The sequence below is a fragment of the Methanosarcina horonobensis HB-1 = JCM 15518 genome (genome assembly GCF_000970285.1).
Taxonomy (GTDB): Archaea; Halobacteriota; Methanosarcinia; order Methanosarcinales; family Methanosarcinaceae; genus Methanosarcina; species Methanosarcina horonobensis.
On sequence record NZ_CP009516.1, the window covers coordinates 4725013 to 4782683 of the forward strand.

45 protein-coding genes and 1 tRNA gene (2 of these 46 only partly in view) are annotated in these 57671 nt (G+C 41.8%); 33 read left to right on the forward strand and 13 right to left on the reverse strand.

From position 1 onward, the window contains the following. The 6 genes from MSHOH_RS20550 to MSHOH_RS20575 form a co-directional block, all read left to right on the forward strand. Nucleotides 1–188, forward strand: partial view of a tetrahydromethanopterin S-methyltransferase subunit B gene (locus MSHOH_RS20550; protein WP_048142508.1) — the 3' portion only. Its footprint begins 139 nt before the window's first position; the window shows 188 of its 327 coding nt (coding positions 140–327); the start codon falls outside the window, past its left edge; its stop codon occupies nt 186–188. A 1-nt stretch (nt 189) separates the two neighbouring features. Then, nucleotides 190–912: a tetrahydromethanopterin S-methyltransferase subunit A gene (mtrA, locus tag MSHOH_RS20555; protein ID WP_048142510.1), complete on the forward strand. Its 723-nt coding sequence runs from the start codon at nt 190–192 to the stop codon at nt 910–912. Beyond that, nucleotides 912–1136 (forward strand): tetrahydromethanopterin S-methyltransferase subunit F, encoded by a 225-nt coding sequence (locus MSHOH_RS20560; RefSeq protein WP_048142511.1) that lies wholly within the window; start codon nt 912–914, stop codon nt 1134–1136. Before mtrA ends, MSHOH_RS20560 begins: the two co-directional genes overlap by 1 nt. Nucleotides 1137–1153: 17 nt before the next feature. Further along, nucleotides 1154–1375 (forward strand): tetrahydromethanopterin S-methyltransferase subunit MtrG, encoded by a 222-nt coding sequence (gene mtrG, locus MSHOH_RS20565; RefSeq protein ID WP_048142514.1) that lies wholly within the window; start codon nt 1154–1156, stop codon nt 1373–1375. A 12-nt stretch (nt 1376–1387) separates the two neighbouring features. Beyond that, complete coding sequence (gene mtrH, locus MSHOH_RS20570) at nt 1388–2338, forward strand: tetrahydromethanopterin S-methyltransferase subunit H (protein WP_048142517.1); 951 nt, start codon at nt 1388–1390, stop codon at nt 2336–2338. A 1164-nt stretch (nt 2339–3502) separates the two neighbouring features. After that, the gene (locus MSHOH_RS20575; RefSeq protein WP_048143732.1) at nt 3503–4633 is read left to right on the forward strand and encodes a hypothetical protein; all 1131 of its coding nucleotides are present in this window, start codon (nt 3503–3505) and stop codon (nt 4631–4633) included. A gap of 94 nt (nt 4634–4727) precedes the next feature. Here the strand turns inward: MSHOH_RS20575 and MSHOH_RS20580 are convergent, their stop codons facing one another. The 4 genes from MSHOH_RS20580 to MSHOH_RS20600 form a co-directional block, all read right to left on the reverse strand. Next, nucleotides 4728–6230, reverse strand: a complete 1503-nt coding sequence (locus MSHOH_RS20580) for an RtcB family protein (RefSeq protein WP_048142519.1) — start codon at nt 6228–6230, stop codon at nt 4728–4730. A gap of 243 nt (nt 6231–6473) precedes the next feature. Beyond that, nucleotides 6474–6914: an archease gene (locus MSHOH_RS20585; protein WP_048142521.1), complete on the reverse strand. Its 441-nt coding sequence runs from the start codon at nt 6912–6914 to the stop codon at nt 6474–6476. A gap of 136 nt (nt 6915–7050) precedes the next feature. Next, on the reverse strand, nt 7051–7662 hold the full coding sequence (locus MSHOH_RS20590) for a CDP-alcohol phosphatidyltransferase family protein (protein ID WP_048142523.1): 612 nt from the start codon (nt 7660–7662) through the stop codon (nt 7051–7053). Between the two features lie 210 nt (nt 7663–7872). Next, on the reverse strand, nt 7873–8463 hold the full coding sequence (locus MSHOH_RS20600; RefSeq protein ID WP_048142527.1) for an aldolase: 591 nt from the start codon (nt 8461–8463) through the stop codon (nt 7873–7875). Between the two features lie 151 nt (nt 8464–8614). On the opposite strand from MSHOH_RS20600, the gene MSHOH_RS20605 reads away from it, so the two are divergent. Further along, nucleotides 8615–8688, forward strand: a tRNA-Thr gene (locus MSHOH_RS20605). Nucleotides 8689–9001: 313 nt separating this feature from the next. Here MSHOH_RS20605 and MSHOH_RS20610 read toward each other — a convergent pair. Beyond that, complete coding sequence (locus tag MSHOH_RS20610; protein ID WP_048142529.1) at nt 9002–9292, reverse strand: FliH/SctL family protein; 291 nt, start codon at nt 9290–9292, stop codon at nt 9002–9004. A gap of 746 nt (nt 9293–10038) precedes the next feature. Here MSHOH_RS20610 and MSHOH_RS20615 point away from each other — a divergent pair. Further along, a complete protein-coding gene (locus MSHOH_RS20615; RefSeq protein ID WP_048142531.1) occupies nt 10039–11121 on the forward strand; it encodes a hypothetical protein in 1083 nt (360 codons plus the stop codon). Between the two features lie 111 nt (nt 11122–11232). Here the strand turns inward: MSHOH_RS20615 and thiC are convergent, their stop codons facing one another. Next, complete coding sequence (gene thiC / locus MSHOH_RS20620; RefSeq protein ID WP_048142533.1) at nt 11233–12480, reverse strand: phosphomethylpyrimidine synthase ThiC; 1248 nt, start codon at nt 12478–12480, stop codon at nt 11233–11235. Between the two features lie 837 nt (nt 12481–13317). Between thiC and MSHOH_RS23270 the strand changes: the two genes are divergently transcribed. Then, nucleotides 13318–15804, forward strand: a complete 2487-nt coding sequence (locus tag MSHOH_RS23270) for an MEDS domain-containing protein (RefSeq protein WP_082089442.1) — start codon at nt 13318–13320, stop codon at nt 15802–15804. A gap of 342 nt (nt 15805–16146) precedes the next feature. On the opposite strand, the gene MSHOH_RS20630 is transcribed toward MSHOH_RS23270, so the two are convergent. After that, the gene (locus MSHOH_RS20630) at nt 16147–17067 is read right to left on the reverse strand and encodes a TolB family protein (protein WP_052730953.1); all 921 of its coding nucleotides are present in this window, start codon (nt 17065–17067) and stop codon (nt 16147–16149) included. Between the two features lie 1707 nt (nt 17068–18774). On the opposite strand from MSHOH_RS20630, the gene MSHOH_RS20635 reads away from it, so the two are divergent. Beyond that, nucleotides 18775–19671 carry a right-handed parallel beta-helix repeat-containing protein gene (locus tag MSHOH_RS20635; RefSeq protein ID WP_048142535.1) on the forward strand — a complete coding sequence of 299 codons (897 nt, stop codon included), beginning with the start codon at nt 18775–18777 and terminating at the stop codon, nt 19669–19671. Nucleotides 19672–19860: 189 nt separating this feature from the next. On the opposite strand, the gene MSHOH_RS20640 is transcribed toward MSHOH_RS20635, so the two are convergent. After that, nucleotides 19861–20808: a hypothetical protein gene (locus MSHOH_RS20640; protein ID WP_048142537.1), complete on the reverse strand. Its 948-nt coding sequence runs from the start codon at nt 20806–20808 to the stop codon at nt 19861–19863. A 138-nt stretch (nt 20809–20946) separates the two neighbouring features. Continuing rightward, entirely contained in the window at nt 20947–21681 is a 735-nt protein-coding gene (locus MSHOH_RS20645) for a HesA/MoeB/ThiF family protein (protein ID WP_048142540.1), read from the reverse strand. 623 nt (nt 21682–22304) lie between these two features. Between MSHOH_RS20645 and MSHOH_RS20650 the strand changes: the two genes are divergently transcribed. After that, the gene (locus MSHOH_RS20650; protein ID WP_048142542.1) at nt 22305–23816 is read left to right on the forward strand and encodes an AAA family ATPase; all 1512 of its coding nucleotides are present in this window, start codon (nt 22305–22307) and stop codon (nt 23814–23816) included. Nucleotides 23817–23861: 45 nt separating this feature from the next. Then, nucleotides 23862–25592: a vWA domain-containing protein gene (locus MSHOH_RS20655; RefSeq protein ID WP_048142544.1), complete on the forward strand. Its 1731-nt coding sequence runs from the start codon at nt 23862–23864 to the stop codon at nt 25590–25592. Between the two features lie 16 nt (nt 25593–25608). Here MSHOH_RS20655 and MSHOH_RS20660 read toward each other — a convergent pair whose 3' ends face one another. Next, the gene (locus tag MSHOH_RS20660) at nt 25609–26340 is read right to left on the reverse strand and encodes a hypothetical protein (protein WP_239451085.1); all 732 of its coding nucleotides are present in this window, start codon (nt 26338–26340) and stop codon (nt 25609–25611) included. A gap of 350 nt (nt 26341–26690) precedes the next feature. Here MSHOH_RS20660 and MSHOH_RS20665 point away from each other — a divergent pair, with 350 nt between their 5' ends. From MSHOH_RS20665 to MSHOH_RS20700, 8 genes are all read left to right on the forward strand, one after another. Beyond that, complete coding sequence (locus tag MSHOH_RS20665; RefSeq protein ID WP_048142549.1) at nt 26691–28076, forward strand: COG1470 family protein; 1386 nt, start codon at nt 26691–26693, stop codon at nt 28074–28076. Between the two features lie 598 nt (nt 28077–28674). Continuing rightward, on the forward strand, nt 28675–31485 hold the full coding sequence (acnA, locus tag MSHOH_RS20670; RefSeq protein ID WP_048142551.1) for an aconitate hydratase AcnA: 2811 nt from the start codon (nt 28675–28677) through the stop codon (nt 31483–31485). Nucleotides 31486–31897: 412 nt separating this feature from the next. Then, nucleotides 31898–32965: a citrate/2-methylcitrate synthase gene (locus MSHOH_RS20675; RefSeq protein ID WP_048142553.1), complete on the forward strand. Its 1068-nt coding sequence runs from the start codon at nt 31898–31900 to the stop codon at nt 32963–32965. A gap of 351 nt (nt 32966–33316) precedes the next feature. Next, nucleotides 33317–34585 (forward strand): UbiD family decarboxylase, encoded by a 1269-nt coding sequence (locus MSHOH_RS20680; protein WP_048142556.1) that lies wholly within the window; start codon nt 33317–33319, stop codon nt 34583–34585. 114 nt (nt 34586–34699) lie between these two features. Continuing rightward, nucleotides 34700–35899 carry an aconitase X gene (locus MSHOH_RS20685; RefSeq protein ID WP_048142558.1) on the forward strand — a complete coding sequence of 400 codons (1200 nt, stop codon included), beginning with the start codon at nt 34700–34702 and terminating at the stop codon, nt 35897–35899. Then, on the forward strand, nt 35886–36320 hold the full coding sequence (locus tag MSHOH_RS20690; protein ID WP_048142560.1) for a DUF126 domain-containing protein: 435 nt from the start codon (nt 35886–35888) through the stop codon (nt 36318–36320). Before MSHOH_RS20685 ends, MSHOH_RS20690 begins: the two co-directional genes overlap by 14 nt. 241 nt (nt 36321–36561) lie before the next feature. Next, nucleotides 36562–37680 carry a site-2 protease family protein gene (locus tag MSHOH_RS20695; RefSeq protein WP_048142563.1) on the forward strand — a complete coding sequence of 373 codons (1119 nt, stop codon included), beginning with the start codon at nt 36562–36564 and terminating at the stop codon, nt 37678–37680. Nucleotides 37681–37745: 65 nt separating this feature from the next. Beyond that, nucleotides 37746–38870: a TIGR04013 family B12-binding domain/radical SAM domain-containing protein gene (locus MSHOH_RS20700; RefSeq protein ID WP_048142565.1), complete on the forward strand. Its 1125-nt coding sequence runs from the start codon at nt 37746–37748 to the stop codon at nt 38868–38870. Nucleotides 38871–39683: 813 nt separating this feature from the next. On the opposite strand, the gene glmM is transcribed toward MSHOH_RS20700, so the two are convergent. Further along, a complete protein-coding gene (gene glmM, locus MSHOH_RS20705; RefSeq protein WP_048142567.1) occupies nt 39684–41030 on the reverse strand; it encodes a phosphoglucosamine mutase in 1347 nt (448 codons plus the stop codon). A 224-nt stretch (nt 41031–41254) separates the two neighbouring features. Continuing rightward, nucleotides 41255–42370, reverse strand: coding sequence for an IS200/IS605 family element RNA-guided endonuclease TnpB (gene tnpB / locus MSHOH_RS20710; protein ID WP_048142107.1), 1116 nt, complete (start codon nt 42368–42370; stop codon nt 41255–41257). A 324-nt stretch (nt 42371–42694) separates the two neighbouring features. Here tnpB and larE point away from each other — a divergent pair, with 324 nt between their 5' ends. From larE to MSHOH_RS23280, 11 genes are all read left to right on the forward strand, one after another. Next, entirely contained in the window at nt 42695–43540 is an 846-nt protein-coding gene (gene larE, locus MSHOH_RS20715) for an ATP-dependent sacrificial sulfur transferase LarE (protein WP_048142569.1), read from the forward strand. 83 nt (nt 43541–43623) lie between these two features. Continuing rightward, entirely contained in the window at nt 43624–44082 is a 459-nt protein-coding gene (locus MSHOH_RS20720; protein WP_048142571.1) for a GNAT family N-acetyltransferase, read from the forward strand. Between the two features lie 61 nt (nt 44083–44143). Next, nucleotides 44144–44692 carry a DUF531 domain-containing protein gene (locus tag MSHOH_RS20725; RefSeq protein WP_082089443.1) on the forward strand — a complete coding sequence of 183 codons (549 nt, stop codon included), beginning with the start codon at nt 44144–44146 and terminating at the stop codon, nt 44690–44692. Nucleotides 44693–45122: 430 nt separating this feature from the next. Beyond that, nucleotides 45123–45281 (forward strand): hypothetical protein, encoded by a 159-nt coding sequence (locus tag MSHOH_RS24135; RefSeq protein WP_158024249.1) that lies wholly within the window; start codon nt 45123–45125, stop codon nt 45279–45281. A gap of 46 nt (nt 45282–45327) precedes the next feature. Continuing rightward, nucleotides 45328–46509, forward strand: a complete 1182-nt coding sequence (locus MSHOH_RS20730; protein WP_048142573.1) for a cysteine desulfurase — start codon at nt 45328–45330, stop codon at nt 46507–46509. A gap of 707 nt (nt 46510–47216) precedes the next feature. Continuing rightward, nucleotides 47217–48893, forward strand: a complete 1677-nt coding sequence (locus tag MSHOH_RS20735) for a type II/IV secretion system ATPase subunit (protein ID WP_048142575.1) — start codon at nt 47217–47219, stop codon at nt 48891–48893. A 10-nt stretch (nt 48894–48903) separates the two neighbouring features. Beyond that, a complete protein-coding gene (locus MSHOH_RS20740; protein ID WP_048143741.1) occupies nt 48904–50892 on the forward strand; it encodes a type II secretion system F family protein in 1989 nt (662 codons plus the stop codon). Nucleotides 50893–50963: 71 nt separating this feature from the next. Then, complete coding sequence (locus MSHOH_RS22415; RefSeq protein ID WP_052730954.1) at nt 50964–51941, forward strand: type IV pilin N-terminal domain-containing protein; 978 nt, start codon at nt 50964–50966, stop codon at nt 51939–51941. A gap of 30 nt (nt 51942–51971) precedes the next feature. Further along, entirely contained in the window at nt 51972–52454 is a 483-nt protein-coding gene (locus MSHOH_RS20750) for a type IV pilin N-terminal domain-containing protein (protein ID WP_048142577.1), read from the forward strand. A 30-nt stretch (nt 52455–52484) separates the two neighbouring features. Next, nucleotides 52485–53411 (forward strand): DUF7289 family protein, encoded by a 927-nt coding sequence (locus MSHOH_RS20755; protein ID WP_048142579.1) that lies wholly within the window; start codon nt 52485–52487, stop codon nt 53409–53411. Nucleotides 53412–53952: 541 nt separating this feature from the next. Then, on the forward strand, nt 53953–55014 hold the full coding sequence (locus MSHOH_RS23280; RefSeq protein WP_082089444.1) for a type IV pilin N-terminal domain-containing protein: 1062 nt from the start codon (nt 53953–53955) through the stop codon (nt 55012–55014). 690 nt (nt 55015–55704) lie between these two features. Here MSHOH_RS23280 and MSHOH_RS20770 read toward each other — a convergent pair. Then, nucleotides 55705–56160 carry a type IV pilin gene (locus tag MSHOH_RS20770; protein WP_048142583.1) on the reverse strand — a complete coding sequence of 152 codons (456 nt, stop codon included), beginning with the start codon at nt 56158–56160 and terminating at the stop codon, nt 55705–55707. Between the two features lie 300 nt (nt 56161–56460). Here MSHOH_RS20770 and MSHOH_RS20775 point away from each other — a divergent pair, with 300 nt between their 5' ends. Both MSHOH_RS20775 and MSHOH_RS20780 read left to right on the forward strand, forming a co-directional pair. Further along, nucleotides 56461–57462: a type IV pilin N-terminal domain-containing protein gene (locus MSHOH_RS20775; RefSeq protein ID WP_048142585.1), complete on the forward strand. Its 1002-nt coding sequence runs from the start codon at nt 56461–56463 to the stop codon at nt 57460–57462. 39 nt (nt 57463–57501) lie between these two features. Continuing rightward, nucleotides 57502–57671, forward strand: partial view of a DUF7289 family protein gene (locus tag MSHOH_RS20780; protein ID WP_048142587.1) — the 5' portion only. It continues 763 nt past the right edge of the window; 170 of the gene's 933 nt are visible here — the first part of the coding sequence; the start codon lies at nt 57502–57504; the stop codon falls past the right edge of the window.

Sequence of the window (57671 nt, forward strand, 5' to 3'; positions counted from 1 at the left end):
CAGATGACCTGCTGAACTCCCTTGCACCCAGCAAACCGCTCATGAACTCCTGGCCTGGCCGTGAAAACACGTCCTATATGGCAGGAATTTATGGAAACGCTTTCTACGGAATCGTTGTAGGTCTCGCCTTCAGCGGGCTGCTTGCCCTGATCATATTCATACAGAGACTGATCCAGGGAGGTATGTAAAATGGTAGACAAAAGAGAACCCGCACCAGGATGGCCAATCCTTAAAGGAGAGTATGAAGTCGGCGATGTAAAGAGCTGTGTTGCAGTTATAACCTGCGCATCACACCTCCCCGGAAAGCCCGTACTCGATGCAGGAGCAGCAATTACTGGGTCCTGTAAAACTGAAAATCTGGGTATAGAGAAAGTCGTTGCCCACGTAATTTCAAACCCCAATATCAGGTACCTGGTTGTAACAGGGGCCGAAGTCAAAGGGCACGTTACAGGCCAGGCAATGCTCAGCATCCATGCAAACGGTGTAAAAGAGCACAGAATTGTAGGTGCAGTGGGCGCTATCCCGTATGTAGAAAACCTGAACGATGATGCAGTTGCCCGTTTCCAGCAGCAGATCCAGACCGTAAACCTGCTGGACACAGAAGATATGGGGGCAATCACAGCCAAGGTAAGAGAACTTGTGGCAAAAGACCCGGGAGCCTTTGATGCAGACCCGCTGGTTGTGGAAATCAGCGAGGAAGGAGAAGAAGAAGAAGAGGGCGGCGTGGTCAGACCGGTTTCAGGTGAGATTGCAGTGCTCCGCAGCAGGCTGAAAGGCATTGAAGCCAGGATGCTTGACATAGGAAACTTGAACAAGTTCCACTCAGGGGTTCATGCAGGAAAAATTGAAGGTGCCATGATCGGATTGACGGTAACCATATCCCTGCTTGGGTTATTACTGCTCGGGAGGTAATGAAAATGGCAGAAGAATATGGAAAAGGAGTCCCAATGGTGCTCAACCCTCAGATGGGTGCAATTGACGGTACTGTTGAGAGTATTCGGTACAGAGCACAGCTGATCGCGAGGAACCAGAAGCTGGATTCCGGGGTAATGTCTACCGGATTTATTGGCTTTGCAGCAGGTTTCCTCTTTTCACTGCTGATGGTGGTAGTACTCCCGTTAATGGCCGGTCTCTAAACTTGAGAGGTGAAACTATGGAAGGAAAAGCACCAGCAGCGTTTGTAGATCCAGCTGAGTTTAACGAAGTAATGAAAAGGCTCGATAAGATCGATGAAAAGGTTGAGTTTGTCAACAGTGAAGTTGCACAGAGAATCGGAAAGAAGGTAGGAAGAGATATCGGAATTCTGTACGGCGCAGTTGTAGGACTGCTTCTCTTCCTGATCTATGTCTCGGTATCATCAATGTTCACAATATAATGAGGGATCAAAATGTTCAAGTTTGACAGGAAACAGGAAGTTTACGAAGTAGGTGGAGTTAAGTTCGGCGGACAGCCGGGCGAATACCCAACCGTGTTAGTCAGTACCATGTTCTATGCAAGGCACAAGATCGTGACCGATGAGGACAAAGGTCTCTTTGACAAAGCCGCTGCAGAAACTCTGTGGAACACCCAGGTGTCAATGAGCGATGCCACCGGAAACCCCTATGTAAACCAGATCGTGGGCGAAACCCCAGAAGCAATCAGGCGCTACATCGACTGGTTCGTTGGGATTGATGACAGGACCCCCTTCCTGATCGACTCCTCAGCCGGAGAAGTGCGTGCAGAAGCAGCCCGGTACTGTACTGAAATAGGAGTTGCAAACAGGGCAATCCACAACTCCATCAATGCAAGTATTGAACAGGCAGAAATGGACGTACTCGCAGAGAGCGATGTGGAAGCCGCAATTGTCCTGGCCTTTAACGCAACCGATCCAACCGTAAAAGGAAAACTTGACATCCTTGAAGTCGGTGGTTCCGGGCAGACTAAAGGTATGCTCCAGGTCGCCAAGGAATGTGGAATCAAGATTCCCCTTATCGACGTTGCTGCAATGCCCCTTGGCGCAGGTTCTGGCGCAACAATCCGCTCAGTTCCAACAATCAAAGGAAAGCTAGGCCTTCCTGTAGGCGGTGGATACCACAACATGGCCTCGGCCTGGGACTGGCTCCGGAAATTCAAAAAGACCCAACCAGACCCAAAAGCAATCTATATGCCTACAGACATTGGTACCAACCTGGTAGCACAGATTGCAGGTTCTGACTTCCTTCTCTATGGCCCTATCGAGAACGTCAACCAGATTTTCCCGGCTGTTGCAATGGTCGACATCATGCTTGGAGAAACTGCAAAGGAACTTGGCGTCGAGATCGCAGATGCGGACAACCACCCTGTGACCAAACTGACATAAGCTCAAAACTTATTAAAAAGACCGCAAGGTCGACAAGCAAAGAGAATTTTCTCTTTGCTTTTTCTATTTTTGTATCCGTTAATTCTGCATTTGTTTTAAACTATTTTTAACTCTTCCGGGTCCCTCGGTATAGATGACCATTAGCTTATGATGACCATTAGCTTATGCCAGCTTCAAGATTTGTGTTTTTCTGTCACACTTTAAAAGTTAAAGGATAATTGCATTAGAGCCAGGAAATTAAATCAGAGAAAGACGAAGAAATAAATGAAATTAAAAGTGAAAAGCTAGAAAAAATCTGGCAAAGAGCGGTTTCGTATAAAATTTACAGAGAAAAAATTACAAAGAAAAAAATTAGCTTAAGAAAATAGTCCTCAAGATTATTGACTGGAAGGAAGTACCTAGCAGACAAGGAAGTATTAACGAGCCTGCCAGGTACGATGAATCCACTCCCAACTCGCTTTATGGGGAACAACTGTTACCCTGGATCAGGTAAGGAATGTAAGGACCTGAAAGAGCATTTACATAGAACCCCCGCTCGATCAGGAGCTGTACAAATCTGCTTTCCGACTTACCGTTTGTCAGAGGGTTATAACCAAAGTCTTCCGTAACTAGAGGACAACAATGACAGACAAACTGTGAGCAGGAAATCAGCAATCTGATTCACAGGGAATTTGAGCCCCATCACATTCTAATTTATTTGATTTACATCTCGTACACTGTCTTACATATATATATAAAGAATTGTGAACCGATATTATCTATTTTTGACACATTGCCACTTCTCCACTTCAGTACATAGAAGTAAAGTTCTACCAGATACGAGCAGAAGATTAATGAAGAGAAAAACGTGGATTAAAGAAAGAAAACAGAAATGATAAGCAGGGAATATTATGTGAAACTGCAAATTAATTGGCTCCTGAAGAATAATATAAATTGACAAAAATTCTCAAAAAATGGCACTAAACAGAAAGATTTAATATTCGGTAGCACTTACCAATATATAAACTACTGATGAAGATTTTTAGATGTTAGAATTGTACATCATATCCTTAAACGAATTTCTAAGCTTTGAGCTAGAAGAGATAAAAAACCATCGATATCAGGGGTACAGACTATGGATCGGAGCATAAAAGACCAGAAAACCAGAACATCTTGGGTGAAGATATGCTGATCAGAAAAAACATATCCCTTGATGATAAGTACCTTAAAAAATTGCAGCCCTTTCTTGATGCCAATGATGGTAATCTTAGCGCTGCAGTCAGGGATACAATTGAAATTGCAGATACAGCCCTTACATATCATAAAAGCATTGATGAAGCAATTAAATTTTTAAAAGAAACCCCTGTAAAAGAAGAATTGAGTGACACGATTAAAAGCGGGGAAAACACAATTATAAATAAAACAATGCTCGAGTGGCTTTTCAGGTATACAAAAGGAAGGCTCACCGATGAAGATCTGGTTAATGAGCTCATCAATCCTTTTGAGATTAGCAATATGAAAGAGCTGGAGGACTACCTGAACCGGATCTCCAGAAATTATCAATGGACAATCAGAACTTCAATCAAGTGTGAGGATATATACAATCCTGAATCTGCGCTTTTACTCCTTTCCAATTCTACCATAAACAGTAGGGAGTTTTTTGCCCAGCTTATAGCTCATTTTCTGGCAAGATGGAAACAGCTGGATGTTGAACACATTTTCAGGCGTGCGAATTCAACCCAGATTTCATTCAAAAAGAACCTTTCAGTCTCTCTTAATGAAACCATGCCAGGAATTCGAAAACACTTTGGTTATCTTGACATTGTATGCAGAGAACTTGACGACAATACAGAGTTCTGGACACAGCTAATGTATACATACAATGTTGAAAGGTACAACCTTGTGACCCTGCACAGGAATCAGTTTGAAACCTTTGCAGCCGGAGATGTTCCTAACCCGACAAAAATCCTGGAACGCCTATGCAAACAATCGGTAAATGAGATGTCTCTTCCAGATTTACTGGTCTATTTCAGGAAGATGTACCTGGCTACTCAGCTGGTAAAGAATATAGAAATTTGTCTTGAACCAGGAAAAGAATCAGTAACTATTTTTCATGATTTCAAAAATGAAAAAGTTATTAACAGCCTTGTAGAATACTTTTCGAATATATTCAGAGAAAACGGCACGCCTTTTATAACCTCTTCATACTCGAGTATGATCGTGTTCAGGTTCTATAAGGAACACGAACCTGAAGACAGCTCAGACTTATATGAAGTGGAAGAATTCACAGAATCAGATTTTATTTCGAAAGAATAATTTCCTGGGAAATTTCTGATAAATTCCTGAAAAAGCTGCGCCCACTCAAAAAGACGAGAAAAATAAAGAAAAAGAAGGTTAAACTTTCATCAGTTTAACCTTTTGCAACTCCAAGAGGGATAACTCTTGCGACCTTACGGGCAATACCAAGTTCATGCACAACATTTACCACCTCACTGCTGGATTTGTACACCCCGGGAGCTTCTTCGGCAATCACGGAAGGATGAGTTGCTCTTACAGTGATTCCATGAGCTTCAAGGTTCTCTTTTACGCTCTGCCCGTGGAACTCTTTCTTTGCATGGGCTCTGCTCATAACCCTCCCTGCCCCATGACAGGCACTACCGAAAGAAACATCCATAGCCTCTTTTGCACCACAGAGTATGAAAGAGGGAGTTCCCATACTTCCGGGAATTAAAACCGGCTGTCCCACATCCCTGTATGCAAAAGGAACTTCCGGATGTCCTGCAGGAAAAGCTCTTGTTGCCCCTTTTCTGTGTACGTAGACCTCTTTTTTCCTGCCGTCAATGTTGTGTTCCTCCAGTTTTGCCACATTGTGGGCAACATCATACAGGAGGCTCATTCCCATGTCTTCAGCATCCCTGTCAAAGATTTTTTCAAAAGATTCCCTTGTCCAGTGAGTGATCATCTGCCTGTTTGCCCAGGCGTAGTTTGCAGCACAGAGCATAGCTTTGAAATAGTCCTGTGCTTCCTTTGACTGAGCCGGAGCACAGGCAAGCTGCTTGTCCGGAAGCTCAATCCCGTACTTCTTCACAGCCTGAGAAAGCTCTTTTAGATGATCCGTACAGATCTGGTGCCCTGCCCCCCTTGACCCGCAGTGAACCATTACCGTAACCTGGCCTTCTTCAAGCCCGAAGGTTGAAGCCATTTCCCAATCATAAATCTCATCCACATACTGAACTTCAAGGAAATGATTACCGCTCCCGAGAGTTCCTAACTGGGGCTTTCCCCTGTTCCTGGCTTTAGCACTCACATAAGCGGGGTCTGCTCCTTCCAGGTAGCCATTCCCTTCACAGTGTTCCACATCTGCCTCCACACCATATCCTGCATCCACTGCCCATTTTGCACCCTCAAGAAATGCACTGTCCAGCTCTTTGTCAGAGGCTTTGAACCGGCTTTTTGAGCCGACACCTGCAGGCACGTTATTAAATAGCTCGTCAGTCAACCTCTTTATGTGAGGAACAACATCTTCTTTTTGAAGGTTTGTGCGAATAAGCCTTACTCCGCAATTAATATCAAAACCCACTCCTCCGGGACTGATAATTCCTTCTTCTGCATCAAAAGCCGCAACCCCCCCTATAGCAAATCCATAGCCCAGATGGGCATCAGGCATTGCCATGGAATATTTCTGAATGCCGGGAAGTGTTGCCACGTTTGCGATCTGATCAATTGTCCCGGGTTCAATACCTTCAAGCAGATTTTCGGATACAAACAGGCGCCCTGGAACTCTCATGCCAGGAATATGCCCTTTTGGAATTTCCCAATTATTATCGGAGATCTTCCGGACCAGGCTTTTGATATCTCTCTGTACGCTTTCAGTACCTGATTCCTCAATAGCGGTATCTTCACTTTCTACCATGATTGATACTCCCTGCTCCTTTACATAGTACAAATGTAATTTTGAATATTAGAATTCTGATATCAATATAATTCTGAAATTATTTATTTACTTTATGTTTTCTTGATAATCTACAAGCTACTCTGATACACTGTAAAATGCTGTTTGAGACTGTATAAAAGACGAGATACTACAGTCATACATGACAGCCATACATAAAAACGATGTATAGAATTAACCAGAACCCTCAAAAGCTCCAGACCTTTAGATATCAACAACAACCTGAGCTTTCCAGCCCTCGGCAGTTTTCTCGAGTTCCAGCTGGTTATATGTGACAGCCTTAATTTCAGTTTCAAATGGATGGCTTTCAGGATAATACTCTTCACCTGAAGCCAGAGCTTTTATTGAGTACTCCCCGTTCTCTTCCTTGATTTCCTTCACCTGAAACTTCCAGAAGACAATCTCATCAACCTCAAAAAGATATAAAAGCTCAGAAAGCCAGTCCACGAGCAGAGATTCCATATCAGGCGATATAAGAGAAACTTCTCTTGCCGTCTCTCCCGAAACTTTCCCGGTATCAATTATAACATTAAACATGGCAAGAGCTGCATTTTCAAATACCTCTTCCAGGGTATCTCCATAAGCCAGGAACTTTATATCTGCGGTATGTTCCAGATACTCGTACTTTTTTCCTTGAGACGGCATAGTCAGGTATTGGATTTTGTCTTACATTAACCTATCCGCTTCAGAAACCTGTTTTAAGGCATTAAAAACGTTTAAAAGGAGTTTAATATGAATCCGGAGAATTTTTTAAATTCAAATCAACAAATAATGAAAAATGTCAATCCAGCCTGTTCCAGATATAGAAAATTCTTTGAACTGCCGTAATATGGCTTGTCACAGCAATCAGGATGACAGCCCAGCCCAGAATGGAAAAACCTGCTATCGAAGCAGGGTAAACTGAGTTGGCGAAAGCAGCAATAATTATCACTACAAGACGGTCAGCCCTTCCCATAATTCCACCGTAATATCTTCCGAGATTAAGTGCCTGAGCCTGAGTCCCGAGGTAGCTAGTAAGAAGGACGCCTACAATTGCCGCAACTCCGATCTGCCAGGACGCGTAGCCTGCAAAAAAAATGCTGCAGATGATAAAAATATCCGAATAGCGGTCAATTACATGGTCGAGAAAATCACCTCTCGGTGTTGCTCTGTTGGATTTGCGTGCAATTACCCCATCAAGAGCATCGAAAAGAGAGTTAAACACCACCAGTATGCCTGCGAGCAGGGTGAGCTCCTTATATTCAGGAGAATAATAAAAACTGAGCCCGGCAAAGAAGGCACAGATAAGGGAAATGATTGAAACCGTATCAGGTGAGACCTCATATCTTATAAAGAAGTCTGCGAGAGGGTCAATTACTCTCGTAGCAACGGGTCTCAGGGCATTAAACGTCATGGTACTCTGGAATCTTCCTTTTTATATTTTCGTTATAAAAGACAGGCCTGAAAGAATGGCAGCTTATCCTGCTTATTATACCGAATGGAATTTACTTATTTATATTATTTCTTTGATTACCTGTCTTTTGATATTTATACTTAAGGCTGCATTGCTTGATAATCAGTGTACTCTATAGATAATACTTACTTTCTCATTTTGTCACTTCTTTCACTTTTTCACGGCTGCTAGCTCATACAGGTATTTTACTCTGCAGGAGTGCTCAAGCTGCGTGGTCACAATATAAGCTTCTTCAAGAGTTCTTCCGATGGCAAAAGTTCCGTGACTGAATACTACAGCTCCCCTGTGTCCTGAAAGCGAATTTGCAAGGTTTTCAGCAAGCTCTCTACTCCCTATCCCGCCCCCTACAACCGGAATGTTCCCAAGAAAATACTGCCCCTCACTATCCACAGGAACAATTACCTTACCTGGACCGGCAAGCAGTGATTCCACTACTACATACGGGCAATGAGCGTGAATTATTGCAAGGGCAGAGGTCTTCCTGTATATCTCCCTGTGCACCACAGTCTCGGAAGATGCAATTATATCCAGGGATGAGGTATCCTGAATATCCACCTCAACAACATTATCGCCGGTAATCTCGTCAAGAGCAGTCCCGCTCCGGGTAATAAGCATCCTGCCCCCGGCCCTGGCGCTGATATTCCCGAAATTTGATTCCACAAGCCCGTATTCCACCAGCTTGCGCCCGTATTTTGCCATTTCCTGCCACATCTTAAGCGAGATATAGAGGAAGACTGCCATAAGGCTTGTGCACTGCCAGAACTACCAAAAACTAAAAAAAGAACTGGGGCCATCAGTGACAATAACTTTATAGATGTCCGGAAAAAGGATCCTGCCATAAAGTTTATCTGTGAGTATTGTATTTAGATAAGTCTGCAATCAGCTTCATTGTGCCTCGTTGGCTCAGCCCGGTAGAGCGAGTGACTTGTAATCACTAGGTCGCGTGTTCGAATCACGCACGAGGCTTTGTATTTTTCGTTATATAATCGTGTTCGAATCCCACTTTTTCATAGGAAAAAGTGATGCAGTGAGTGTGGGAATATACAAGTTTAGTCTTCAAAAAGGGCTGGAATCACTAAATTCTGCACCTATTTCTGATGTAAATAAGAAGTCGATCTTAAATTTCGTGGATCGCTGTTTTACTGAGAGATTCCATCAACATATGTTTTAAAAGACAAATGCTTAAAAAAAGTAGGAGAGGACTTCCCCTATTCTTACAATATTAGCTCTCAAAAGACATGGTTATTATAAAACCATGTTTATTGAGTTCTAGATAGCTTTATTTTTTAACTTTCAGACCTGCCTGGTAGCCTCTTGGGAAGCAGTCACTATAACCTTTTTCATAGCCTTTTTCATAGTCTCCTTTATAAGCTGGTTTCTTTATATATGTTTGAGTGTAGGTCTTCTTGCTGTCTTCCTTGCCTTCTTTAAATCCGTCTTTAAAGCCATCTCTGCAGCCATCTCTGTAACCCTGTCTATACTCTTTTTGGTCTGCGCTTACCGTTGCAACTGTCAATGATGCTACAAAGCAGACTAAGACCAGAATAACCAAAGTCTTTTTCAGGCTCATTTGTTCACTTCCCCAATCTTTTCCAATTTAATCAAGTTTATGATGTTGATTTTTCAATCCCCTGAGTGCTGGCAGATTCATTCACTTGACCAATGAATCTTCCACTTGCATTTATGTACTGAAATTTGCTAGCGAAGAGATTTCAGATATACGCAATAGAGCATTATTACCCATATAATATAATAATAGCAGAAATATAAATACTGAAATATATTAAAATTAATCATAAGCTATAATTGTCCAAATTTAGGATTTAAGCTCATCCATTCCTGATTAAGCAATAAATTCATGATATATGGTCTACATAAAATCATCATAAATAATTATAACATACATTAAAAGGTAATGTTTCAGATTAGATACTCAGCGTTAAATTATACTTTGAGAAGTATGTTACAAGTCATGAAAAGCATGCTTATAAAAAGAACTTACTTTTTGGGTGGATAATATGTAAACCTTTATTTTTGTCATAGATGATAAAAATACTTCTTGAGAGTAGTAGATTCCAGGCTCAAATGAATCGTCCCTAATTGATTTTTAAATTGAGAAAAAAGAGAGTTTTTAATGTTAACCTGATTTATGAATAGATTATTATATAAAGAATTATATTTAGGGTTTGACGAAAAGTTTTTGGAAGTCAAAAACTCGCGGTCTCAAAATAGAATTCTGTAATATCTTATCGCAACTAATACCGAGAGGCTATTTGCCCAAAACTTCGTATATATATAATAAAAGAAGTGAAATACATGTTCTGGAGCAAAGACAATATTGTCGAAAGGTTGAGCAAAATACCTCGAACGCTGGAGGATATCTCAATAGAAATCTTTGAAGGCGTACCCTCAACAAATGATTTCTTACACAAGGTAAGTTTTTCAAGGGAAGATTGCACAGATACCCCATATTCCTGTAGAAATCTGCAAAGGAACATAAACATAGAACAGGAACTTATGTATCCTTATATGGATGGATCTTTGTCTAACGAATTTGCTATTCACTCTAGCCAATACCGGTTTATGCTGCCTTATGAAATTCTCGGTCACAACATAAGGAAAGAGTATAGAGTCTTTCACCCAGAAGAGATGAAAACAAGATTTCCAATGGCTTATAAACGGCTTATAGAGATCAAATATAAGTTCAGGACAGATGGGGAAGAACTCGATTCAGCTGAGTGTTACCGCCTGAATAATGAGAGCTTTCTTCAGTACATTAATACACCTAAAATTATCGTTACTGACCACTACCGTCTGCAGGCTTCGTATGATTCAGCCGGAGACCATGTATTTGCAGATGGAATTGGAGTAGTCCTCGGGGACTCTACACTCTACCATTATGTGACAGCGGTACTTAACTCCTCTATATCAAGGGTTTTTCCAGAGATCTGGAACCGTGAAAAAGTGCGAAATACCAACAATTTATACCCGAAGATGCTTAAGAGGTTTCCGATTACATTTCCTAAAAATGAACTCACAGAGACTTTAATAAATACAACAACTCGTTACCTGATTTATCTCAACAGTCAAAAACATACAGCAAACGTTTACTCCTTACCAGATTACCAGAGACTAATTGAGTTTTATAAAAGAATCTCAGATCTTTTGATCCTGGACACATATATTACAGATGATCTTGATCCGAGATTCATTGAAATCCTTACCGAAAACATTGTCTCAGCGGAAGATGAATTCGAATACAGTAACGATATGAGCCTTTTAATTGCACTGCAGGAAATAAAGAAGAATATCCTGGAAAATTCTGATTTCCGGAAATGTAAGTTCACCAATGAGTTTACAAATATTCTTGCTACCTTGAAAAACAACGGAGTCTGGTAAAAAAGTTCAGGTGACTCAAATAGAGGGCGAAGCAGCTTTAGCTTCAGAGTTGCATATTACCCTCTTACGAGTTACGATAATCCTTATTATTTAACTAAAGACAACCTTGAGTTATTCGTTGCCTTCAAGGTAATCTCTCATAATCTTTATAGCACAGTATTCGCCGCACATGGAGCAAGGGCCTGTTCTGGGACACATATCCTTTGGTCTGTCAGAATCAAGGGCGAGCTCCATCTGTCCTTCCCAGTCAAAGCGGGCACGTTTTTGGGCAAGCAGCAAATCCTTGTTGCTCATCCCATATTTAATGGAATCTCCTATATGGGCAGCTATCTTGAAAGCAACCAGCCCTTCCCTTACCTGCTCTGGACTTGGAAGTGAAAGGTGCTCTGCGGGCGTAATGTAACACAGGTAGTCCGCCCCTGCCCCGCTTGCCATGCTGGCCCCTACTGCACCTGCAATATGATCATAGCCAACGGCAATATCCGTGGGCAGTGGTCCTGCAACAAATAGAGGGAAATTTGATTTTGACTTATACAGCTTAACGTGGGCAGGAATATCTGCTGCCTGTATGTGCCCGCCCATGCCTTCTATTATAACCTGTACACCCTCCTCATTGGCCTTATTCGCAAGCTTGACATTGGTATCAACTTCCATCATCTGGGCACCGTCTCTCAGATCGTGAATGCAGCCACTTCGCATAGTGTTTCCCAGGGAAAGAACTACATCCTTCTTCCTGAGAATATCAACTATCTCGTCAAAATACTCTATAAAAGGATTCTCACAACCGTTTGTAAGCATGTAAACACTGGTAAGGGAACCTCCTTTTGATACCATCCCCATTACCCTGCCCATTCCTTTCAATTTTTTAAGAGTTTCTTTATCCACACAATGCAGCACTACAGAACTCACACCTTCATCCACATGAGCCTTGATATACGAAAGAATATCATCAGCAGTAACCTCCTTCATCCCGCATTCCATGGTGGTCTGATAGATCGGAACCGTGGTAATAGGGAGCTTGCTGTTTTCCAATACACGTTCACGTATGGTTCTGATATCCCCACCCATGGAAAGGTCGGTAATAGTGTCCGCTCCGTATTTATCTGCGATTTTTACCTTTTCTATTTCAGCATCCACATTAATTTTTGCAGTAGAGGTTCCCAGGTTAACATTTACTTTGGTGCTGGCACCTTTACCTATGGCTACAGGAGGACAACCTTTCCTTGTCATTATAACAAGACTTCCTTCAGCCACTCGGGAAAGCAGTATATCCTCATCAATATTTTCTATCTCTATGATCTGTTTCATTTCAGGAGTAAGCCTCCTGCTGCGTGCATAATCAATCTGTGTGTGTCTCATAGGGGATTTCACTCTCTATTTTTCCACCATAGAAAGGCAGGTTATTAATTCAACTGCGCGAATTTATTATTATATTTATTGAACATATAATATTGAAATGTTTCCTTTGTTATTTAAGTCATAGGTTGACAAAATGCATTTACAAAATGCATTTAGATTCATTGAGACATAATTTAGATTGAGATAGCAGTACTGTTAAAAAGCGCTGAATAGAGAAGGAATTATTTCGATTCCAGAATAGTGAGCGAACCAAGGGTCAGCAAAGGACTCAGCAGCACCATAAGTTGTAAAAAAGAAACGCAAGAGGCTTTAAAAAGCAACGTTTGTTATATGTGTATTTTTGATATAACCTGTGGTCTGAATTTTTAACATAATCTGATTTTATTAACATGATTTATCTAAAACTCGAGAAACCTGAATTTAATTACTTACATGAAGAAGCCAAGAGTTACAGATGTATTTTGTAAATTTTATATACATTGACAGATATTAATATGTTGTACCACCTCCCATACAACATATATTATTAATAACTGTAACAAACTCAAATATAAAGGGCTCTGAGGCCTTCAATAATAAATACCTTCCCCTATATTATACGGAAGAGAAAATCTGCCATGTTGAAAAGGAAGTATGCAGAGAAAAAAATTTGAAAACTTAGGGAAGTAAAAAGACTAACTTTTTCCATTTAATCTCAGGATCTAAAAAAATAGCAGGCATTGAAGCCAATTTTCTGCTATCAAAATTCTTCTTGACATTATACCAGACCTTTGTTTGTACAGACCAGAGAGCAAACCTAAAAAATAAATATTTGTCTCTCAAACCGGAGAAAAATAAATGAAAGAAAGTGTTAGAAATTCCGGTATAGATGTTATTGGAGATATACCCTGGGGAACGCATTTCTGTCAGTTTTACAAGACAAAAGAAGATTTGATAGATATACTTGTCCCTTATTTTAAAGCAGGGCTGGAAAATAACGAGCTTTGCGTGTGGATCACGTCACAGCCTCTGGAAATAGAAGAGGCAAAAGAAGCCATGAAAAGGGCTGTTCCTGATATTGATGTTTATCTAAAGAAAGAGCAAATCGAAATCATCCCTTACACTCACGGGTATCTGAAGGAAGGTATTTTCGATCCGGATAGAGTCGTAAATAGCTGGGTTGAAAAAATCAACCATGCTCTGGCAAAAGGCTATGATGGACTGAGGGCTGTAGGGGACAATCGCTGGCTGGAAAAAGAAGGCTGGAATGGGTTTGTTGATTATGAGAACAAAGTGGATGCTATTATCGACAAACATCACGTAATAGGTCTATGCCCGTATTATCTTGATATATGCAACACAGCCGAGATTATTGATGTAGTCTCCAATCATCAATTTGCTTTGATCAAAAGGGAAGGAAAATGGGAGCGAATAGAAAATTCCGGAAGGAAGAGGGCAGAAGAGGTAGCTGTTCAAGCCGCAAAAGACTGGGAACAAACCTTTGATGCCGTGCCGGATCTGATAGCTGTAATTGATGGTGGATACAGGATAGTCCGTGCTAACAGAGCTATGGCAGCAAAATTGGGGAAGAGGCCAGAAGAATGTATAGGGTTGACCTGCTATCGCGCTGTACACGGGACTGCAGAACCTCCCCTTTTTTGCCCACAAAGGCAGTTGCTTAAGGACGGGCTCGAACATGCCGTAGAGGCTCAGGAAGATGTTCTGGGCGGCAGCTTCTTGATAAGTGTCTCGCCGCTATATGACCCTGGAGGGAAGCTTATAAGGAGTGTTCATGTTGCCCATGACATTACAGAGCAAAAAAAGGTAGAAGTAGCTCTTAAAAAAGCACATGGCAGCCTGGAAGAAAGAGTTAAAGAACGCACAGTTGAACTTGAAGAAGCCTACAAGGCATTGATGGAAAATGAAAGAAGGCTATCTGAAGCCCAAAAAATGGCTCATATAGGAAACTGGGATTGGGAAATAGGAAGCAATAAATCTTACTGGTCTGATGAAATGTATAGTATTTTCGGGCTTGATCTTGAGGAGTCTGGCTTACCTTATGATGAAGTGTTAAATTATATACACCCTGAAGACCGGAAATATTTAGATAACGTTATTAAAAGAGCTTTAAACGGAGAGCTTTACAGTATTGACTACAGAATAACCCGTGCTGATGGAGAAGAGCGCGTAGTTCATTTGCAGGGTGAAGTTATCTTTGATAAGAAAAATACGCCTGTAAGGCTGAGAGGGACACTTCAGGACATTACTGAACGCAAAGAGACTGAAAGAGCACTTGAACTAAGTAGAGAAAGGTATCGTTCTTTTATACACAATTTTAAAGGGATTGCTTTTCAGGCAGACAGAGATTTGAACCTGGAATACATGAAAGGAAACGTAAAAGAGATTACAGGGTATGGTGAAGAAGAACTCATATCTGAAAAACTATGGAGAAAACTTATAGTGCCTGAGGACCTGCCTCTGTTTCTTAAAAAAGAGAGAGAAGCTAAAGGTTCTCCTTCCGCATGTGATGGAGAACTTGACTACAGAATAAGATGCAGAGACGGTGAAATAAAGTGGGTTCATGAAGTTTATCAAAAAATCCCGGGTATGGATGGAAAATCCATGACATATCAGGGCGCGATATATGATATTACCGAGAGAAAAGAAACTGAAGAAGCCCTGAAAAAAGCTGAAGAAGCCCGAAAAAAAGAGATTCACCACAGGATCAAAAATAATCTGCAGGTAATCTCCTCTTTACTGGATCTACAGGCTGAAAAGTTCAGTGAGAAAGAAGAAGTTAAGATATCGGAGATTCTCGAAGCTTTCAGAGAAAGCCAGAACCGGGTGCTTTCAACCTCACTCATTCATGAAGAGCTTTATAAGGGAAAAGGAATCGACACCCTGGACTTTTCAGCATATCTTCGGAAACTGGCGGAAAACCTTTTCCAGACTTATATTCTTGGGAACGAAAACATTCACCTGCATATGGACCTGGAAGAAAATGCCTTCTTTAATATGGATACTGCTGTTCCGCTAGGAATAATTGTTAACGAACTCATATCCAACTCCCTCAAACATGCATTTACTGAAGGAAAGGGAGAAATTCAGATCAAGCTTTACAGGGAAGAAGAGGAAAATGAAACGGAGAGGTCCCGTTTCGTTATGACAGTTTCAGATAACGGAAAAGGGATTTCTAAAGACATAGAACTGGAAGATCTTGATACCCTTGGGCTGCAACTGGTGAGCATTCTCATTGACCAGCTGGATGGAAATATCGAACTTAAAAGAGACCAGGGAACGGAATTTCGAATAACATTTGATATAGTACAGGACTGCTTGCGTTGAAAAGAGAGTTGTATCAGCATAAGATTTATGGTGCAGTTGTGGGTAATGAAACAACTACCTCCACATAACCTCCTTTTATGTATACAGCTTTAAAAAATATAAGATAATACTTTTAAAATATAAAATAACGAATCGCTACTTTACTTCACTTTGATATATCTTCTCTTCTTCATATATTTACTCTTCATTATAATACTATATGCCACATTTTTTCTTAGTTTTTCGTTGACTTAACAATAATTTTTTTCCAGCTTTTGTGAAGCTTTTAGTCATAACAGTTTTGTATTAAAGTTAATAAAGTTAATCTTATCACCAGAATTTCAGCATCAGCAATATCCGGTTTTACACCTGTGTTTCTAGTGACATAATATGGATACTGCCAGAATCTGACCATGCTACGACATTGCCGGACACAACTGGTGTCTGTGCACTGTTACCAGAAGACAACTGTTTGCTCTTTTCGGTAGTTATATTGTACACATATACGTCACCGGAATCTGTACTACCGAGGTCATTGTGTTTTAAATACACAATCCTGTCTCCATCTATATCAATCGAACCACCGGTATCGTAACCAGTCATATCGTCACCGGTTGTGACTTCAATCTGTTGATTGGCAGCAATATCATACATGCGAATATTACCCAGTCTGGTGTAGAAATCTGACCATATGACTTTATCGTCACAGATATGAGAGGCTAAGTTATCTCCATACTGGCTGACATCTACTGCCTGTTTAGTGGTAATATTATACACATAAATTTGAGGGGTATCTTCAGCTGAGCCAGACTCGTATGATATCATATCATCGTAAATGTCAGGACTGTTTCCGTCTGCTATTCTGGTCTGTGTAGATGTAGATATGTCCCGCATGTAGACACCGGAGTTTGCACTCCACACGATTCTGTTGCCGTAAATTGCAGGGACGCTGTAGCTATCTACATCTTCTGTGACGTCAGACCTTGCCCCAGTCTTGAGATCGTATACAGCAAGTTTCGGCACTCCGGTACTCTCATCATACCACACCAGCTTATTACCGGAAATAGCCGGATGAAACGCTACAGAAGAATTAATAATGACATCTTCTTTGGTGGTCAGATTATAAACATGAATATTCCCGTTATTTGTCCACACCACGTTACTGGCATCGATAGTAGGCTCAGATCCGCTGCCGATTTTTGTAAATTGCGTGGTTGAAGCCACTGTCGATACCAAGACCAGGAATATAAAAATCGATGAAATTAAAAGTAATTTACCTTTCATTTTTCTTCCCCACTATATGTCGCTTATAAAACTCAAGTGTTCTCTAATCTTAGAGTCTTCTCTAATTCTGGAGTTTTCTCTAATTCTGGAGTTTTCTCTAATTCTGGAGTTATAACACGTGGACTTATGTTTGTTTTAATATCTGTACAATTAAATGTTTAATTTACCTATGGATTTATTTTTATCATATTAATAAAATTGGTTATTAATATAGTTATAAAAGTAAATTACTCCTGATCTGGATCGAATTACCATGCTCATTCTGAAACCCTGAAAAATTTGGAGTAATAGAGAATATACCTGTAGAAAGGAAAATGGGTCCACAGCCTGGACCCAGATAATTTAACAGCATGAGCCCAGCTTTTGAGAATAAGAGTCATCAAAATCTACAGGTTAAGCAAAGGTTTAAACCCCCATCTCTGGATATTAGAGGTATTAGTTCAGAAATTTGAGGGCACGCAGTTTTCTCGAGAGAGCAGACTGATGCTCAAAGGAGAAACTAATAGCAGAGGACGAGTTGCCCCATTTCAGCGCACTCAGACATAGAAATAAATTTAATTTTGATTTAACGACATCTTTCTAAACTTAGTAGGCTTTCTCAGAAGCCAATCTGAGAAAACATTTGTTTTAGCAATTTATCCAGAAGGCTAATTCCTATCACAATTAACTGGCGTTCTATTTATCTATCAAGTATCTTCATTCGAATTTTGGCAAATGAAGTCAGTTTGATGAGCTCTAAGTATTTATTTATAATTAATTTTTAAGGGACACAACTAATCAAAAAAATTCTTATTAAGGTTTTGATTTATTCTGTGTAAAATATATAAAATTTAATGAAAGAAAGTGAAAAAGGAGATAAAAATACCATTTCTGGATTCAAGTTTTCTGATTTTTTCGAGCGTCATGTCTACTAAATGCGTTTTTAACTTATTCAGCACATTTCAGGATCCTCGAATAACTATATTTTATTTTCCTTTTGGTTTATTTTTAATCTACATTAGCAAATTTAGTTACATTATTGATATTTTGAAATATGGGTTTAACTCCTTACGGCTGGACTCATAATTCTTAATATACGATTTCTATAGCCTTACTAACCAGTCCGATTAAAAGTCTGAAAAAGGCCGAAACGACCCAGCACTATATAAATTACATTGGAAAAATACCAAAAATACTTTATAATAGGACTGCGTAGACCTTGAATGCTAAATTAGAAAATCCAATATCAGGTGGATTGTTTCTTCTGAAAAGCATTTCTGAAGAAGAATTGACCCGGTTAAGGACTGTGATCAGTTAAACAGGAGGTATTGACCAGAAGAGTAATATCCCATGGTCAGTAGCAATTTTAAATGGTAGAAGTCAAAACTTCTGATTTCCGGCCACTTCCAGTGCCTGATCCCTATAAGGCAGTTGGAGAGTGGAGACTCTGTGTGCAACGTGTCCGCCCCACATAAATCGCAGAGAACCGTATTGGATAGGTTCAAAAATATTACGCAGACGTAATATAGGTTTTTGAATAACAGCACCGAACCGACCTGATTAGAGTATCTAACCCAATCTAATTAGATATGTCGGAAAAGAGGTATTACGAGTCCGTAATATGGAATTTTGAGAAATATTTGGGGAAAAACATAAAAAACATAGAATTACCCTTGAAATTTTGATTTACTTAAGTCCCTATAAAAAATCCAACCCAAAGGTGATACGATGCTAAAAAGACAGCTAGGAACCCTATTCCTGGTAACATGCCTTATTTTAACGACCGTACCTACAGTATTAGGCGGCGAGAACACACAGGTCATAACTGTTGCTGGAGATGGAAGTGGAGATTACAACTGTGATGGAATAGACGATCATGTCCAGATTAACCAGGCACTTGCAGATGCGGCAAAGAACCCGGGCACAACCGTCCAGCTTAAAGGCCCGTTCACATATGACATCGGGGATTCTCTTCTGATCGGCAGTGACACGACTCTTGCCGGAGATTCCGGTGTAACAATTAAGCTTGCCAAAGGACTACCTCTCTGGGGCAGCCGTGAGAGCAGTATTGCAGAAAAGAAAGCTATGCTTATGATCAGAGGCAGTTCTGCAAGCAATGTTAAAATAGAAAACTTAACTGTTGATGGTAGTCAGAGTGACTATTATCCTGATATCAGGCTCGGAACTTCCAGTTATAACATGGCAACCATAATAAATGTTAACGGATTAACAATTCAGAACGTTACATTCCAGAACGGATGTAATGATGCCATGCTTATTTCGAAATCCAGCAACGTAATGATAGATACAGTAACTGTAAACAAATGCGGACATGATTGCGTATATGCCTATCACGTAGACGGCATTACAGTTAAGAATTCTACATTCATTAACCGAACTAATTCATCCGTTCGATTCGACTCCGTTACCGATGGAGCCATGCAAAACAATGAATGTACTACATCCGGCGGCGGATATGCAGGTCTGGAGTTACAGGGAACTCTTAAAAACATAGAAGCTTCTGGAAACTATTTCCATGACCTGGATGCACCTGCAGTAGTACATTTAAACACAAAAGAAACCAATGTAAACATCCACGATAACAGAATTGAAAACTGTGGATAAAGAACTTTATTAGTTGGAAACTCTCAGTTCATTCTGAGAGCCAATTCAATTTATTTCAACTATATAAGGTTGGGAATTAAACAGTTGCCTGCAAAGCAAGCAACTTTTAAGTTTCCAAATTCATTAAACTAAGGAACAATTCGGCTTTTCTGGAATTAATCAAACAACTTCTCTCGTAGTTCTTCTGTTTTAGACCATGTAAGATCTATTCAGCGCATCAATTCCATCGTACAGTTCTCTCAATGCTATGCTGAGTCTGCGAACTTCAACCTGCCACACCCTTTTACTGATCTGTCTGTCCCCTCCGGCTTTGACGGCTGCTATCCATGCATACTTCCGGGCTAGTTTTGAGTTGCGTAAAGGAGAATGAAAAACCTGCCCTGTTTTCTGGTTACTGTACTTTTCATTAATAAGGAACTCGTAGATTTCCTCAACCCTTTCGAGCATTTTCTGCTCGCTTTCAGAACCTGATGCCCCAAAAACGACAAGATTCCATAGACGGAACTTTACCTCACTCATTTCGGAAACAAGCTTTTTGGAATTTGCAATATCCAGCATTTCCCTGAACTCACGAAAAATATCCGTGTTCCCGGAAGGTGAAGGTAAAGTATTTCCAAGTGAAATCATAACGTGTATGCACTCATGAAAAAGGATTCTGGCTATAAGGAACTCGACTCTCTCCTGAATGTTCCAGAATCTGGTTACAAGGAATTCGTCCCATAGCTGGTACGGATTAACCAGAATCAGAGATCTGTAAACTATTTTCTTCTCCTTCTCTGAAACCGAACGTTTCGGGTAAAGAGCCATCCCCTGCATTTTCCCGAAAAACTGAACCCTGACTGCCAGATCCCAGCAGCATTCCCACTCTCCGTCTCTTACACACTTAACTCTGCAATATTCACCGTCAAAATGAACGTTTTCAAGCAGGCGGTACATATCCTTGCTGTGTGTTTTGATAATTGATTTCACCCTGGATTCCCGATAGATACTGAGGTCAAGGTAAGGAAAGCACGGAATAGAAGTGAAAGAGGAACAGGGTGCAGACGGGTTCAGGTCATAGAATCCCTGAAACCAGGAACCTGAATTGTCCTGTGATATATTTTCTTTTTGTTCAACTGGTCGGGTTTTTTTACTCATACCATCTTCCCTCCAACATACCCTATAGGATATTATCACTTAGGTTATATAAAAATTGATCAACAGGAAATATAAGTGAAAACAGGCGATGAAACTGAAGTAAGGCGTATCCTGCTGAAAGGAGGGAAGAAACCCTGATTAAATTCTTCCGCCGTTACTTCCGCAAACAGGGCAATTGTTCAGCTTCGAAAGTGAAATTTCGCTGAAGCTTCCGGAAAGCCCGTTCCAGAACAAAAGTCTCCCCTCAAGAAGCTTTCCTTTACCGGTCAGGAACTTAACTACCTCACTTGCCTGAATGGAGCCGATAACACCCGGAGTTGCCCCGAGAATCGGGAAGACCTCTTTTCTTGAAATTCGCGGGAAAATGCAATAAAAACAAGGGGTTTTTCCGGGAATTATTGTTGTGACCTGCCCATCGTAGCCGGTAACCGCTCCATGAATTAAAGGAATATTCCTCTTAACTGAAAGCCTGTTAAGAATATGCCTTGCTTCGAGATTATCCAGAGCATCAACTATGATATCACATTCAGGGACCAGAGAATCAACATTTGATTCGGTAAGCATCTCTTTAATCGTTTCAACCTCAATTAAAGGGTTCATTGAAAGAAGCTTTTCCTTTGCGGATTCAACCTTTACCCTCCCAATGTCCTTTTCGTGGTGGAGAAACTGCCTGTTCAGGTTTGTAGGGTCTACAGTATCAAAATCTGCAAGGATTATTTTCCCTATCCCTGCAATTGCAAGGTATGTTGATACTGGAGACCCGAGCCCTCCGGCACCGGCGACAAATACCCTTGCAGCTTTTAACTTCTCCTGTCCTTCCTCTCCAAAAAGAAGAATCTGACGACTATACTTTTCTCGTTCCATGTTATTCATGTGAATGCCTTCCGGAATGTAGATTAACAGGAATATTGATTTCTTAAAAGTATTGATTCATACGATATGGTATTTAGAAAACTTATTTTAAAGCTGATTTTTAATACTGGTTTTTGAAGTTAATGTTTAAGAGCTATATTGGGCTGTATTGAAAGCTGGTTTTGAGATTAATTTCTGATGATTACTCAGGAAACTGGTATTCAGGAACGCTAAATCTGACGTGTAGGACTACATGTTGTGAGTTCGACATTACTGTATTTCATAGAAATTCATAGAAATTATTCCTTTTCTCGGTAAATAGATTTCTTTATGCATAATGTCTTCGGAGAAGAGGAATAAAAACAGGTATCAAAAAAGACATAAAAAGGTACAGGAGAAAGTATATCTATGAGAACCAGCATAGCCAGGGAAAGAAGCGTTTAAAAGCTTGGAAGGCAGAAAATTTTTTTTTGGAAAAATTAATTAAGGCAAGACCCATAAAAATGGTTACATCATTTTTTTAACACGACTGGAACCGGGTAAGGCTGCTCATTTTGATTAAGACCTTTATAAGAGGTTGCGAGTGAGATGCTGAAATGCACATGAGACGCTGGAAAATAGAAAATGTATAAAGGTATGAATTTATGAAAGTTCTGGATTTAAAAAATACTATTCTCAATATCAAAAGGGAATTCTCTGGCTACTTTAAGGAGCGAGACGCCGAAATTAACGGTTCTCTTCTGGCGCTACTTTCAGGAGAACACATACTTTTGCTGGGCCCTCCGGGCACTGCAAAGACCCTGCTTGCAAGCAAAATCTGCGAAACCATCGAGGGAGGAAATTTTTTCCATTATCTTCTTACTCGTTTTTCCACTCCAGAAGAAGTATTCGGACCTCTTTCTTTAAAGGCACTTGAAAAGGACGAATTCAGCAGGAGAGTAGAAGGTTACCTGCCAACTGCACACATAGCCCTCCTTGACGAGATTTTCAAGGCGAACAGCTCTATCTTAAACAGCCTTCTGACCGTCCTGAACGAGAGAAAATATCATAACGGCAAGGAAGTTATGGATGTCCCTCTCTTTTCCGTTTTCGGGGCTTCCAATGAACTGCCTGAAGAAGATGAAAGCCTTGAAGCCCTTTACGACAGATTCCTCTTCAGGTACAGTGTGGACTATATCCAGCACGAAGAAAATCTTGAAGCCCTCATTTTCGAAAATACGGAAGATTTCCTGCCTTCAACAAAACTTTCGGTTGAAAATATAAGAGAAATCCAGAAAAAAGCAAGGGAAATGCCTGTAGACCCTGAAGTCCGGACAATTATTCGAGAATTGAGAAGAGAGCTTAAAAACTCGAATATCTTCGTTTCGGACAGACGCTGGAAGAAGATTATAAACGTGCTCAGAGTAGCTTCAGCTGTAAACGGGCACACAAGCGTAAACAGGATGACTGTTGTTCTGCTGCAGCATATGCTCTGGGATCTGCCGGAACAGAAAGAAACTATCAGGAAACTTATCCTTGACAGGGTTGTTTCAGGAGGCACTGATACCGGAAAGCTAAAGCAGAATGTGCTTGACCTTAGAAACTCTGTTTACATTTGCCTGCAACAGGAACTTCCGAATACCGTGTCCTGCAATAAGTGCTTTGAAGAGGAGAAAAAGGCTACCGGAGGCATGAAGAGCTCCAGGTTTACCGGGATGAAAGCCCCGAAGAGCCTCACTTTCAATAATGCGCTTGATCTATTAAAACACCATATGGAATTTCCAACTCATACCTATAGTCTCGGGCTTGACTACGGCAATAGTAACGGTTCGTTGAGCTTCGAAGCCATGGCAGAGCAGTTCCGCCGCAGGTATGGATTTGAGTTTAAGTTGAGCCTGGACTACGGAGATAAAAAACTCTACGAAAAAGAGTACGAAAACCTCGAGGAAAGGTTGAACTACTTCAGAAAACAGGTGCAGGAAGAAGAAAAAGCTCTTGAGGAAACCCTCAGGGAAAATATCTGGATTTCAGGACAGGACAGCAAAGAAATTCTGATGAAATACCACTCCAAAAATACGGACATTTACGAGATCGCAAGCCATCTAAATGAAATCCGGACCTTACTGGAAAAACCGAAGATATTCGATGTGGAAATCGAAAAAGCAGAAGTTGCCTGAGCCTGAAAAACTCTGGAAGACGGAAAAAGGAAGGAAACAAAGAATATGCAGAATCTGAGAAGCTCGAAAAAAGGTTTCGAGAATTTATCCGAATCAGATAGGACATCTTTTGATAGGAACTTTAATCCTTCTACTATACTGAATACTGAACTGAGGGAATTTCTGGCAACTCCCCGAAAAGTTCCTCACAGACTAAGGGAAGAAATTACAGAAGTTCTCATTTATGAACTTCTTTCAGGAAAAGACTACGAAGTAAAGGATGAAAAATGTTTTATGGAAAAATTTGGGGTTTTTTATCCGATGTTTCTTAGTATGAGAAATCAGCGGGTCTGGGAAGAAATAAAAATCCTCGCAGGAACAAACCGCATGGCAGGGGTTTTTATCCTGAGAACCCTGCTCGAAGAGCTTTTTACACTCTTTGAAGATTATGAAAAAATAGAGAAAGATCTCTTTAAAAAATCCCAGAAAGGACTGGAAAGAGTTTTAAAAGCCCTGAAAGAGCTGATCAATGAAACCCAGGCTTTGTGGGAAAGAAACAGACTGGAAAGGACTGAAAGCCTGAGAAATTACGAGTGGCAGGAAAACTCGAACGAACTTTGCGAAAGAAAGAGAGCAGAAGAGGACAACCAGAGTAGCCAGGGAAATTTCCTTAAAAGATCGTGGGATCGGGTAGAAAACTATCAGGGGCAGGGATCTGAAGACCTGGCAGCATCGGAAAGACTTGCCTCAATGACCAGGGAATTCATGTTCAGCGAAAAAGCTGGAGAGGCTGTTGATTCAGTCATTGAAGAAAAGATAGTTATAAAACTTGAGGAGCTTATCCCCCTCCTTGAAGACCACCTTGAAATGCTTGAGATCCTGTCCATGCTTTTTCCGGGAAGAGCATGGGATCATTCTTTACAGGCCCTGCACAGGGAATATTTCGAAAACCTCGAAAAATATGCTGCTCTTTTCAGAAAGAGTTCTGACCTGCATGAGATCCTTGAGCAGGTAGGCAGGATTGAGCTTGAGTATGGCTCAAAAAAACTGCGATTATCACCACACAGCAAAAGCGAAGTGCACACAATCACCTTTTCAGGCGATATCCAGACCCTGCTTCCGATAGAAACCGTAAAGCTCAAAAATCCCATACTGAAGCGCAAGTTCTATGCTGACATGATCGAAGAAAAACTCCTTACATACCAGCTGAGAGGGGAAAACTGGAACTCGGACATTGAAGGAAAAAAAAGGAAGGGACCTGTTGTCGCCCTTGTAGACACTTCTGCTTCCATGCGGGGAACTCCTGAGCTTCTTGCAAAAGCCGTGGTTCTGGCAGTTGCAAGGAGGATGTTAAGAGAAAGCAGGGATGTAAAAGTAATTCTTTTTTCATCAAAATGGCAGACCGTTGAGATTGAACTTACGGATAAGAAACGTATGGGAAAGGAGTTTCTGGAATTTCTCAAGTATACCTTTGGAGGAGGTACAGATTTCAACACAGCACTCCGGGCAGGGCTAAAAGCGGTAAAAGGCGAAAAAGCCTTCCAGGGAGCAGACCTCCTTTTTCTTACGGACGGGAGCTCAGAACTATCAGAGAGACCTCTTATCCGCGAATGGAATGAAATAAAAGCAGAAAGAAAAGCCCGCATCTTTTCCCTGATAATAGGAAACTATGATGCCGGAGGGCTGGACCAGGTCTCAGACCATACCTATATTATCCATGATTCAGGAAACTGGCAGATCGAGGAGAGCCCTGCAAGGTTTATAAAAGCGGTCAGCAGACCTGCGAGGATGTTTTAACGGAGCATGGATGGGCTTAATGCCTACGCTTAAGACGCCTGCTCACCTCGTCTATGAACTCTTCCAGATCTTTCCTGCCTGGCGCCTGATGCCTGTAAATATTTGACAGAACAACAAATGCCGCTCTTCTTCCTCTGGTGGAGTTTCTGAGTAACCCGATCTCGATCACTGTTAGCAGGACCTCAGAAATCATCTTGCGGTCCCTGGGACTTAGATTACTCCACCTATTATTGAGTGTTTTCGAAGAGACTTTTACTGACTCTCTGCCTTCGGAAGCTATTGCCGAGGCCTTTGAAGAAACGGTTTTCGAGATTTTTAGAATCCTATCCTTTCCACAGCAAGCGGTTCTGGAAAATGTCCTGAAAGCTCTTCCTGGAATCTCCTTTATCCGAACTTTCTCGTAAGTAGAGGTATCTTCCCAGTAATTTCCCGAATATCCACCTTCGGAAGTTCTACTTTCAAGAGTTTTGCGAATCTCTTCAAATATTTCAGTGATTTCCTCTTTAGATCTCGTTCTAAGGTATTCTTGGAGATTTTCCAGCAGTTCAAAGTCCAGTTCGGCAGAATAGGCTTTTTCAGAGGCAGGATCTTCGCTAATCTCGACAAAATCAGCATCGATTATAGGACAGGATCCTATGAGAGAATCGCGTAGTGAATCCCTCCCTGACCCCGAGCTTTTCCTGAACTTGCAGTTCGGGCTTGAAAATCTCCCGAATATATCCTGTTTATTTTTAAGCAAGAAAATCACATCAGTAGTGTTGAAACGAAAAAGGCTTTACTGGATTTCTACCTGGATATTCGTAACCTGAGTAAGCTCTGTATCAGTTTTCTCATATAAGGTTCGCAATTACATAAACAGATTTCATCCTTGGATTTAATATTTTTTTCTATTAAATTTCTATCAGGTCCGGACCAGTCCTGTTGGGGTATTGTAAATTTAGTTGTGAGATTGAGTGAGGAGAGTAACGAAAAATAAGAAAAATAAGAAAAAAGCAACTACCACCTCTGTTTTCTAAAAATAACTGCAGATTGATTCGTAGTTTAAGGAATTCTTTTATAAGTCCCATGCCTTAGTGAGTATTAGGCGAGGTGAAAAGCATGAGTATACTTGACATAAAAACATTAAAAATAATCATATGCGGGCTCTTTATTGTATCCATACTCTCTATTGCCTGTGCAGGGGCAGGGGCTGGTAAGGTTGTGCCTGCAGAAGTTGAAGTGGTTGAAGCGAAAGTTGTAGCCAGTTCTATTGCTGAAGTCAGTTCTATTGCTGGATCTGGAATGGATGCTGGATATTCTTATCCCGAGTTTGAGAAAATCAGTGTGGATCCATCCTATCAGTACCTTGAACTGAAGCCTGGAGATAGTAAAAATTTTACCGTGACTGTTAAAAACAACGATAATAAAACTATTGAATTAAATCCAAGACTTTTGATCATCCCTTATACAGAAAAATTCATAGATGAAAGCTGGGTCAGTATAAGTCCCTCGGAAAAGAGCCTTGAGCCAGGAGAAAAAGAGGAGTTCCAAGTAGAGGTAAATCTCCCTGAGAATGCAGATCTAGGGAACTATGCCGTACTCATAGCCTTTACAGACAAAGTGCCTGAAGGAGATGTGGCAGGCTATTATCCGAAATTCCCGGGAACTATGCAGCTGAACCTGCAGGTATGGATTCCCCCGACAGTTCAGATCCTTACACCTTATGTTAACGACCTTGTAGAAGCCGGAGAGACCTACACCTATGAGATAAAGCTGAGGAATACGGGCAGTAAGGATGTTTCAATCTCCCCTGAATTTACGGAAGGAGGCGACGTCATATATTACGACAGCGTTTCCCCCTATGGAGGAGCAGCATACGCCTTCGAAAATGACGCAATAAGTATCGAAGCTCCTGAAGAAGTAAAAGCAGGGCAGACAGCAGTCGTGAAAATGACACTTAAAGTTCCGGCTGATGCAAAAGGGAGTTACAGCGGGAATCTCGACCTAAATATCGATGATCCGGGGATCAGAGAATACGAAGGAAAAATTTACCTGAATTTCCGTATTCTTCCGATTCCAGAAGAGCCTTATGAAACGACCTTTAAAACCACAGATAGTGGAAACATCAGCATAGAGGTCAGAGCCTATCAATATGGATACAGCCTGTACACCGCAGGAGGAAACCGGGATCTTGCTCCTTCTTTTGAGGTGAACCTGATAGATCCCTCAGGAAAGAAAATTACCCCTGATCTCGTAAGCAAAAAATATAGCGGCTCGGTAAACATAATAGGTGATACATACCCACAGCCATACCCTGCATACGTATCCGCAAGAGTTGCAGGTGGCATGGAAACCTACAACCAGGGAAGCTACCAGGGTGGAACCACAACCTTTGTAGAGACCTATACGGTTCCCGGGGCTGCAGGAGACTGGAAGCTCTCAATTCTTCCCAGGAACACAGAAAACTTTGAATATTCTATCACAATCGAGGCTATTGAAAAATAAATAACTCCCCCGGTTTGATGACAGTTAAGCTTTAACAACCCTTTTTCTTTTTTCTTTAATCAGGAACCTGGGCTTTCAGCCCGGGATTTTTTATTTTATACCCAAAACCAGGTTTACTGATTAATTGTTTTTTCAATTCTTGAGTCAGAAAAGAAATTCTTCAATCTTCTCTCCACAATTCGGGCGAAGCGGAATTCTGGCGAGGTGAAACTTATAACAGAATAGGTCCTAACTGGAGAAGTATAAATATATGAAGGTACAGCCTGAGCCTGTAGCTATAATTAAATGCTTGAGGAGCTGGTAGAGCTTAGTTATCTCGATTAACTGGGCCCAGGGTTTAAAAACGCAGATCATATCCTGTTAAGTATTGAATATACATCTCACATAAGGAAAACAAAACAAAGACGAAATAAATCAAGCATGTTTCCCGAAAACGTGAAGATAATAAGCCCGAAGGAATAAAATACTCTAAGGATAAGATGGGGCTCTCACAGGATAAAGAAAAGTAAGATTATAACATAAAAAGCAACTCACAAAAAATAACTCATAATAAGTTCATCATTTTAATTTCATATTTCTGCTGGAGGTAAAAAGTACAATGAGAGAAGGTCCGGACCCCTTTGGGGTAAGAGACAGCATCGAAACAACCGCCGGAAAAGCTACGATTTACAGATTGAGTAAACTGGAAGAAAAGGGCTTTGAAGGGATTTCCCTGCTCCCCTACTCTATAAGGATCCTGCTGGAATCCCTGCTCCGGCATGCGGATACTGAAAAGCACCTGATAGCTGCAGAAGACTTGGAAGCCCTTGCCCGGTGGAGCCCTGATAATATAAGCGAAAGGGACATCCCGTTTATTCCATCAAGGGTAATCATGCAGGACTTCACAGGTGTTCCTGCGGTAGTTGACCTAGCAGCCCTCCGCTCGGCAATGGAGCGCCTTGGAGGAGACCCTGCTAAAATCAACCCTGTAATCCCTGCTGACCTGGTTATCGACCACTCGGTTCAGGTTGACTCCTACGGCACGGCATATGCACTTGAGGAGAATGAGAAAAAAGAGTTTGAACGCAACAGGGAACGTTATACAGTTCTCCGCTGGGCACAGAAAGCCTTTGATAATTTCAGGGTCGTGCCTCCGGGAAGAGGAATTATCCATCAGGTTAATCTTGAATACCTGACTCCACTTGTGCACCTGAAAGAAAAAGAAGGAGAGTTGTTTGCTTTCCCTGATACGCTTGTCGGGACTGACTCTCATACCACAATGATCAACGGGATAGGAGTGCTCGGCTGGGGAGTAGGCGGTATAGAAGCCGAAGCCGTAATGCTCGGGCAGCCTTACTATATGCCTGTTCCTGAGGTTGTCGGTTTCAAGCTCTACGGGAAGCTGGAACCCGGAGTTACTGCAACTGACCTTGTCCTCACGATCACGAAAATGCTAAGAAAGCATGGAGTGGTAGGCAAGTTTGTCGAGTTCTACGGACCAGGCCTGAACTCCCTCAGCCTTCCGGACAGGGCAACGATTTCAAACATGGCTCCTGAATACGGAGCAACTCTCGGGATTTTCCCTCCTGACATGGAGACTCTGGACTACCTGAAGAGGACAGGCAGGAGTGATGAGCAGGTTGACCTTGTGAAGAAATACCTGGAAGCACAGGGTCTTCTTTATTCTGTCAACAAACCCGAGCCTGTCTTCAGCAGTAACCTCGAACTTGATATGGGCACTGTAAAGCCCTGCCTTGCAGGTCCCAGACGCCCGCAGGACCAGCTCTTCCTGAATGAGGTCTCTGAAAACTTCTGTGAAACAATGAGGCAGACCTTTATAAGAAAGAAAGAAGAAGGAATTGAACTTGCCAGAGACCCTGCTTACCTGCGCTGGATTGGAGAAGGAGGAGCACCTGTAGAAAAATCCGAAGCCTCGGAAGAGGTAGGGGTAGAAAAGATTGACTCCACTGAGAGAAACTCCGGGCTCACACATGGTTCTGTCGTCATTGCGTCCATTACTTCCTGTACGAATACCTCTAACCCATCAGTTCTCATAGGGGCCGGGCTTCTTGCAAAAAAGGCTATTAAAAGAGGCCTGAAGGTTAAACCCTTCGTGAAAACAAGCCTGTCTCCGGGCTCAAGAGTAGCTACCGAGTACCTTGGAGCCGCATGCCTTCTGCCCTATCTTGAGGCTCTGGGTTTCCACCAGGTTGGGTACGGATGTACGACCTGTATAGGGAATAGCGGGCCTCTGCCTGAACATGTCGCAAAAGAAATCGAAGAAGAAGACCTTACAGTTGCAGCCGTGCTCAGTGGAAACAGAAATTTCGAAGGCAGGATAAATCCGCTTGTCAAAGCAAATTACCTTGCTTCCCCTCCGCTTGTTGTTGCATATGCAATTGCAGGGACGGTGGATATAAACTTCGAAACCGATCCTCTTGCTTATGACCCTAACGGGCTCCCGGTTTTTCTCAGAGATATCTGGCCCGGACAGGAGGAGATAAAGGAAGTCGAAAAGAACAGTGTCAAGCCTGCGATGTTCAAAAAAGAATACTCAGGCGTTCTTGAAGGCGCAAAACTCTGGAAAGAGCTGGATGTCCCTGAGGGCACTCTTTATGAATGGAGCTCTACCTCCACCTACATTCAGGAGCCACCTTACTTCGTGGATTTCCCGCTTACTTTGCCTCTTCCCGGAGATATACAGGACGCCAGAGTCCTTGCCCTTTTCGGGGACAGCATCACTACTGACCATATTTCCCCAGCAGGCGATATTCCGACAGAGAGTCCGGCAGGCAGGTACCTGATGTCCTGGGGTGTGGACCCGAAAGATTTCAACTCCTATGGCTCCCGCAGGGGCAACCATGAGGTAATGATGCGCGGGACCTTCGCAAACATCCGGCTCAGAAACAGGCTTGTAGCCAGAGAAGGAGGGTGGACTGTTTACCACCTTAAAGAAGAAGACTTCCCGCCTGAACCGTGCGGAGAAGGAATTCCCATTTACGACGCATCTCTGCTATATGCGGAGAACAATGTCCCCCTGATTGTTGTCGCAGGAAAAGAGTACGGAACAGGCAGTTCCCGCGACTGGGCAGCAAAAGGTACATTCCTCCTTGGAGTAAAGGCAGTTATTGCCGAGTCCTTTGAGCGCATCCACAGAAGCAACCTCGTGGGCATGGGAGTTCTTCCCCTGCAATTTAAGGCAGGAGAAAGCGCAGATACTCTCGGGCTTACAGGAAAAGAGAGTTATGACATCATTGGAATTGAGAAAATGGAACCCCACGGAGAGCTTACCGTACGGGCAAAGGATGACAGCGGGAAAGAACTGGAGTTTAAGGTAGAATTAAGACTGGATTCTGCTGTAGAAATCGAGTACTACAGGAATAGTGGAATTTTGCATAAGTTCCTGAGGGATTCGGTAAAGAAAAAATGAAAGGTTACTTATGCCGGAAAACAAAATAAATTTTTTATTTAGGTCCTGCAAGCCTGAATAAGGCTTCTTCTCTTTCCGGGATCTCTATTTTTATCCGGACAGGATACGGGATTATTTCGGCTCAAAGAGATGTTATAGAGATGCTTCGCCTTGAAAAAATAATATTTGAGGCTGAATACAGTTAAAAGGTTTAAAGAAGCAGAGATCTTAACTTTAACAAATATATTTAAAACGACTTAAATTTACAATTTCAACAAATTTAATATACTTATTCGATGATAATACAATTGCATTGTCACTCTATTTTTGGACCCAAAAAGTTCCTTCGTGTTAAATCTTTCACGTATAATCAGAGGATTCCCCAATTTCAAAGTTTTTTGAAAATCCTCTAGGCATAACTGCGAGGTAGAAAATGAATAAAAATATATGTTTCATAGACGGGCTGGAGGGCATTCTGAAATATAGGGAAGTAGACATTAACGAACTGGTCGAACTTCCCTATGATGCAGTTTCCTATCTACTGATCCGGGGAGAACTCCCTGGAGAACAGGAACTTGCCGAATACTCAGCCCGCCTGCATGCGGAGCGCGGAATCAACAGGGAGGTAATGGACGTTATCCGCATGTGCAATTTAAATGTCGATGCTATGGAAGCGCTGCGCACAGTTGTTTCTTTCATATCGCAATTCGATCCGGACCTGAATGACAGCTCTCAAGAAGGGAATATGAGAAAAGCCATACGGTTAATCGCCATGGTCCCAACTATCGTTGCTGCTTATTATAGAACGGCAAACGGAAAGGAACCTGTACCCCCCGATCCCTCCCTTTCCCACGGAGCCAATTTTCTGTACATGCTAAAAGGAAGCAAGCCGGACCCGCTGGAAGCTGAAGTCATGGAAAAAGACTTTATTCTTAGTGCCGAGCACGAGCTGAATGCTTCCACTTTCTCCTCCAGAGTTACAGCTTCAACACTTTCAGACCTCTATTCGGCTGTCGTTTCCGGGCTTTGCACACTCAAAGGTCCCCTTCATGGCGGAGCGAGGTCAGAAGTTATGAACATGCTTGAAGCGATCGCCTGCCCTGAAAATGCAGAGAAATTTGTCCTTGAAAAAATTGAAAAGAGAGAAAAAATAATGGGCTTCGGGCACAGAGTATACAAGACATATGACCCTAGGGGCACAATATTCAAGCAGCTTTCCAGAAAACTCGCTGAAGCTAAAGGTGACATGCACTGGTATGAGACAGCTGAAACAATTGAAAATGCTGTTGTCTGCGAGCTTGTGGAAAAGAGAGGAAAGCCGATTTATCCGAACGTTGATTTCTATTCAGGAGTTATCTACAAGTATATGGACATTCCCCCGCAGCTTGCAACTTCAATCTTTGCAATAGGAAGAATTTCAGGCTGGATAGCTCATTGTTTCGAACAGTACGAGAAGAAAAAGATCATAAGGCCCAGAGCCTTCATGCTTGACGAATGTTAAAGCCTCGGAAAAAGACCTGTTGTGTCTGAAACCGGCAAAAGCAAAAGAAACGAAAAAAAGTACAGAAACAGAAACCAGATCCGACAACAAGTCTAATAGATGGGATCTAACGGACGCGATCTGAGATATGATCTGGCAAGCCAAAATAAAAATCAGAAATAAAACTGATTTTTCAGGCAAAACAGGTTCACAGATCGAACACAAATAAAATAAAACTTTCAGGTAAAAGTTTTTCTCTCATTTAATTCTAGTCCTATAGAGACTGATATCAGGTAAAAGAGTATGGAGCTCTTGAGCCTGGGGTCAGATAATCTTTTTATTATCTGACAGCTTTTTGATATCCAGATACCCATGACTTATAGAGATTTTATAGACCGGTTAAAAGAAAACGGAAAGCTGGTCGAAGTCCATCAGCCCGTTTCCCCGAAGTTCGAGGCTTCGAGAATTGCAAAAAAAACAAAAGCTCCGGTTCTTTTCCATGACGTTTCAGGCTCAAAGGTTATTATGAACCTTCTAGGTTCCAGGGACGAACTTGCTGCTATGCTTGAGGTCCCTAAAGAGGAAATTATAAAGAAGCTCTCCGAAGTTTCTCCTGAAGGTGAAGTTCGGCTGGTTTCAGACTCTCCCACCCTTGAGGTGATAGAAGATAAGGTTGACCTGACAAAACTTCCTATTCTTACCCATTTTGAAAAGGACGGAGCACCCTACATAACTGCAGGAATTGTCGTTTCCGAATATGGAGGCGTGATGAATGCTTCGATTCACCGTCTTATGCTCGTGGGAAAAGACAAACTCGCAGTTCGCCTTGTCCCTCCGAGACATACCTATCTACTGCATAAAAAAGCCGCCGAAAAAGGAGAAGCTCTGCCTATTGCGATTGTTCTGGGCTGCGACCCTACGATTATTTATGCGACCTCTACCAGGGTTCCTGTTGGAAAAGAGTTTGAATATGCGGCTGCCCTGCGTGGAGCTCCGGTAGAACTTTTTGAGTGCTCAAACGGGGTAAAAGTACCTCACTCCGAGATCGTGCTCGAAGGATATGTTGACCCGAAAGAGAGGGTTGATGAAGGACCATTTGTGGATATTACCGGGACATATGATGTGGTAAGGAAAGAGCCCGTTATCCGGATTACCAGAATTATCCATAGAAAAAACCCTATCTATCACGGAATTTTGCCGGCCGGGCCCGAACACCTCCTGATGATGGGAGTGCCTTATGAGCCGAGAATATACAGGGCTGTAGGGGAAGTTACTACCGTCAAAAATGTGGTCTTAACAGAGGGAGGATGCTGTTACCTTCATGCAGTCGTGCAGATAGAAAAGCAGACTGAAGGGGATGCAAAAAATGCTATTATGGCTGCCTTTGCAGCTCACACAAGCCTGAAGCATGTGGTCGTTGTGGATGAGGACATAAACATTTTTGACCCTGCTGATGTTGAGTTTGCGGTTGCTACCAGAGTAAAAGGCGACATGGATATCTTGATTATTCCTAACGTCCGCGGTAGTTCTCTTGATCCCAGAGGAGCACCGGATGGGACGACAACCAAAGTGGGAATTGATGCGACAAAGGTTCTTGTCGAAAAAGAGAACTTTGAAAGGGCAGTAATTCCTGAAGAATGACTGAGAAGTAACTTTTAACGGCAGGATAGGGGAAAACTACGACTGCATTAGGGGCATGAAATATCCTGCCTTGATATTTTGTTTTCATTTAAATGCTCTATAGAGTGAATTTTCATGTATCTTACAAAAGAAGAAGAACAAATCCTGAACGGAGAAGCCGGAGAAACTCTCAGGCAGGCAATTGAGATCCTTGTGGCTCTCGGGGACATCTACGGAGCAGACAGACTGATTCCCATCAAAAGCGCTCAGATTGCAGGTGTCTCTTATAAGACTATAGGCGATGCCGGGCTTGAGTGGATTTCAGACCTTGAAGGGCAGGTAAAAGTTCCTGCAATCCTTAATCCGGCAGGAATGGACCTGGAAGATTGGAAAAGGCTGAGGATCTCTCCTGAATTTGCAGAAAAACAGAAGGCAATTGTTCAGGCTTACAAAAAACTCGGGATTCGCTGCGAATGCACCTGCACTCCTTATACCCTTGAAGGCTTTTCAGTAAATTACGGCGACCACCTTGCCTGGAGCGAATCCTCGGCCATCTCTTATGCAAACTCCGTGATAGGAGCCAGGACAAACCGGGAGGGAGGACCGTCAGCTCTTTCCGCAGCGCTTCTCGGAAAAACTGCAAACTACGGGTTTCACCTGGATAAAAACCGCGTACCTGAAGTTTCTATCGGTGTGGAGTGTTCACTTAAAGAATCGGATTACGGAGCACTTGGGTATGTGGCAGGTAAATTTATCGGGAACAGAGTACCTATTTTCCATCTAAAGAACAAACCGGAAATGGATGAATTGAAAGCTCTGGGAGCTGCAATGGCGGCTTCAGGAGCAGTGGCTCTTTACCATGTAAAAGGGGTGACCCCTGAAGCGTGCAGAATGAATTTTGAAGAGCCGGAAGAAAAAATAGTTATCGAGAGAAACCAGCTGGATGAGGTTTATAGTAGTAGAAGAAGAGCTGGCAAAGAGCCAGAGCTGATTACTATTGGCTGTCCTCATTGCTCTAAGTCTGAACTTAAAAAAGCAGCCGAACTCCTGAAGGGAAAAATGGTTTCAAAGGAGACCTGGATCTTTACCTCAAGAGAACTTACAAAACGTAATCCGGAGTATGTCAGGACTATTGAAGAAAGTGGAGCTAAGGTTGTCTGCGATACCTGTATGGTGGTTTCTCCGGCAACCAACAGCTATTCCTGTGTTATGGTGAATTCGGGAAAAGCTTTTGCTTATGTGCCCGGAATGTGCGGGGCTGAAAGTGTATACGGAGATATGGAAACCTGCATAGAGGAGGCTACCCGGGAGAAAAAAGAAGGTGGTTCCCATTAAACTTAAAGGCAGAACAATTTCCAGAGGGTGTGCAGAAGGGGAAGTCCTGCTCTCCAGAGATCCCATATCCTTCCTTGGCAGCGTAGACCCTAAAACCGGGATTGTGGTTGAGGAAAAACACTCTTTAGCAGGAAAATCAATCAAAGGAAAAATCCTTGTTTTTCCCCATGGGAAAGGCTCTACTGTTGGCTCATATGTAATGTATCAGCTGAAGAAAAACGGAGCTGCTCCGGCGGCGATTATTAATCTGGAAACCGAACCGATCGTAGCAGTAGGAGCAATCATATCCGAAATCCCGCTTGTTGATATGCTGGAAAAAAATCCATATGAGCTTCTAAAGGACGGAAATATTGTCCTGGTTAACGGCAGTGAAGGGTATATCGAATTGATTAAACCTGAAGGCAGTAAGGCAGAAAAATGATACTAATCAGACTTCAGGCTTCAGTACCGTGCCGTTTGAAGTTTAAAGCATGAAAATAATATTGATACAGGTTGAAAGGCTTCAAGAGTTAGCAAAAAACAAAGAAATGAATAAAAAGATATGAATCAAGAAAATATGAGTTAAAAAGGCGCTAATTAAAAAGATGAGGATATAATATAAAATCAGAAAGGTAAATGTAAGTCTAAAAGAAATCTCAAGCCTCAAAGGCGTGAAACCTAAAATGAAACAGGGAATAGAAGACCATAGAAAAGACCGTGAAAAGTCCGATGTTGAAGAGTCGATTTCACGTATATATCCTTTCATTACAAGGGTATTTAAAGTGTATGAAATCCAGAAATCAGGAGAGGTTCTTTATTTCTTCGGCACACCTAAAATAGATGCCGAAAACGTAATGGGAGAACTCTGGTCTCCCCTTGAACAGAAGGGGCTTGGAGTTACCCTTAAGTACGAACTTGGGGAGCACATTCTTATTGTTGCTCCAGTAAAGAAAATAAAAGAAAAAATCTGGGTAAACTTTGCACTTTTCATAGCAACAGTGTTTACAACCATGATCTGCGGGGCCTGGATGTTTGGGGTTGACCTCTCGAGTGATCCCCTGCAGGTTTTTCAGGGTTTGCCTTTTACCTTTGCAATACTGGCTGTGCTCGGTTCTCATGAAATGGCTCACTACGCAATGGCAAGGTACCATGGGATGAAAACCTCCCTTCCCTATTTCATTCCATTTCCGACTTTCATAGGCACAATGGGAGCAGTAATCCGTTATAGAGGACCTATTCCTAACCGAAAAGCTCTATTTGATGTGGGGATTGCAGGCCCTCTGGTGGGGCTTCTGGTCTCAGTTGCAGTCACCATAATAGGACTGAATCTAGATGCGCCTGCGGTCAATCCATTGTCCGATTCCCTGATGTTTGAGGTAGGTCTCCCACCTCTCTTTGTAATGATACAGAAACTTGTCGGGTTCACAGGGAGTAATCTGCATCCTGTGGCTTTTGCAGGCTGGGTTGGGATGTTTGTGACCCTTCTAAATCTCCTGCCTTCAGGGCAGCTTGACGGAGGGCACGTGCTCAGAGCAATGCTCGGCAAAAAAGCGGACAGGATATCTTCAATGATGCCGCGTATTCTTTTTCTGATAGGTTTCTACGTGGTGTACTGGCTGAATGGAGACGGATTCATATGGATATTCTGGGCTCTCTTTCTCTGGGCTTTTGCAGCAGTCGGGCATCCTTCCCCTCTTCATGACAAAATAGAACTGGATAGGAAGCGAATTTTTATAGGGATATTTACCTTTATCCTCGGCCTGCTTTGCTTCACCCTGATTCCTTTTAAGCCCATAACCTGAAGGAAATAAAAAAATTGAAGTGAATTGAAACCTGAAAAAGAATCGAAATAAGGAAAAAAAGAACAATGGAAGTGAATTTCCGGTATAGTAAAAAGAACTCTTACAGTTTTGCAGTTCTTTCACCTGTGCTTCCTGAAGCCGGATTTACGGACAAACCCTGTAATGGGATTATGATCTACAGTTTTACAACACGGCAAGCAGCAAAAGTCTTCAAAGAAGTCGAAAACGCAGGTACTGACTCAATCTTTATTGCAGGAGGTCCTCATCCTTCCGGATCTCCCGAAGAGACGCTTGAGTTTTTTGATTATGTGGTGCTTGGGGAAGGAGAAGAGACGCTTCCGGAACTGGTAAAGGTTCTGAAAGAAGGAGGAAATCCGGGAGAGGTAAAGGGAGTTGCCTATAAACACCCGGATACCGGCAAGATAGTCAGGACTCCTGAAAGGCCCCATGTGAGCCTGGACGCATACCCCTGCTTTGATCCGAAAAAACTTCGAGCCCCCATAGAAATCAGTCGTGGATGCCCCTGGGGCTGCAAGTATTGCCAGACTCCCAGACTTTTTGGAAGAGAGGTAAGGCACAGAAGTATCGATTCTATTCTGAAGAATGCCCGGCACTATGATGACCTCCGCTTTATAGCTTCAAATGCTTTTGCTTACGGAAGCGATGGAATTTATCCGAGGTTCGATAAAGTAGAAAAACTGCTTTCTGCCCTGCGTGAACTGCCTGATAAAAAGATTTTTTTCGGGACTTTCCCCTCCGAGGTCCGCCCTGAGTTCGTAACCGAGGAATCTGTCGAACTTGTGAGAAAATATTGTGCAAACGACAGCCTCAGCCTTGGAGCTCAATCCGGAAGTGGCCGCATCCTTAAAGAAATAAGAAGAGGGCATACGGTTGAGGACAGCATCTCAGCTGTGGAATGCTGCCTTGAACATGAGATCGTCCCTGCAGTGGATTTCATTTTCGGGCTTCCCACTGAAACTGAAGAAGACCAGGAAAAAAGCCTTGAGCTTGTCCGCTGGATCTGCAGAAAGGGCGGGACTGTCCGGGCTCATTATATGAGCCCGCTTCCGGGTACTCCGTACGCATCATCAGTTCCTTCGGAAGTGAGCGAAAAGGTAAGGCGGGAGCTTGGAAAACTTGCCCTTGGAGGAAAGCTGACAGGCTACTGGGAAAAACACCGGAAAGCCTGAAAGAAAACCTGAAAAAAGGAAGGAGAAGGGATTAAGGAAAGCAGTACATAATCAGTATCGGCTTTTAAACCTTAATCCCGCTTTTACGTTAAATTTGTTTTTGAATAACCGCACAAGAAGACCTTTGTTTTTGATCTGTAACTTTTAGCTCTGTTACTTCACTCCTCTGTAAACTCAGTTTATGGATATCTGTTATTCCTTAACTTTGATGGTTCGTATATTTTTCAAAGGATGTTTTGATTCCATGTTCATAGCGCGTTTTTAAATATACTTACTGATCCTGTAACTCGGCTTAATTATCTAGCAGGTGATTTAAAATCTTCCAATGCTACTTTACTATTTAGGAGGTGTTGTTTTTCAGATTAGGAGGCCTCATACCGACTTGTTAATCTCGGAAATATGTCTATCGTTTTTCTTCCGATAGATAAGAAATACTTCAAAGTATTTATAACTTGTTGTTACTTATTTTAATTTAATGCATAATAAATATTAATGTATTGAATTGAAGATATAACTAAAAATAGATAAAATAAGTTATCCCAGAAAACAGTTTCCAGAATCAACCCAAACAAAGAAAAATTTTTCGACTGAAATAAAAGATCTATCAAAGAACTATAAACTGATTAATAGTTCCAGTAGCTTTCATCTGGCCTTATATAGAAGCTTTCGTCTTAGGATTAGAGACTTTGAGAGAAGAGTATTGTAAGGCTCAAATCAGCTTGAGCCTTATACCTTCATCTTTTCTACAAACTTTCATCATCACCCGGAATTCTTACTCCAGGCTGTTGCATACTGCTAGAAGTAAGGTTCGAGTCAAATAATTTCTGCTTTTAAGACCATTTCCAGACCTTCATTCATTAATTCTTCTGCCCTTTCCTGCTTTTTTGCCTCTGCAAATATCCGGAAAATAGGCTCAGTACCTGAAGGACGAATCAGGACCCAGCCGTCATCGTACCAGATCTTGACTCCGTCAACAGTATCTGTTTTAAGTCCCAAAATTGAGGCTTCATACCTGACCCTTCCCATAGTACCCACAACATCCCTGGAAGGAGTCTTGGTTTTTGCATTGAAGTAAACAGGCACGCTTTTAACCAGCTCGGAAAGATTCTTTCCTCCGGCCAGGATCTCAAGGACTTTTGCGCACGCCATTGCTCCGTCCCGACAGTACTGATGTTTGGGAAAAATAAGGCCCCCGTTACCTTCGCCTCCGAAAACGGCATCTACTTCCATCATTTTTCTGGCAACATTGATTGAGCCTACAGCTGTCCAGTAAAGTTCAACACCTTCTTCCTTTGCGACATCAGCCATGCGCTGGGAAGAACTCACCGGAGTGACTACAGGTCCTTTTTCACGCTCAAGCATATATTTCGCCATCATGGCGAGCAGGACTTCCTCATTTACAAATTCCCCATTTTCATCCATAAAGACTATTCTGTCCGCGTCCCCGTCATGAGCTGCTCCAAAAGCTGCCCCTGTCTTTTTAACGAGAGCCGATAGCTCTGTCAGGGCTTCAGGCGTGGGTTCGGGATTTCTCCAGGGAAAAGTCCCGTCAGGCTGAGCCCCAAGAGTTAGAACCTCACAGCCCAGCTCCCTGAGCAGGAGAGGAAGAGTAAGGGAGCCTGCTCCGCAACCGGTATCAATCACTACCTTAAATCTCCGGCTGCGTATGACTTCGGCATTCACTGCACGCACTATGTTTCTTATATAATAATCATTAACTGAGGGATCAATCCTGAAACTTCCTGTTTTTTCCCATGAAACCGTTGAAAATTTGCCCGAAAAATAGATTTTCTCAATTTCTCTTTCCCCTTCCCTGGGGAACTCCGAACCGTCTCCTGCAATCATCTTGATTCCATTATATTGCCTGGGATTGTGAGATGCCGTGATAACGATTCCGGCATCAGCATAGTCGCGCACATAGTATTGAATGGAGGGAGTAGGAACGGTTCCCACATCAATAACATTCAGGCCTGTTGCAAGTGCGCCGGCAATCGCTGCGGATTTCAGCATCTGGCCCGAAATCCGGGTATCGCAGCCTATTGCAACCGTACCTTTCGAGCCCATGTACGTGCCAAGGCTTTTGGCCAGATTGACTGCCAGCTCAGGCGTTATGAATTCATTGGCGATACCACGCACACCATTAGTTCCGAATAATTCCATTTAAGATCTCCATCTCATCATTTGCATCAAAATTGTACTATTATAAGGAAATTAGGTTCTAATTAGATTTATTACTGTAGCCAGAGCTCTGATAGAAGAACAAAGCTTCGGTACAATAAAGTGAACTACCCCTCCCTGCCTGATGGCGAGGAAGGGGCTTCTTGCTTCATCCCTTGAACTACTGTTCACAAGTCCACAAGCCCATCCCCGTAGTTCCTACGGTGTCAGATAACTATAAGATTTTGATCTTGCAGAGAGAATTTTTTGATATTGATTGCAGCATTTATGTCTCTATCATGCTTTGTTTTGCAATCGGGACATACCCATTCTCTATCCTTTAATGTCAATTCTGAATTATGATAACCGCAAACATTACATATCTTAGAAGAAGGCTCAAATTTTCCGATCCTTAGAATAGTCTTTCCTAACCATTCAGCTTTATACTCTAATTTTGTTACAAAACTACTCCACGAAGCATCGGAAATAGATTGAGCCAGACAATGATTTTTTACCATACCTTTTACGTTCAGAGTTTCCAGTGCAATAGCTTGGTTCTCACTGATAAGTTTAGAAGAGATTTGGTGCTGGAAATTGTTTCTCTGATTGCTTATTTTCTCATGGATTTTAGAAAGACGTTGCCTAGCTTTGTTTCGGTTATTAGAACCTTTAACTTTCTTTGAAACTCTCTTTTGCAAACATTTCATTCTTTTAAGAGAATTTTTGAGGTATTTAGGATTCTCAACTTTTTCTCCATTAGAAAGAATTGCAAAATCTTTTATACCTACATCTATGCCTATTGTATTTGATTCTGATATTTCTTGTTTTTCAGGTGTTTCTTTTCCATCGTCAACAAGAATACTTATGAAATATTTTCCTGTACTTGATTTAGAGATAGTTGCAGTTTTCATTTCACCTTCAAATCTTCTGTGAAGAACTGCATTTACTTCTCCAATTTTGGGAAGTTTGATAATATTTCTATCAAAATTTACCGTGTAATGTTGTGGCATTTGATAGGACTGCACTGGATTTTTCTTAGATTTGAACTTTGGGAATCCAGTTTTTTCTCTAAAGAATTTTGTAAATGCTGATTCTACATTTACCAAAGAGGCGAGTAGAGCCTGTGAATTAGCTTTTTTCAACCATTCGTTAGAAGGCTTTATTTCGTGAACTAAAATCTTTTGTAAGTCGAATCTTGATATTGATTTATTTGATTGTTGATATGTTTTTATCTTCTGTTCTAAAGCCCAATTATAGACAAATCTACATGCGCCAAAATGAACTTTGATTAGTTCTTTCTGATCATTGTCTGGGTAGATTCGGTATTTATAGGCTTTTAACATAATAAATATTATATGTTTTAGAGAGATAAATAGATTTTGTTAAACTTGCTTTGTCGGGAAGTTGACGGCTTTCATCCCCCACCTGTCGCTTCGCTCCGAGGAAGGGGACTTCCCGCCTTAAAGTTAAATTACCTATAAAGCGGAGCAAGCACTTTTCGAAATAGATCATTTCAAGATAAGATCATTTCAAGATAAGATCATTTCAAGATAGCTCAGGAAAAAACCACGATTAAGTATACCTATATCCCTTTACACAGCTGCTTCAAAGCACCTGACTATAGGGCTGGAAAATACATATATCTTATTAGCTGAAACTCGTTACTAATGGACATTGCCAAAATCGAAATGATAAAGGAGGCTATTAAAGCCAGAGAAAGTGCGGTCATCGCATTTTCAGGGGGAGTGGATAGTACAACTCTTGCAGCTCTTGCATTTGAGGTGCTTGGAGAAAAAGCCCTTGCCGTGACAATAGATTCCCCGCTTTTTCCAAGGCAGCAGCTCGAAACAGCTGCCCAGACAGCCTGTGAAATAGGGATTCAGCACAAAATCCTCCCGTTTTCCCTGACCAGCGTGCCCTATTTTTCCGCAAACACAATTAACAGATGTTACTTCTGTAAAAAAGCCCTTCTTGAGACTCTTCTGGAGTTCGCGGAAAAAGCCGGGTTCAATGTCGTGCTTGAAGGAACAAATGCTTCTGAAATAAAAGGGGAAAATCGTCCCGGATACAGAGCAATAGAAGAAGCCGAGGAAAAGATTTATTCTCCATTTGTAGAGTTTAACGTCACAAAAGAAGAGATCAGGGAGATTGCTACTAACCTCTCACTTTCCTCAGCCGGTAGACCGTCAGCAGCCTGCCTTGCCACGCGTATTGCTTACGGGCAGCCTATTACTCCCGAAGCTCTTGAAAAAATAGAAAAAGCCGAAGATTATCTATTATATCTGGGTTTTACGCAATTCAGGGTCAGGATGCACTCAAACCTTGCCAGAATAGAGGTTACCGACAAAGAGTTTGAGGATGCATTCCATAAAAAAGATAAAATATCCAGGCATCTCAAAACTCTTGGATTTGACTATGTAACTCTTGACCTTGAAGGCTTCCGCTCAGGGAGTATGGATGAGCCCTATCTGAGGAAAAGAGCTGAGGAAAAAGAAGAAACAGAAAGGGAATAAACTCAAAAATAGTAAAATATCTAAGTAGCCGGACTGATCGGATAAGCCGAATTGACCATAAAAACATTGATCGCTGGAAAGATATGATAGAAATTTTAATCCGAAAAGCCGAAAAAAAGGATCTCCTTTCAATTCAGAGGCTCTTATCCACCTATTTTCTGGATATGGAAGAGCTTGAACCTGAGGACTTTGTGCTGGCTGAGAGGGAAGGAAACATGATCGGATGCGCTGCACTTGTCAGAGAAATGTCCGGAGAGAAGAAATTTCTCGAGCTTCACTCCATTGCCATACACCCAAACTTTCGGGGAAAAGGGATAGGAACAAGGCTTATGGATTACCTTATAAACACTCTGAGAAATCCGGATAAGCCTGGGAACCCTGTTTGTGAGTTATATGTCAGGACAACTGCTCCGGGTTTTTTTGAAAAATTTGGTTTTGTAAAATTGCAGGATGCTGAGAAGTTGCTTCTCTGGGCAGACTGCAAAAGTTGCGAGCATTTTGGGAAGTGTAGCCAGCATGCCATGAAATATTCCCGAGTTTAATAAAAGGAGAGATGAGAAAGAGCCCTCCAGGTTAACGAAACATTATTTTACAGAAAAGCATATGAAGCAGCTTATGCTCACTCTTGGAATCGTCAATACGTATGATAAGATCAAAGTCCTCGATGCTCACTACCGGGCAATTGCAAGAGCTGCTCCTATCTGCCATGCTTTTGGGTTTCATCTTGCTCTTTATGACTTCCCGTTCAAAATGACCGCAGAAGAGCTGGTGGCTTTCGTAATGGAAAAGACCACAATAGGAGAGTCAGGGAGTTATCTGAAAATCCTTTACGAAAAAAATCATCTTTCGGTGTCCGATCTCCCAAAAAAAGGGTTTCCATCTCACTTTGGAGAGATCGTTATTACAACTTCAAAGCCAGACCCAAAAAGACAGGTAACACCTGTAAAAATCGCTGAAGAAACGCTGCACAACCGCTCTTTTCTATTTCTTGTAGGCCTCGGACATAAAGGACTCCCAAAAGAACTTTTTGAAAGAGGGAAATATCACCTTGATATCACCTCTAAAGGGCTTTCCCTCGAGACATGCACAGCAATAGGTGCTATTCCTGCCCACCTCGCGGGGATCATGAAAAATATGCAACCGAAGAAGTGAATTTTAAGCGAAGCTCCTGAATAAGGTAAGAAAAAGCCGCCTTAGATGTATTCTGTTTAAAATCATGGTGTCATCCAAAAAATTTAAGAATAAATCAAAAAATATTCCGGAACGGATATATATCACGAATGACAATAAATACATTGTTGTGGGTAAGAACAACGCCTGTTGCGCTGTTATGGGGTTTGCGGCCTTGAAGGACTGAAATTCTGACCGGCATTCAGAGATTGTCCAGAAGGACCGGGAATTCCGCCCGAGGGATTCACGGAAAGATTTGAGCTCTGACCTGCAGTGCAGTATTTGCTCTCGATAAAGGGCAAGATCTGTCCTGACCGCAGGAATTTGTATCCGGGAGGGGAACTTGTATCCGGAAGGAGCGAAATTCTAACCTCGAAATGAGCGCAAACATTGAAGAGACAGGAGGAAAACTATGAGTGAGCGAAATAACGAAGACAGAAAAAGAAACGAATATGGATACAGATGCCGTAAAGACAGGTATCACACAGTTGTAAAAGGCTGCACAGACAGCCTGGACACAGATGAATTAGACCTTTACCGCTTTATGATAGGCGGAATGCAGGGTAAATAAATAACCTGCACAACCTTTTTTTATTTCTCGTTCCTAGAAAAGAAGCATGTACGATGTATATGCGGTCCGTGAAGATTTTCCTGTTTTAAAAGAAGTTGTGTACCTTGATAGCACGGCGACCACGCAGACCCCGATCCCTGCAGTTGAAGCCATGGTCGAATATTTTTATAAGTACGCTGGCAACCATGGGAGAGGAGCGCACCGCCTGGCAAGGGAAACTACAAACCGCTATGAAGACGCGCGGGAAACTGTTGCCCGTTTCCTGAATGCAGAGCCTTCAAAGACCGTATTTACGAAAAATACGACCGAAGGGACCAACCTTGTCGCAAACAGCTATCCCTGGGAAGCAGGAGACCATATCATTACAACCGTGCTCGAGCATCACTCAAATCTCCTGCCCTGGCTGCGCCTGCAAAAAAAAGGGATAAAAGTAACACTGGTAAGTCCGGATCGCAGAGGTATAATTGATCCTCGGATGATAGAAAATGCCCTCACTGACAGGACAAAACTCATTGCTGTAACGCATGTTTCAAACGTTTTCGGCTCTATCCAGGATGTTGGCAGGATTACCAAACTTGCTCGCAAAAACGGAATAAAAGTCCTGATTGATGGCGCCCAGTCCGCAGGGCATATGCCAGTGGATCTTAAAGTACTCGGATGTGATTTTTTTGCAACCGCAGGGCATAAAGGGCTCCTTGGCCCGCAGGGAACCGGGGTACTTTATATCAGACAACCCGAGCTTCTGGAAAGCGCCTCTGTAGGAGGGGGAGCAGTTTCGGACGTCAGTGGGCTTGAGTATACACTTGAGCCTTCACCTGCCTGTTTTGAAGCCGGTACCCCGAACATCCCGGGAGTTATCGGGCTTGGAAGAGCAGTAGAGTATGTGGAAAAAATTGGCGTTTCCGAGATTGAAAAGCATGAAGCGAAACTTTCCGGACAGGCCGCAAAGAGGCTTTCAGAACTTGAGCACGTGGAGGTTTACGGGCCCGAAAATCGGGCAGGTATTGTGCCTTTTAATGTTAAAGGACTTCATGCTCATGATGTTGCCCTGATCCTTGACCAGACAAGAAAAATTTGCGTCCGCAGTGGGCACCATTGTGCAGTCCCAAGTACCCGTTTTCTTGAAGTGGAAAGCACTGTCAGGGCCTCTTTTGCACTCTACAACACGGAAGAAGAAGTAAATATACTCGTAAATGCTGTTAATGCACTCAAGGCACTCGTATCCTGAAAACTCGGGCGGTATTTAAGTAACAGACTATACGGGTTTAGAAAAGGCATAATAAGCATACATTTCCTCTACAACAACTGCTCCGCAGGCAAGAAGAGGCTTTTGTAAGAATCAAAAGCCCTTCTGGAAAATGTCATATTTCAGTCAAAACCGCTGGGAATGGATCTTGAACCTTTATCACTTCCGGACTGCTTGTGGTAGAAGATATGTTCCAGAGTAGAATTCAGGAAACTCTTTTTTCCCGTCCTGAGAAAGGACTTGAAGTCGCAGAAAAGGACAGGCAGAATTTCTCTGACTATTTTTAGAGCTGAAAACTTTTCCTTAAAAACTCTCCTTAGATTTTTCTTAGATTTTTAACTTTACAAAAGAGCTGTGTTATCCTTACGAGTAATATTGAGCCTATAGCCCACAAGCCGGATTCATAATTATTTTTTTCGCCTTGAAAGTGAACGGTTTTTTATTCTATCTCCAATTGTCCTTATTTTAACTTTACCAGCTCTTATTAAAGAAATTAATTAATGACTTTATAATTTAATTATACACTTTTTGAATAAATCATTAAGCTAAAACAGGTGATTAAGAAGTATAATCAGGTTAGTTAGATAGAGAATCAATGATAAAATTTATGAATGTAAAGAAAAATAATAGAAATATTTTATAATATGTTTGGTACTATATAGCGTAAGAAGAAATCTGAAGGCGAGAGTATGGATGAAGTAACAGAAATCTCGGAAAAAAAAAGTTTTATTTCGGGGTTATTCGGAAAAACAGGCGACAGTAACTCCATTTCAGACATACTGAAAAGGGCTAAAACTTATTTTGACAAGCCTTTGAGAAGCATGCCGGCTTATGACCAGGAAAAAGAAGGACCTCTTGTAGAATTTGAAGTACCTGAAGGGTTAAGTGAAATAGAAAGATACTGGCTTCAAGAACCTTATGCTCTTGTATCTGTTCTGGAAGACCGCAGAACAAAGTACTACAGGCTGGTTGAACCTGCGCTCACAAAGTTCGAAAAAGAGCTGCTTGAAAGGCTCTACGAGGATTTTCAGGACATTCTGATCGTGAATTCCACGACTTCTAAGATAGAAAAAGATGAACTCCTTGTAGACAAAACACTTTTCCTTCTTGAACGCTACAAAGCTGAAATTTCGACCTCAACAATTCACAAAATAATGTATTATCTCAGAAGAAACCTGCTTGGTTATGAGAAAATCAATCCCCTTCTTTATGATTCTTATATAGAAGATATATCATGTGACGGTGTAGGAGTTCCACTCTATATTTATCATACCAGGTACCTGAATATTGAAAGTAATATTTCTTTTGAAGAAGAAGAGCTTGACTCCCTTGTAATCAAGATGTGCCAGTTGAATAACAAGCATATCTCTGTCAGTCAGCCAATCGTGGATGCAACAATTCAAGACGGATCAAGACTTCAGGCTATGCTAGGGAGAGAAATCACTCCCCGCGGCAGTTCTTTTACTATCCGTAAGTTCAGAAAGGACCCGATAACACCCATCGACCTTCTCGGCTTTAAGACGTGTGATATGGAAATGCTGGTATACCTCTGGCTGGTCATTGAAAACGGATATAATATTCTTTTTGCAGGAGGTACGGCTTCAGGAAAAACATCAATGCTTAACGCCACATCCCTTTTCATGCCTTCAACAGCCAAAATAGTCTCTATAGAAGACACAAGGGAACTCTTACTCTACCACAACAACTGGGTCTCAGGTATTGCAAGAGAGAGCTTTTCTGCAGACTCTACAGGAGAGGTGTCCATGTATGACCTCTTAAGAGCTGCCCTGAGACAGCGTCCCGATTTCATAATTGTGGGTGAAGTAAGAGGCAGTGAAGCCCTTACTCTGTTCCAGGCAATGTCAACAGGACATGCAACAAGCTCGACAATGCACGCAGGAGATGTGCAGACTGTTATAAACAGGCTTACTCACGAACCAATAAATGTACCTCACCTTATGCTGCAGTCGCTTGATGTGCTCTGCATCCAGGAACAGGTATACATTGAAGAGAAAAGAGTCCGGAGAACCAGGAGTATTGTAGAAGTTCTTAACGTTGATCCTGAGACAGGCGACCTTGGAATTAACGAGCTTTTCAACTGGGAACCCTTGGAAGACTGTTTCCTGAAAGTTGGAGACTCCTACCTCATGCAGAATATTATGCATGTCAGAGGATGGGACTCAGGACAGTTGAAAAACGAGATCGAGAGCCGGAGAAAGATTCTCACTTACCTTTATGAGAAGAATATGAGGAGCTATATCCAGGTATCTCTTGTGGTGCAGGCATACCAGAGTTATCCGAAAATGGTCATGGAAGCTATAGAAAACGACACTCTGCAGGGTATGATACAGGATATGGTTGCTTAAGAGGGGGAGCATGGCTTATATTTCTGTGGATGAAATAGCATACAGAACTTTTGGAAACTTCTTTTATAAAAATAGGGAGAGCTTCCGGGAGCTCAAAGCAAAGATGCGCTACTCGCATATCCCATTGTCAGTGGACCAGTACCTTGCATCAGCTTTAATATATTCGATATTTGCAGGGATAATAGGAGGTTTTTTCGGGTTCTGGCTAGGGCTGAAAACCTTCGGAGACCCTGTTTCTCGACTAAGCCTTTTTGTTGATTCCACGAGGGCAGGATTTGCAGAAGAGTACCTTTATTTGCTTGCTATTTTATTCGCCCTCTTGTTATTTGTTATAAGTTTTCTTACTGTCTTTGGAATTGCATACATCTATCCTTATTTTCAGGCAGATATCCGGCAGGCATGCATTGACAAGTCTATGCTGCCGGCAGTAACCTACATGTACGCCCTGACAAAAGGAGGCATGTCAATTTATGATGTTTTCAGGTCTCTGAGCAGGTACGCCCATATATTCGGCACAAGCGCGGAAGAAATCTCCTATATTGTGCGGGATATGGACTACCTAGGAAAGGACTTTATAAGTGCCCTTAACGCAGCCAAGGAACGCACTCCTTCGGAACGTTTCAAGGATTTTGTTGACGGATTAATCCTGGTTTCAAGCAGCGGGACCATAACCGAGTACATAAAAAATAAGTCAGAGCAGTACCAGGACATGGCAGAACTGGCAAATCGGAACTTGTTAAAAAGGCTTGATGTCCTTGCAGAGGTCTATGTGACTGTACTTGTCGCAGGTCCGTTATTCATAATGACAACGCTCATAGTGCTGCAGTTTTTCAGGCCAGCTTCAGCCCAGATCCTTTACATGCTAATCTATGTTATAATACCTCTTGCAACCTTGCTCTTCATAGTGCTTCTCGATACAGTGGGAGAACTCTCAATGAGCCCGAAAAAAGGTGACGTTCCTGATTATCCTATAAACCTTTCCGATATTCCGGAACTCAGCCCACATCTCAGTGCAGAAGAGGAAGAAAAGAGGGACAAAAAGTTAAAGCTATACAGACAGCTTTACAACATCAGGGACCTTATTTTTAATCCATACAGGACTATCCGTGACGAACCCAGGTATACATTCTTTTTCGGAATCCCTCTTGGACTTTACTATCTTGCCCACCTTCCGGAAGCTCTTAGAAGAAGTATCAATTTTAACTTTCACTGGAATCTGAACTTTGCCCATATCAGCGACAGCAGCGTCCAGTTTATCAGCGCAATTGATGATTACCTGGTCATTTTTATCGTCATCGCACTCATTCCCTTCATCATATTTTATGAGATCAGGGCATGGAGAATGCGAAGAATTGACGAAAGAATGCCTGACCTGCTGAGAAACCTGTCAAGTATGAACGAGTCAGGACTTTTGCTCTCGAATTCCTTAAAAATAATAGCAGAGTCCAAGATGGGCATCCTAAGTAAAGAACTTAAAAAGCTAAAGGAGGATCTCTCATGGGGAACTTCTACTTCAAAGGCTCTCATGAAACTGGAAAACAACATCAGAACAGCTTCATCAAGCCGAATTCTCCATACTCTCATTAAAGCAAACGAATCTACAAGCGACCTTAAAAGTGTACTTTCTATTACCGCAAAACAGGTCAAAAGTGAGGAAAAGTTGAAAGAGGAGCGCTCTTCGGAGATGGTTGTCTATGTTGTCACTATCTACGTTGCTTTCTTTGTCTTCCTGTTCATAGTTTACATCCTGGCTGTATACTTCTTCCCTGAAAGTGCCTCGTTTAAAAACTCTTCTCAGGGGATGGGGTACGGAGGAATAGGGAACGGTTACTTCAACATACAGGAGTATACGATGCTCATGTTCCACTCAGCCCTTGTCCAGGCTTTTACCTCGGGGCTCATTGCCGGAAAGATGGGACAGGGGTCGGTTTACATGGGGCTGAAGTACAGTGTCAGCATGATGATAATTACCTACGTAGTTTTTACAATGTTCGTTTAAATTTGAGTATAACAGTGTAGATAAGAAGGTCTGAAACAAGAAGTATATAAGGAAGTTGGGGGAGGAAAAGCATGAGGAGTTCTAAATCCGGGAAAAAAGACATTATTCAAAGAGAAAATGCAGTATCCGAAATTATGGGGGTAGCTCTCCTTCTCGGGATAGTGGTTATAATGCTCAGTTTCGAAGGAGCTTTTATATTTGCCAGAAGCGGGCCGGACGACCTCCCTCACGCAAATCTTCAGGAATGGATGGATACTTCGGAAGAAAAGATTTACCTGAAACACTGCAGCGGGGAGCCGATAAAAATCGAAGAGCTGGAAATAGTAGCCAGTATCAACAATACCAGATACGTCTATAACTCATCTAACGCTTACACAGAGACGGGGAGTAACGGCTACTGGGAGCTTGGAGAGGTGATCACCCTGGATGCCGGAAGCGAATGGGCACTCGACCTGAAGGACTACCATGAAATAGACCTCTATCTTGTTGACACCCCAACAAAGGAGTTGATCCAGAAATCCAGACTTACCACGGATTTCAGGAGAGATCCTTATGTAATCGGATGGATTACACCGAGAGGAGGAGCACGTGACACCTCAAACGGAGGATCAGCGACTCTCGCGGACGTGCAGAAAGAAAATGATACCTTCTGGACTATATATAAGACCCCTACGAAAAACGGGACAGAAACAGACCCGAACATATACCAGGAAATTGATTTTGGGGTCAACCCCTGCCTTTATGGGTACAGGCCAGGAGACAGCCTCTCAAACGTAACTCTCAAAATAGTTTACAGAACAAACGATAACTCCATCCTGAAAATACGATTGAGATTCTATGACGTGGACAGTCCCTCAAATTGGTTTTACAGAGAAATAGCGCTGCCAGAGAAAAATGCCTTCACTGCCGTGTATATACCTCTGACAGATTACATAAATAGTACCGAAGACCTGGCTGATTTCACGGTAAGGCTCGAAGCCGTAACGAATGCAGACGAACATTCACACAAAGAAGTAAATATCGATTATCTGGGTTTATGGATAGAGTGATAGCAGACTTGAGAATGAAGAGGGATCGGTATGCTTGACATAAAAAGATTCATGAAAAACCAGAAAGCTGTTTCGGAAGTTGTTGGAGAAGTACTTCTGACAACTATAGCAGTTCTTCTTGTGAGCTCTATTGGGATATTCATTGCCACTTACGACGGGGCTACTGATATTCCTCACACTCAGGTAAGGGAATGGATGAACGCAGGAAAAGATACTATCTACCTTGAACACAGCGGAGGGGAATTTCTTGGAACCGACGCCTTCGAGATTGTGGTAAACATTAACGAACAAAAATACGTTTATCCTTCAGCCAGCATTTATTCAAACCTCAATAACAGCAGCTGGCAGCTTGGAGATAGAATTGAAATTAATACAAGCAGCGAGTGGGGAGTCAACATTACAGATGGAGATGAAATCAAGGTATTCCTTATTGACATTCCCTCAAGACAGACAATCCAGTACTTAACAATTTCTTCAAAACAGGATGTAGCTCCGGCTGGAGTATACCCATAAATGTAATGAAAGATAAAAGAGGAGAGAGGCATGGAGAAAAAGGGCTTTAAAGCGATTCACACTTTTTGCAGGTCAGAATCCGGGGTATCAACTGCAGTTGCTGCAGCCCTGCTTATTGGTATTGTAGTTATCTTTATGACAACTGTCCAGATCAATTACATGCCTGTCTGGAAAGAAGATGCAGAATATGCCCATATGGCTGATGTATGGCACGATATGTCAAGGTTCAAATCAAACGTGGATATCATTACTGCAGGGCTCGAAATAAACCCCAATGCCAGGATTGTGCTTAACAGCCCCATTCAGGTTGGGGGAAGTGAAGTCCCGTTCATAAGGAGTACAACCACAGGAGGAAGCCTTGCAATCAACAAAGACATGTCCGGTATGTCGGTGATAGTGATCGATAACGAATCCTCCGAGCTGTTTAACAGTGAGGTAGGTCTTTATTACACAGGCACGGTCTTCTACCGCCCATCAAACCTTCATTACGTGGACGAGATGTACTGCTATGAAAACGGAGCCCTTATAGTCTCCCAGAAAGGCAGATCAGTAATGAAGCTTGCCCCGACAATCGTGATGGAAAAAGACCCCGGTTCGGTTAACCTCTTAATAAGAGGCGTAGTCCTTGACAGCCCCCGCGGCATCGTCCTGTCCAGCAACACAGTAGAAGACATAAGACTGACCTCTAAGGAAAGCAAGGCTCTCTTCAACTCGACAGATTATGAAAGCTTTTACAACATCACATCCGTAAACGTTACAATCTACACGGAAAATAAAGAAGCCTGGGAGAACTACTTCAGAGACTCAGCCTCCGACATAACCCTTTTCGAAGGTACGGACTATCACCTGGACAACAGCAGTACCTATGCAGTAACTTTTTCACTCCACCCTGTCGGAGAAGACCTTTATGTTACTGTCTATAGAAGCGTAATAAAAATAGAAACAGGGCTTCTGTAAGAAGCCCGAGCATACTTCAAAAAATAATTTTTCCTGATCAATGCCTTTTAGCTGAATTAATGCCTGGCTATGCTCTAAAAAATCAAAGGCAGTTTTGGTTCAAAACGTCCAAAAAAAATATTTTTTGAGATGGCATTACTTAGTAATAATATTTATTTTAAATACTTCTCAAATACAGTTATTAAGAAGAATTAAGAGAATTACGGCCTTAATACGAAAAGATAAGAACAAGAAGAATAGTTCTCAAAAAGTTAATACACAATCTTCATTTGTGCGCCCGTTTATAAAATTCGTTTTCGTCAACAACTATTTTTTAACTGAAATAGTTATAAATATAACTTTCTATATAATTGTAGACAATAACTGTCTTAAATTATTTATTAGAGAACTTAAAGGGGAAATGAATAACCTTAATCCAGAGAGGCAGAGATTTGTGACTACTGTTTCAACTAGTTGAGTATAAGAATCTGCAAAATGCCAGTGTTTTTTCTTTTGCAAAAACCAGTCAAGCCTGAAAATATTACTTTTAGGAGGACTTATTTTGAATATATTTGAAAAATTCATAAAAGATTCCATAGGGGTCTCATCTGTACTGGGTGAAATTCTTATTACGGGGATCGTTGTTATCGCATTCGGTTCGCTATTCGTAATTATAACTTCCGTTGACAAGCCTGCTGATCATACTCGTTTGTCAGTAGAAGAATGGATAGATGCTCCCTCCGATATAATCTCCCTGCGACATGCAGGTGGGGAATCCATTGATACAGAAGACCTGAAAATCAATGTTCAAATTAACGGTACCTCTTATGTATATTCTTCCTCTAATATTTCCGAAAACCTGGGAAAAAGCTTCTGGGAAATGGCAGATGTTATTCAAATTAATACCAGCCAGGAATGGGGTACTGGTATTGTAAATGAAGAGAACATGGATGTAAAGTTGATTAATACAAACTCAAAGGAGGTTCTTCCTAAATACAGGATTGGCTTCTTGCCAGAGTCCTCCAAGGGTTCATTTGAAGATTCCGTTGACTTTGATATAATAGACAATACAGTAGTTCCGCAGGAAGACTTTATCAGCAGTTTTACGGTTCTGGGAGCTGCAATTCAATCAGGCGGATATGATTTGAAGGTAACTACACGGTTTAGAGTTGGAGGTGACACTCTAGATCCCTGGCACTACTCTTTGCCGGTTACTGGCAATGTTAATGATGGTAAGGTACATATATTGAACCTTTCAACCGCTTATTCGGCAGGTACTCCCGTAACCATAAATGGCAAATCCTGGATCTGGACCAAAGATAGTAAAAAACTCTCTACAAAAGACTCAGACTGGAAGAGTTATATGGAAGTTAGTTCTTCGAGTTATTCTTCGAATTTAATAGTGCTAAGGAATGGGGATGCTGCTCCCACAATTCCGGGTTTGGATGAGCAGCCAGACGTTGCAGAGTATATAGATGACTATGTTGAAGATGGCAAGATATTACTGGACGAAAATGAGGCTATTTTTCTGTTTGAACTCGGGACAACTGACCTTCACAGTTCTGCGGCTGATTTCCAGGACCTTGTAGTCCTTATGTCGATAGATCCGGCACCGGCAAATTAAGTCTTTTCGGTAGAATTGGAGCTTCTCGCCGGAAAAACTTAGGTTGGACCTGAAATCGATCCATTTTTCGATTTCGGTTCTCAGGTTCAATCAAGTGAGCATGAGCTGAAACCTTTATTTCCTTCATTTTTATTTGAGGATGCTGTTGAGCTATTAAAGAGGTAGAGAAGATGCGAAACGCATCTTTTTATGTTTCCTGTACTCACCTCAGATCTGTACTCACCTCAGATTGGAATATATTTGAAGAAAAACTCTAAATGTTCGTGGTAAATTTGAGTTGCATTTCTTCCAGGCGTTGTACAACTTTATGAACCTTCATAATTCTCTAAAATTAAAAATAAGTTCTAAAAACAAAAAATGTTTCTAAAGAACCTGAATGATGTCGAAAAAATAACTGATTGTATACGGAGTTTAAAAGAACTATTTACATCGGAGTTCCGGTTTAATAACTTACGGATATGGCCAAAATTAAGTTTAATTCTATAATTGGGATAAATTTCCAGAAAAATTTTAGTATGAGGTTTTAAAGTCGACATAGTTCGTTATTTGAGAAAAAATTGTAATTTAATTTTAAGACAGTATATTGATAAGAAAGTAGTAAAAGAGAAAAAATCACTAATAAAAAATAAAAATAAATAATAAATTTTAAAAAGAAATGGAAAGGCACCATAAAGGTGCTCTTGTTTGCGATTAGAATCTCAGTTCCTTGTCAGCAATGAGCTGCTTGGTCTTGACATCAACGATCTTAACAGTAGCGAATTCACCAGATGTCTGAGTTAGAGTAGCTGATGAGTTACCATCTTCTGTAGTAAGGAGAAGAATCTTTGTCATTCCAACATCAAAAGTCGGGTCGCTTTCAAATGCGGAGGTGTCAAGTTCATAGCTTTGACCATCGGCTGCGAACATAATCTTTGTTGTGTTTGGGTACAGAATAACTGTATCTCCACCAAGGTGCTCAAGTTTTATACTATCAACACCTGATGTCACAATATTGATATTCGCCTGCGGTGCAGATTCGGAAGGTCCCTGGCCGAAGACGGACGAACCGATTGCGGCGGCGAGGATGACGGTGATTGCAACCATCAGCACGACACCGATTACCGGGGACACTGCTTTATCATTACTAAATATCTTTTTGAGATCCATATGTTTCTCCCTCCTGAGTTAATACTCCCAGACAGGACAACCTGTCGGAATTTTTAACACTTTAATGCACATACGTACAATTGTTATTTTTTATAACTGCATTCAAAGATATTCTTCGTTCTTATATAAATTTTTGCCGATACTGTTTTAGATTATTTAATAAGTATTTTCTTTATTTTTTGTTAAAGTTTTCCGCTGGTCTTGCAGGTCATAAAAAACTATTTTCAGATAGTCAGATTAATATCCAAGTAATATCGTTTAGAAAGTTAGGCAAAAGATTTATAGAAGGTGACTGTTGTCTTGGAGGGTAAAAAACGCAGAGCACTTGGCCGGGACTGCCAGGCAGTTTCAGAGGTAATAGGGCAGGTGCTCATGATAAGTATAGTTGTACTGGCTTTTTCTTCAATAGCCGTTTTTGTGTTTTCGGATGAGGGAGCTGTAAACCCTCCCCATACACCAAAAGCTGACCTGCAGGAAAGTATTGATACGAACGCGAATATTGTGAAAATATTCCATAAGGGAGGAGAAGCAATCGACCTGAAAGATGCAAAAGTTGTTCTCAATATCAACGGGCAACAGGAAGAGTTTGATTTGTCTTCCGACCCTGGTGTTAGCTACACTGCCACAAATAATGTCCTGATGGTCGGGGACAATATTGTAATCAATACGAGCCGGAGCAGGGGAAAAAACCTGAAAAGCACGGATACCATTGACATGTATTTTGTACATACAGGATCTGATCAGGTAATCCAGAGAGTTACGCTTCAGAACGGAGGAAAGGAAAGCGAAAGTTCTGATGACACTTATGGCACTGGTAAATACTGGATAACTCCTCATCCGAACGGAACAGCAACTGATACTTCTGAAGGGTGGATCTCGACAGGAGCAGTTAATGAAACCGGAGACGGGGTTTTCACTACGTATTATGCTGCAGATAAAAAAGACGGAGACCCCAATTCCACAGCCCAGATATTCGATTTCGACATCGATGCAGACAGGGAAGGAGTTTCGGAACATTTCAACAACGTAACTTTAAAAATAGTATATAGTGTGCACGATAAAAATTACGATTATATCGCACTTGATATCAGTGTCGAGGATCCTGAAAAATGGATAAGAGTCGAATCTGATATGCCGGAGTACAATAAAAACTTTGAGCCCGACTACGTAGACCTCTCTTCCTATGTGAAAAATATTGAAGAACTTGAGGCATTCAAAGTAAGGATAGTTGCTGTCACAAATGCGAGCAACAAAGCCGGGAAGACCGCATGGATAGACTTCCTCGGAATCCATGTAGAATAAAACAAATGATAAAGAAAAAAACAGGGGGATAGGGGAAGCATGAAGAGAAACAGGGGCAGCGAATTCGACCCCTACCCGTACTCTTTTTTTCGGTCCGAATCTGCCGCATCGACAGCTATAGCATTTATTTTGCTTTTAGGGATAGTATTTTCAGTTTTTTCTGTAGTTCATCTGGGATATGTCCCTGAATGGAAAACTGACGCAGAACA

Coding starts and splice junctions, on each gene's coding strand:
- mtrA (WP_048142510.1), top strand. CDS start 190: ATGGTAGACAAAAGAGAACCCGCACCAGGATGGCCAATCCTTAAAGGA.
- MSHOH_RS20560 (WP_048142511.1), top strand. CDS start 912: ATGAAAATGGCAGAAGAATATGGAAAAGGAGTCCCAATGGTGCTCAAC.
- mtrG (WP_048142514.1), top strand. CDS start 1,154: ATGGAAGGAAAAGCACCAGCAGCGTTTGTAGATCCAGCTGAGTTTAAC.
- mtrH (WP_048142517.1), top strand. CDS start 1,388: ATGTTCAAGTTTGACAGGAAACAGGAAGTTTACGAAGTAGGTGGAGTT.
- MSHOH_RS20575 (WP_048143732.1), top strand. CDS start 3,503: ATGCTGATCAGAAAAAACATATCCCTTGATGATAAGTACCTTAAAAAA.
- MSHOH_RS20580 (WP_048142519.1), bottom strand. CDS start 6,230: ATGGTAGAAAGTGAAGATACCGCTATTGAGGAATCAGGTACTGAAAGC.
- MSHOH_RS20585 (WP_048142521.1), bottom strand. CDS start 6,914: ATGCCGTCTCAAGGAAAAAAGTACGAGTATCTGGAACATACCGCAGAT.
- MSHOH_RS20590 (WP_048142523.1), bottom strand. CDS start 7,662: ATGACGTTTAATGCCCTGAGACCCGTTGCTACGAGAGTAATTGACCCT.
- MSHOH_RS20600 (WP_048142527.1), bottom strand. CDS start 8,463: ATGGCAGTCTTCCTCTATATCTCGCTTAAGATGTGGCAGGAAATGGCA.
- MSHOH_RS20610 (WP_048142529.1), bottom strand. CDS start 9,292: ATGAGCCTGAAAAAGACTTTGGTTATTCTGGTCTTAGTCTGCTTTGTA.
- MSHOH_RS20615 (WP_048142531.1), top strand. CDS start 10,039: ATGTTCTGGAGCAAAGACAATATTGTCGAAAGGTTGAGCAAAATACCT.
- thiC (WP_048142533.1), bottom strand. CDS start 12,480: ATGAGACACACACAGATTGATTATGCACGCAGCAGGAGGCTTACTCCT.
- MSHOH_RS23270 (WP_082089442.1), top strand. CDS start 13,318: ATGAAAGAAAGTGTTAGAAATTCCGGTATAGATGTTATTGGAGATATA.
- MSHOH_RS20630 (WP_052730953.1), bottom strand. CDS start 17,067: ATGAAAGGTAAATTACTTTTAATTTCATCGATTTTTATATTCCTGGTC.
- MSHOH_RS20635 (WP_048142535.1), top strand. CDS start 18,775: ATGCTAAAAAGACAGCTAGGAACCCTATTCCTGGTAACATGCCTTATT.
- MSHOH_RS20640 (WP_048142537.1), bottom strand. CDS start 20,808: ATGAGTAAAAAAACCCGACCAGTTGAACAAAAAGAAAATATATCACAG.
- MSHOH_RS20645 (WP_048142540.1), bottom strand. CDS start 21,681: ATGAATAACATGGAACGAGAAAAGTATAGTCGTCAGATTCTTCTTTTT.
- MSHOH_RS20650 (WP_048142542.1), top strand. CDS start 22,305: ATGAAAGTTCTGGATTTAAAAAATACTATTCTCAATATCAAAAGGGAA.
- MSHOH_RS20655 (WP_048142544.1), top strand. CDS start 23,862: ATGCAGAATCTGAGAAGCTCGAAAAAAGGTTTCGAGAATTTATCCGAA.
- MSHOH_RS20665 (WP_048142549.1), top strand. CDS start 26,691: ATGAGTATACTTGACATAAAAACATTAAAAATAATCATATGCGGGCTC.
- acnA (WP_048142551.1), top strand. CDS start 28,675: ATGAGAGAAGGTCCGGACCCCTTTGGGGTAAGAGACAGCATCGAAACA.
- MSHOH_RS20675 (WP_048142553.1), top strand. CDS start 31,898: ATGAATAAAAATATATGTTTCATAGACGGGCTGGAGGGCATTCTGAAA.
- MSHOH_RS20680 (WP_048142556.1), top strand. CDS start 33,317: ATGACTTATAGAGATTTTATAGACCGGTTAAAAGAAAACGGAAAGCTG.
- MSHOH_RS20685 (WP_048142558.1), top strand. CDS start 34,700: ATGTATCTTACAAAAGAAGAAGAACAAATCCTGAACGGAGAAGCCGGA.
- MSHOH_RS20695 (WP_048142563.1), top strand. CDS start 36,562: ATGAAACAGGGAATAGAAGACCATAGAAAAGACCGTGAAAAGTCCGAT.
- MSHOH_RS20700 (WP_048142565.1), top strand. CDS start 37,746: ATGGAAGTGAATTTCCGGTATAGTAAAAAGAACTCTTACAGTTTTGCA.
- glmM (WP_048142567.1), bottom strand. CDS start 41,030: ATGGAATTATTCGGAACTAATGGTGTGCGTGGTATCGCCAATGAATTC.
- tnpB (WP_048142107.1), bottom strand. CDS start 42,370: ATGTTAAAAGCCTATAAATACCGAATCTACCCAGACAATGATCAGAAA.
- larE (WP_048142569.1), top strand. CDS start 42,695: ATGGACATTGCCAAAATCGAAATGATAAAGGAGGCTATTAAAGCCAGA.
- MSHOH_RS20720 (WP_048142571.1), top strand. CDS start 43,624: ATGATAGAAATTTTAATCCGAAAAGCCGAAAAAAAGGATCTCCTTTCA.
- MSHOH_RS20725 (WP_082089443.1), top strand. CDS start 44,144: ATGAAGCAGCTTATGCTCACTCTTGGAATCGTCAATACGTATGATAAG.
- MSHOH_RS24135 (WP_158024249.1), top strand. CDS start 45,123: ATGAGTGAGCGAAATAACGAAGACAGAAAAAGAAACGAATATGGATAC.
- MSHOH_RS20730 (WP_048142573.1), top strand. CDS start 45,328: ATGTACGATGTATATGCGGTCCGTGAAGATTTTCCTGTTTTAAAAGAA.
- MSHOH_RS20735 (WP_048142575.1), top strand. CDS start 47,217: ATGGATGAAGTAACAGAAATCTCGGAAAAAAAAAGTTTTATTTCGGGG.
- MSHOH_RS20740 (WP_048143741.1), top strand. CDS start 48,904: ATGGCTTATATTTCTGTGGATGAAATAGCATACAGAACTTTTGGAAAC.
- MSHOH_RS22415 (WP_052730954.1), top strand. CDS start 50,964: ATGAGGAGTTCTAAATCCGGGAAAAAAGACATTATTCAAAGAGAAAAT.
- MSHOH_RS20750 (WP_048142577.1), top strand. CDS start 51,972: ATGCTTGACATAAAAAGATTCATGAAAAACCAGAAAGCTGTTTCGGAA.
- MSHOH_RS20755 (WP_048142579.1), top strand. CDS start 52,485: ATGGAGAAAAAGGGCTTTAAAGCGATTCACACTTTTTGCAGGTCAGAA.
- MSHOH_RS20770 (WP_048142583.1), bottom strand. CDS start 56,160: ATGGATCTCAAAAAGATATTTAGTAATGATAAAGCAGTGTCCCCGGTA.